Origin of the sequence: Arthrobacter ginkgonis, assembly GCF_039540195.1 — a bacterium.
Classification (GTDB): Bacteria; Actinomycetota; Actinomycetes; order Actinomycetales; family Micrococcaceae; genus Zafaria; species Zafaria ginkgonis.
Genome location: NZ_BAABEO010000009.1, coordinates 1 through 55,472 on the forward strand (window position 1 = coordinate 1; position 55,472 = coordinate 55,472).

Consider the following 55,472-nt stretch of genomic DNA (forward strand, 5'->3'; position numbering starts at 1 on the left):
CGAGTAGTACAGGTCGGTGAACGTCCCGCCGACATCGACTCCAATGCGCTTCATGCTCGATCTCCTCCGCTGGTGTGGGCAACGTCACTCACAAAATCGTTGCTTTTCAAGCAACCATCCTGCACTTGTAGCAACGCATGCACAAGAGGTTTCGTGTTAATTGGTTGTTTTAATTCGGCGGAGATCTCGTCGACAGCCGTATATTTTTGGGCAAATCTGTCCGCAGGGGTGTCCGGGTGAGGTGCCGGGACGTAGCATGCCCGATATACAACGATGTTTCTATATGGGTAACGGCGTCTCTAGGCGCACAACTCGTCAATCAAAGTTCGGCGATGGCCCGGTGGGCCGCATCCTTCGGCAGGGATCTGGGGAATCCTGCGGGGATCCTGCCAATCACCATGACGGTCCACCGGTCCCGCCATCATCCCAAGGACACGACCATGACTCTTTCCGGCTCCATACCGGTTCGCCCGGCCATCCACTCCTTCACCCCGCGCGATGTCAAGATCGCCAGCTGGATCTGCTTCTTCGCATGGACCGTGGCGGTCTACGACTTCGTCCTGTTCGGCAACCTGCTCCCCATTATGGCGGAGGACCTGGGGCTGAGTGCGGCCGGGGCGACCGGGCTCAACACCTGGATCACGGCCGGAACGGCACTGGTCGCCTTCGGCATCGGCCCGGTGGTCGACCGGTACGGACGCCGCAGGGGCATCATCCTTGCGGTGGTGGGCGCCGCCGTCGCCTCGCTCCTGACGGCCACGGTCGGCTGGATGGTGGGGCTGCTGGGCGGACTCGGCCTGGTGGGCCTGGTGCTGATCCGGTCGCTGGCCGGCCTCGGCTACGCGGAGCAGGCGATCAACGCGGTCTATCTCAACGAGGTGTACTCGTCCTCGGGAGCAACCAGCGCGCAGCTGCGCCGGCGTGGCCTGGTCTACTCGCTGGTGCAGTCGGGCTGGCCCGTGGGGGCGGTGCTGGCCGCCGCGTCGACGGCGGTGCTGCAGCCGGTCGGCGGGTGGGAACTGTGCTTCGTCGCGGCGGCCGTGCCGGCCGCTTTCATCGGGTTCGCCGCGCGTTGGCTCAAGGAAAGCCCGCAGTTCAGCGCCCGCACCGAGGTGATCAAACTCAACGAGGCCGGACGCCACGACGAGGCCGCCCAATTGGCCGAGGAGTTCCACATCGACGACCAGGGCGGGGTCCGCACGCCGATCCGGGACACCTTCCGGGGCGAGTCCCTCCGCCCGGTGCTCGCCATCGGGCTCGCGTTCCTGATGAACTGGATCGGCGTGCTGGTGTTCGCCATCCTCGGCACCTCCCTGCTGACCGCCGAGTCCGGACGGGCAGTCCCGTTCACCAACGCGCTGCTGATCCTCATCGTCTCGAACGGCAGTTCGTTCCTGGGGTACCTGTTCCACGGCTGGTTGGGCGACCGGATCGGCCGCCGCAACACCATCGCCATCGGATGGACCCTGTCGGCCGCGTCCTTCACCGGCATGCTGATGCTGCCGGCAGGATCCTTCGCGGCGACGGTGGCGCTCTACAGCCTGGGGCTGTTCTTCCTCATCGGCCCCTTCTCCGCGCTGCTGTTCTTCAACGGCGAAAGCTTCCCGGCGGCGACCCGGGCCACCGCGGGAAGCATCATCAACGCCGCCGGCCAGGTCGGCGCGATCGTCGGCGGGGTCATCGTCACGGCCTGCCTCGGCTTCGGGATGAGCTGGAACACCACGGCACTGTTTGTCGGCTGCATCCCCATCCTCGCCTCCGGCCTGATGGTCCTCGCAGCTCCCCACCGGGATCCCGCAGCCGTGCGCCTGGACTGAAATCCCCCGCCCCGGGGTGCCGGGCGGCGCGCGCTGCGCTGCAGCCCGGCCCCCCCGGGTGCCGTTCCCGCTCCGATATCGTTGACCAGACAGGGCGGCCGTGCGGCCGTGGGGACCGCCGGCCTTCGGGCCTACACACCATCGAGGAGATTTCGTGCCGTTAGCACCGAAAGACGGGACCGAAGCGCCGAAAGGCCGGGCCGACGCGTCCCAGGGGGCGGCGGCGTCGTTGCTCAACGGACTGCGGGTCCTGGAGGCGTTTCGCACCGGGCGCCCGACGCTGGGCGTGACCGAGGTCGCCCAGATCGTCGACCTTCACAAGAGCACCGTGTCGCGGATCCTCTCCGGCCTGGCCGAGGCGGGGTACCTGGAGCGGGAGTCCGAAACCGGGAGGTACCGCCTGGGCCTCGGCGTGATCGGGCTGGCCGGGCCGCTGCTGGCGGAGCTCGACGTGCGGCGCCTGGCGCAGCCCGCCCTCGAGGCCCTGACCCTCCAAACACGGGAGACCAGTTCCCTTGCGGTGTGGAACGGGACGGGGGCGGTGGTCGCGGAGCAGGTCTCCAGTCCGCAGTTCGTCAAGCACACGGCCTACATCGGCACCCGCTACGACCGCTACGAGAGCTCGTCGGTCCGGCTCTTCCTTGCGTTCCTGCCGGAGGGATCCGTGTCCCAACTGCTGGAGACGGACCAGATCAGCCGGTCCGCCACCTCCGGCCTCGGCACGGACGTGGCCGGACATCTCGCGGAGGTCCGCGCGCGCGGCCTCGCCTTCAACGACGGATACACCGACCCCCAGGAGTTCGGGGTCGCGGCACCGGTGCGCGACTACCGCGGGGCCGTGGTCGGATGCATCACGCTGGCCGCCCCGCGCGGGCGCATCTCGCCGGACCAGCACGAGGATCTCGGTCATGCCGTGGGACTGGCCGCCGAGAAGGTCACCGACCGGCTGGGCGGCGCCCGAGCCTGAAACAGGAATGGCCGGCCGGTGCCGGGACCGGGCGGCGGCCGGCCATTTTGCTGCCCCGCGTCGTCGAGGCCCGGGTGTCTGCTGTTACGCGACGGGCCGCACGGACTCGGCCTGCACTGGATCGTCGTGGTAGCGGCGCAGAGGGCGTGCGGCGGTTGCGAAGGTTCCCTGGTCGGCGATCATGTACGCCGGGATGGTCAGGACGGCCAGGAGCCCGGCGGCGGCCTGCATGGTGCGGCGGCGCCCGATGCGGTCCGAGACGCGGCCCATGGGGGGCGAACGCGGTGGCGAGGCTCAGGGAGATCAGGCTGGAGAACAGTGCGAGGTCCTGGGACAGGCCGACCACCTTGGTCAGGAAGGTCGCCATGTAGGTCGAGCAGATGTAGAAGGACACGGCGGTCAGCATCATGAACCCGCCCAGCCGCAGCATGGCGGGCCACTGGGTGCGGACGACGGTGCCCAGGGATGGTGCAGGGCGGGAAGCGGAGTCGTCCAGCATGGCCTGGAATTCGGGGGATTCGTGGAGCTTGGCGCGGATGTGGAAGGCGATCAGACCCATCGGCACCGACAGCAGGAACAGCAGGCGCCAGCCCCACGCGCCCATCGCCTCGGCCGGCCGGACGAAGCTGAGCAGCGCGCCGAGTCCGGCCGCGAGCGCAAAGGAGAAGAACGTCGCCGCGGACATGGCGCACGAGTAGCGGGCCCTGTGCTGGTCGGGACTGTGCTCGACGACGTAGATGGTGGCGCCCGCGTACTCCCCGCCGGCGGAAAAGCCCTGCAGGCACCGGGCGGCCACCAGAAGGACCGTGGCCCACACGCCGATCGACTCGTGGCTCGGGATCAGTCCGATCGCCGCCGTGGACCCGGACATCAGCAGCACGGTCAGCACCAGGATCCTCTGGCGCCCCAGGCGATCGCCGGGGCGTCCGAAGAAGATGCCGCCCAGGGGCCGCAGCGCGAACGCCACCGCGAACACGGCGAAGGTCTCCAGCAGGCCCGTGACCGGGTCGTTGGATACGAAGAAGGTCGCGGCAATGTGGGTGGCCATGTAGCCGTAGACGGCGAAGTCGAACTATTCCCCCATGGTGCCGGCGAACGAGGCCCGGACTACCTTGCGCAGGCGTTCCGGGCTCACCTTCTCCAGCGAAGTGTCCGCGGGGATGCGTTCCATACTGTCTCCAATCAAGGGGATGACGCCGAGACCGCATGGTGCTCCACTGTCAGTTCGGAACGATGCCGCCGGGCTTCGCACATGTGATCCAGGCCGAAGTTGGTCAGGTGACAACGCATTCGCACCCATAGCAACCAGCCAATTGCCTTCTCCGTCCGGGATTGCCTTACCTGACTGCCCGGGGAAATCGGCACCCGCTACGCCACCGGCCTGAGTGCCTCGGTCCAGGTCTTCCTGGCCCACGAGGACCCCGACGACGTCCGTCGCCTCCTCCGGGGGGGGGGGGGGGGCGGGTCACGCTCGAGGCCAGCACCGGACCGCGGGAGTACCTGGCCCGCCTGGCGACCGTGCGCGAGCAGGGCTACGCCGTGAACCACTGCGAGACCTCCGAGGACGAGGTCGGCGTGGCCGCTCCCGTGCGGGACCACCGCGGGCGTGTGGTCGCCAGCGTCCTCGTCGCCGCCCCGTTCTACCGCGTCCCCCCGGAGTCCGTCGCGGCGCTGGCCGCCGAGTGCCGCGCCGCCGCCGAGGCGGACCGGGGTCTGGCGGGCGGCCTTCTGCACGGCCTCGCGCAGTTCGGCCTGGTTGCCGCGGTACTGCACGCGGGCGCGGGGAGCGCTGACGGTGATGCAGCCGACCACCGCGCCCCGGTAGTCGTGCACGGGCGCCGAGACGCCGTACTCCTCGAACGTCGTCTCGCCGTCGTTGACGGCAACCCCGGCCTCCCGGACCGCGTCCAGGTGCCGGAACGCGGGGTCCCCGGCCCCGGAGGCTCGTCACGCTGCACGTATCCGGCTTCGGACAGACCGGTGGGCATACGGGAGACCGTGCCCCGGTGCAGACTCATGATCGAGGCGATCTCGATGTTGCCGAGAAGCGGACGATCAGAGGTCGAGAATGCCTCGAGCATCGTGAATCCGTTGAGGAACGATGCCGCGGCGCCCTGATTCTCGGGGGCATTGCGCTCCCCTGCCATCGTCGGTCCTCTTCTGGCTGAACGGGTGTGCCGGGCGCCCTGTGCGGATGCCTGGTACGTCCAGGTCCTCACAGATGTGCGTCAGCCCGGCACCCACTGAGGGGTGCCGGGCTGACGCCGGGTCGGCCTGAGAATGCCGGCCCGCGGGACTCCGACAGTACGGTGCGACTTAGGCCGGATCCGCGGGGGCCTCCACCTCGCGCTGGGGATCCGAGAGGGTCTTCGGGACCGTGTCCTCGAACTGCGGGAGGCCGTTCAGGTACTCCACCACCGAATCCGTGGACTCCACGTCACCGAACTTGTTGTCGATGTCGTAGAGGTTCCACTGCACGACGCCCGGGACGCGGTCGCCGATGGTCTCCCTGGGGATGATCGGGCGGAAGCCCTTCGCGATCGCGTCCTCGACGGTGTGGCGCACGCACCCGGCCGCGGTCGCACCGGTCACGATCAGGGTGTCGATGCGGTTGGAGGTCAGGAAGAGCTCGAGGTTCGTCCCCGGGAACGCCGAGGCGCGGTTCTTCTCGATCACGACCTCGCCTTCTGCGGGCGCGATGCGGTCGTCGATCTGTGCCCAGTAGGAATCCGCCGGCAGGGTCTCCGTGGGGATCTTCGAGTACCACAGACCCATGTCGTTCGTGCCGGAGGAGGCGTCGCGGTTGCGGTACACGTTCGTGGTGTAGAAGACCGGGACGCCCTTGGCGCGCGCGGCCTCGTTGATCCGCTGGACGTTCGGGATGATCTCCTCCATGCCCGGGCAGCTGAACGGGTGGCCCGGACGGGTCCAGGCGTTCGCGAGGTCGATGTGGATGACGGCGGGGCGGTTGCCGTAGCCGATCCGACGCTTGAAGCCGCGCTCGTTGTAGATGCCCGTGCCGGCTTCGAACGCCTCCTCCAGCACTGCTGCAAGACGGGCTTCGATGTCGTTGGACGTAACTGTCATGGCTCTCTCCACTCTCACGGTGATGTGTTGCTAACAGAGCAACTTGGTTGCTGTGTTGACTACTGTAGCGCACGGACCGGCGCAGCACCAGAGATTCGCCGAATCCGTGTCCCCTCGGACCAACTGCTCGGTCGGGGCGAGCATCGGCGAGTGCGTCACTCCGGCAGCCCAGCGAGGGAGCCGGTTCGCGGCCGCAGCGGCACTGCTGGTCACGATCCGAGCGCGACCAGCAGTGACTGCCCGGGGGAGCGAGTGTCAGCCGGAGCGGACGGCCTTCGCGTCGAGGGCCAGAGCGCGCCCAAGCGCGAGTTGGTCGCGTATCTGCGAACCGGCAGGGCCCTGAGGGTTCCCCAGGCCCGATCGCGGAACGAGGCGCGGGGCCACATCACCGAGGATGTGGTGATCAGCGAACGTCTTGCCGATGCCGCCGACCGTGCCGTTCCGGGGCATGGGGAGGGGTACCAGAACACCACCATCCATTGCTGCGTTTCACCTCACTAGGCGCCGCAGACTGCCGGGTCGGCCTTAGTGTCTCGACAAACCGTCTTGCATCCTTCCGGTTGCAAGACGCGAATGTCTCGTGCTTGCGATTGCCGCCCGGGGTCGGATATCCATTACCGACGTACTCGAAGCGGGGGCGTCAACCGCCGGCACCGGTTGGGGTGGTCTTCTTGCTAGCTTGGGCGGGCGCGCCCTGTTCCGGCCGCGAGCGAGTTTCTGACCATGTCGGCAACGACCGCGGCGTCCTGCGGAAAGCCCCAGAAATTTCCGGAGGTGCGCCGGATGAGCCAGCGCAGGCCCAGGAACCAGACGTCCGGAGCCGGCGATACGGTTCCTTGCCGTTTCGGGGCACCCGTGGGGTCAAGCAATTCCTCGCCGAGCCAGCGGAAGTCCCCCGTGAGGCCCGTGCACCAGATGACGCTGCGGATTCCCGAGTCCTGCAGGGACAGCTCACCGGGAGCGTTCAGCCGAATGGGCCGGTACGCCTCGTCGGGTTCGGGATCGGGGGCATCGAGGCCCAGCGACCGGATGTGGTCGTCGATCATGACCCTGAAGGCTTCGGCGGCACGGTCTCCGTAGGCGACATTGGCCGCCACACTGTCGTCGAAGGTCAGCGTTTGGCCGTTGACGCCGACGATGCGGCCGGTGAGCGTTGCCCCGTGTTCGGCCACCGTCTGCAGGCTCATGCTGCGCCCGCCCGGTGCCAGGAGCGCCGGGACCAGACGGACGGAGGACGAGTCTAGAAGGTCCTCGGTCCGGTCGTCGAAGAAACCCATCTCGCACAACCACCGCACGGTGTGCCTGCGGCGGTAGCGGACCGACGCGCGCCCCACGGCGCTTGTCGAGAGCCACACGGGTCGTCCGGTCGCCGAGAGTTCATCGGCGATCTGGGTTCCCGACTGGGCGCTGCCTACCACCAGGATCCCCCCGTCGGGCAGGTCGTCTGGTTTGGTGTACTCGGCGGCGTGCCGCTGGACGATCGCACCCGGTAGCTGGGCCGCGAGGGCCGGTCGCCGGGGGACGTTCTCGCCGCCGCTGGCGACGATCACGCAGCGCGCCTCCAGACTTCCCCCCATTCGTGCCGAGGAGCCACCGATCGCGTTCACGCACCATGCCGTGCACCTCGACGCCGGTTCGGACAGGGCCCCTGGACCCGAGCGCATCGAGACGCTGGACGACCTCACGCCAGGTGAGGTACGAGTCGGGGTCCTGCTCACCCAGCATCGCGTTCATGAACCCCGGATTGTTGATGCGCATGGATTCCCACCGCTGGGTACGCCAAGTCTCCCCGATCCGGACGCGCTCCAGAACCACATGGTCGATGCCGTGGCCGGCCAGGGCCGTGCTCGCGGCCAGTCCCGCCGGTCCCGCCCCGACCACCACACAGTCGAACACCACCACCCCCTGCGCCTTGCCGGCCTCCCCGATTGGGGTCCAGTGTCCACCCTGTACGCATGATTGTCAGGGGTCGCCCTCCGCTTCCGGCCAGGTCGGCCCTCCTGTCTCGCCGGCCCGTCTTGCATCCCTTCGGGTGCAAGACTCACTTTTCGGCGATCGATCCCTCGTCGAAGCCGCCGCGCCACCTGCTCATCGGTGCGCCTTACGGGTCGGATGTCCTGTGCTTCGGCGGCGGCAGGTACGCTACTCGGCCGGGGGCTCGGCTGAAGCCGACTGTGACGCCGGGTGCTCGCGCACTTCGGAGTAAACCTCAGACGGCAGCCCGATCGTGTATCCGACATCGCGGACCCTGACTCCACCCACCTCAACCACGCGGGAGGTGCTGTTGCTGCCGTCGGTCAGTTGGACGGGGATGCCGCTTCCGAACTGCTCGCCCACCACCACCGCGACATTCTGCGGGGTGATGCCCCGTGCGGTCAGGATTTCCCGGGTATGGGCAACCATCGCATCGTCGAGCACCCCTCCCGGGAAAGGATGGGTGACCCGGCATGTCCCGGTGAGGTCGGCGGCGTACACGGCGGTGACCAGATCGCGGCCGGCCTGTTCCAGGGAATCGACCGGCTTGCGCCCGTCGCACGTATCGCCCTAGTAGTCCCGAAACGCGGAACATCCCGTCACGGCTCCTGCCGCGAACACCATGCCGGCGACGCCGAGTCCGGCCGCCCAGCGCTTGTTCACCAATCGCCTACTCCCCCTTGGACGTATGGTCATTCAACCATTCTCACCGCCCGATGCCATCAGGGGCGCGGGACCGTCCCTCTGTCTCGACAAACCGTCTTGCATCCCTCCGGCTGCGAGACATGACGCCATCGCAAGCGGGCGACGCATTGGCGGATCCCGCAATGCTGCGGAGGACCTCCTCCGGCGGACAGGGCCGAAAGGGTTGGGTCGAAGTCCGGGGAGCTTCGCACCATGGGTCGACGAGTGTGGATACGCACCGACGACTGACAATCGAGTTCCCAGGGGCTGCCCCTGAGCTGGCGGGTGGATGAACCTGACAGCGGGGTGGTCTCTGGCGGTGCCTTGCTGGCCGCATTTCGGGTCGTTTTCCGACATGTGCCATCGGTATGTGAACGGGAAAGGGAGCAGTCCGAGGACTGCTCCCTTTCCCTGCGCCTGAAGGACGTTCGCTTCCTCCGAGGCGCGTCCTTGGGGGCCGAAGCCGGCGTGCTAGCTGGCCAGGGTGTAGTAGGCCATCAGCGGGCCGTAGGGGCTGTCCGCCTCCCGGATCACGGTCCCGACCGACGGGTTCTGGGCCCCGATCATCTTGCCGTCGCCGATGTAGATGCCCACATGGCTTCCGCCGTTCTGGTAGACCAGATCGCCGACCTTCGGGGTGGAGGTGCGAACGAACTTCCCGCTGGTGCGGATCGCGGTCGTGTTGTGCGGGAGGCTGATGCCGGCCTTGCCGTAGACGTACTGGACGAATCCGGAGCAATCCCAGCCCGAGGGCGAGCTCCCGCCCCAGACGTAGGGTGAACCCTTGAAGCCCAACGCCATGCTGGCAATGCGGCTTCCGAAGGCGGTGCTGGCACTGATGGCGGGCGTGGCCGCCTTTTCCTTCGCTGCCGCGGGCTTCGCTGCCGCGGGCTTTGCCGCGGTGGCGGCCTGCGCGGTGCGGGTGGCGCTGGTCATTGCGGCGCCCCGCGCATCGTTCGCGGAGGCCGAGACGGTAGCGGCGACGGCCGCGACGACCGGCTTCGGCGCGGGGGCCGGAGTGGATTTCAGGGCCACGCGATCGATCTCGAACCTCTTGACGGCCGTGTCGGGGACGGCCACCGCCTGGACCGCGACACGCTCGGTGGCGAGGGTGTCGACCGGGGCGCCTGCCGCCTCGCCGACGGCCTGGGTGGACTGGGCGGGAACGCCCAGGGTGAGCACCAGGCCGGAAGCCGCGGCGACCACGGCGGCCTGACGGCCCACCGAGCCGGCGTTGGAGGCGACTGCCTTCGAGATGGTCTCGAGCGGGTTGGTGCGGACGGGCGTCGCACGGTGGCGACCGCGAGCTTGGCGCTTGGACACGATGTTTGAACCTCTCCCAATGCCTGCGGGGTGAGCTGTCGGATTCGGGTGGGAGCCACCCGGTGCCTCGTGCCGGAAGGCCGGCGTGAGGCACTTAACCCCAAGGATCCGTGCGGACCCGAAATGTGGTTCCCCCGCCACTGCCCAGCGGTTTATGCAAAGGGACCTCGGGCGGCGGCAGTGTTCGGCAGGCCGCGCGAGCAGGCCGAACCGTACGGAGGCTCGGCATGGCTTCGAACCTACAGGAAATCGCCTCTAAAGTCACAATTCGGTCACGAAGCGGCAACTTTTTGGTTACCTTCGCGCGTGGGAAGTGGTGCCCGCCGGGTTCCTTATCCCATCTCAGGCCGTCTTTGCGGCGCTCTGCCCCGCGGCTTGCAGGCCGTGAGGGTGGCGGGCACGAGCAGGAGCGTGAGGGCGCGGCGGAGTGAGGGGTCGGCGAGGCGTTGCGTGCGGCGGCCGGATCGACCGACGGTTCCCCGGACACGGCGGCCCGCGAAAGAGGCACCGCAGACCTACCTATCTTTTCCGTGCGCCCGGACACCGGGCATTGCTCCCGGCGGCCTGCGCCGCCGTTACGTTGAGCATGGCGAACCACGCAAGGAATGGCGAGCATCTCGACAATGTGTCTTGAAACCCACCCGTTGTGAGACGGCAGGGGAGCGGGGGAATCGAGTCCCGATGGCCTGTGTGGTCCCGGTCGGCATTTCTACGGCCCTGAGGGGCATCTCTCGGGCGCTGCGGAATCTTGGGGTGGATCGGCCAAGTCAATAGGTTCCGCCGGAATGGCAGAGGGCTCCCGCTGGGTGGCGGGCGACTTGAGACAGGTAGCCGTTCGCCCGGTGGGAACCGAAGCGCCCTGCCGGCGGCCCGTGACCAGCGGATGCGTTCCTAGCGCTTCCTGCCTCCGCGAAGGTGGCTGGCGGGCCGGGGGCCTGTCAGGGCCGCTCGGTGGTGGGGGAGGCTGCGTCGTTGCGGGCGGCCTGGAGGATCGCCTGAAGCAGTCCCGGGAACCGGGCTTTGAGGTCGGTTGCTCGCAGCGAGTTGAGGATCGCGGTGCCCCTGTAGTGCTGTTCGATCACGCCGGCCTCGCGCAGGATCCTGAAGTGGTGCGTGGAGGTGGACTTACTGACCGGCAGCTGAAAGGCGATGCACGCCTGGTCGTCGAGGCCATCGGCGAGCTGGCTGGCGATCCGTCGCCTCACCGGATCGGACAACGCGGACAGCACGGCATCCAGCTGCAACTCGCCCCGGTCGGGGTGGGCGAGGATGCGCACCGGCAATCCGCCTCCTGGTTGCTTGATTGACCCCGCATCCATTGTACGATAAATCTAGTAGTACGACGGATGTCGTACTAGCCTTGAGGGTGGATCCTCGCGGGCGTCGCTGCGACCCTTAGCGGTGGGCCCCTGTGCGGCTTGCCCGTTCTGGCCCACCGACTATGAAGGAGTTCCCCATGCCCGATTTCAGCCCGCTCTGGTCACCCCTTGCGATCGGCTCGACCCAACTGGAGAACCGGGTGGCACTGGCCCCCATGACAAGGATCAGCGCAACCGAGGACGGACACGCCACGGAAAGGATGGCCTCCTACTACGAGGGGTTCGCGCGCGGAGGCTTCGGGCTTCTGATCACCGAGGGGATCTATCCCGACACTGCGCACAGTCAGGGCTACCTGTACCAGCCCGGCATCGCCACCCGGGAGCAGGCTGAATCCTGGGCCAAGGTCGTTGACGGTGTCCACGCGGCAGGCGCACGGATCTTCGCCCAGCTCATGCACGCGGGAGCGCAGGCCCAGGGGAACCGCTTCATGGACTCCTCAGTGGGCCCCTCGGCGGTGGCACCCAAGGGCGAACAGCTGGCCTTCTACCGTGGAGAAGGGCCCTACCCCGTTCCCGCGGAGATCACCCCGGCCCAGATGGGCCAGGTCCGGGAAGGCTTCGTGGCCGCCGCCCTGCACGCCAAGGCGGCCGGTTTCGACGGCGTCGAAATCCATGGCGCCAACGGGTACCTGCTGGATCAGTTCCTGACCGACTACATGAACCAGCGGACCGACGAGTACGGAGGGTCACCCGAAAACAGGGTGCGCTTCCCCGCGGAGATCTGCCGCGCGGTGCGCGAGGCCGTCGGCCCGGACATGACCGTGGGAATCCGCATCTCGCAGTCCAAGGTCAGCGACAACGACCACCGGTGGCGCGGAGGTGCCGAGGAAGCGAAGGTCATCTTCTCCACCCTGGGCGCCACCGGAGTCGACTTCATCCACACCACCGAATACAGGGCAACCGCGCCGGCATTCGAGGACGGCCCGGAGTCCCTCGCCGCGCTGGCCAAGCGGCATTCGGGAGTAGTTGTGATCGCCAACGGCAACCTGGATGCCCCGGAAACCGCGGCCTCGATGTTGCACGATGGCGCCGCGGACGTCATCGCACTGGGCAAGGCGGCCTTGGCCAACCGGAACTGGCCGCACCTGGTCCGAAACAACCTGGACTTCGGCGAGCTGGACCCCACCCTGTTCACCCCCCTGGCGGATGTGAAGGACTGGGAGCTGGACGGGCCCGCGTAAGTCCGCGCCACCACGGCCGGGCCGGGCGGACAACGCCCGGCCCGGCCCGCGTTGCCCGCGCGGCCCAAACGTCTCACCCCTGAACCGATCCACCGTGCAGGAACGGGGCCCAGGCCGACGGACTGATCGGGCACTGGTGCGAGAGGTGCTCCCAACTGCCCGCCGCTCACGCCCCTGCGCCGGCCGCCTTTCCCGGAAGCAGCCAAATACCTCTGCGATCCACGAGAGTGCAGAGTGTCTCGACAAAGCGTCTTGATACCCACCGGTTGCAAGGCAGTGCCAGCAATCGCTTGGGGCCGGTTGCCGATCCCGGGAAGCTCCTATGCCGGGACCGGGAAATAACGATGTATCGGCTCCCCGCCGGGCGGGGAGAGTGCCATAGGGATCCAGCCCGACGTCATCGCCCACTATCGACGTTTAGGTGTGGGCGCATACCGGAGGCAGGGCTGAGCTGCAGTCGCGGAGGATATGGGAAGGGACGATGTCGAGCGGACGGACGGCTGCGCGTTTTTCCTGGGTCGTGGTGGTATTCAACCCCGATCCGGGCAAGCTGCCGGTGCACGTCGCGCGGTGGCTCCGGGAAGGGTTGGCCGTCAGGTTGCCGGGCATCCAGGTCGACCTCCGGCCCACCGACCGGGCGGGTCACGGACGCGAGGTCGCGAGGACAGCGGCCTGCGCCTCCCTGGGGAATCCCGGGGCCGCCCCTGTGCTGGTGGTCGCGGTGAGCGGCGACGGCGGGTACAACGATGTGGTCAACGGGGTCATGGACGTTCCCGGCAGCAACGTGGTGTGCATGGTGCTGGCGGGCAATGCGAACGACCACCACCGCAGTGTGGGCTCGCTGCCGGCTCTCGAGGCCATCGTGGACGGACCGGTGCGGTTGATGGATCTGCTGCGCTTGACCGTCACCGGGGACCGGATGGCCCCGGTGGTCAGGTTCGCCCATTCCTACATCGGTTTCGGACTGACCGCCGCGATGGCCAGGGTGATCGAGCACGCGGGCAAGGGCAGGATCCGGGAACTCACCGGGGTGGCACGGACGCTGCCGCGGCTGCGGCCCTTCGAGATCGAGCGGGCCGACGACGCCCGCGCCCGGTTCGCCAGCCTGGTGTTGGCCAACGTTTCCCGGATGGCGAAGTACGGGACCGTGAGCGACTCCCGGGATCCGAGCGACGGCCGGTTCGAGGTCATCGGGGTCCCGACCGCGGGCCGCTGGGGGCCCTGGCCCTGATGACGTTGCGTGCCGTCACCGTGGGCCTGGGCCCCCAGCGCAGCGTGGAACGCTATGCGTTCACCACGCTGAACGCCCTGCCGCTACAGATCGACGGCGAACTGCTCGAAGTCCCCGCCGGCGCGGGTGTGCTCGTCGAAAGCGCGCACCGGGCCAGCGAGGCAACCGGCTGGCTGCTCGTCGCCGCCGGTCTCGCGGCCCTGGTGCTGCCCGGGCCCGGACTGTTGTTCCTGGTCGCCGGGCTCGCTGTCCTGTCCCTGCGCTACCCGTCGGCCAAGCGCATCTTGGTACCGGTCAAGGCCAAATCCGGCCCCTTGTTCGGCTCCGCGCGAGGTTCAAGGAACGCCGAGCCGGAAGCCCTTCCACTGATGCCCGCACCTCCGGCCACTTCGTGGCAGTGAGGCCAAGGCAGTGGTGGTCATCCGTGAGTCTGTTCGTCCCGCGGGGCGGGACGCCACGAGACGGTGATCTCCACCCCGGCGTCCTTCGGACGGATGTCCAGAACCAGCTTTTGGCCCAAGAGCCGCGCGTGGTCGGGTGTCTCGTCGCCGGCGACGGGACCAGAGAGCTCGGACATGGCGTCCGCGAGGGCGCGACCCCAGTCCTTGGGATTCGTGCTGGAGGCGAATACCGTTACGGTGTGTTTGTCGCTCATACACCGAGTCTGCACCGCCAGCATTGGAAAAGCTCGGCAGCACCGGGATGGAACCCGCGACGCCCGGGCCTACGGGCGTGGCCCGCTTGGGGAAACCCACGGTCGGCTACACCCTGCACATGAGCGAGGACCCCGAGTCGTTCACCGATCCGACGAGGAAAACCCTCTATAGCGGCAGCCGCCGACCAGCTAGAGAGGTTTCTCTGCGGGGGTAGCGGTGTGAAGTCGAGGCCGGTTTTGGCGATGAAGCCGGTCAGGAGGTCGGCCCGGTGCTGGATGCGCCGGAGTCGGGTCCACACCAGCGCGGTGAGGTGGTCGATGCCGCATTTGGCGAGGTTGGCCAGGGGCCTTTTCAGGTGCGATCAGACGGCCTCGACGGGGTTGAATTCGGGTGCATAGGGCGGCAGTTGGGCGATGGTCAGCTAGGGCCTCGGCGAAACCCTTGCGCCGTCCCTTGGCCGGTCCGCGGTGCACGTGGGTGCGTCAGAACAGCCGCGGCTGCGCTCCGGGCCGGGTGCAGGCCAGCCTGGCGATGGAGACGCGTTTGGTGCCCGCGGCGGTTACCGGCACCACGGGCGTGGCCCCGCGGCGGCCCCAGGTGTGTCCCTTCGGCGACTGAAGGCCCTGTCCTGCCTCGTCCTCGAAGCTGAGCCAGGAACCCAGGTCCGCCGCCGGCCTGTTAGGACGGGCCACTGCCCGTCCCTCCACGCGGCGATCTTCGCCTCGTCGCGCTCGGCGGCCCCCGGGCGGGGACCTGCACGCGCCAGCCCATCCGGTGCAACAGCAGGCAGGCTCCGGCCAGGGTGTAGTCCTCCCCGAACCTCCGGTGGATCACCTCGGCGATGCGGGCCAGCGTCCAGCACTGGTCCGCCTCCCATCCGGACGCGGCAGGGCCGGCGTCGAGCACCTTCTCCAGTTCCTTCAGCTGGGCCGGATCCAGCCGGCACCGTGCACCGCCGGCGCCCTTGGAGGCCAGCGCCGCCCTGGTCGCCAGCGGCCAAGGCACGCGGCCACCGGTCCACCGACATCCGGGTGACCCGGAACAGCCGGGCGATCTCCTGGTCGCCGGCGCCGGCCTCGATCAAATCGGCCGCAGCCAAGCGAACCTGCTCGCGCCGGGCCCTTTCCGCGGCGTCCAGTCCGCCGCCATCGGGATACCTCATGCATCCGGCATACCGCCCCGCGGCCCGTCCGTCACTGGCGACGAACCCCAACGCTTGGAGGTCTCTAGCTGGTCGAGCGCCATACGATCTGATCCGACGCTCCGCCTGGTTATCCACTCGGAATCGGGCGGTCCTCGATTTGGATCGTCCCCGAGGGGCACAGATACTCTGCCTCCCGGACGGCCTCCCATTCGGTCTCAGGCGGGTTCGGATCCAGGAGTTCGACGTATCCGCCGTTTTCCTCTCGGTTCCGAAAAACTTTGGCGGCAACGTAGCCACAGTTTCCGGATGCGACACACATGGCACCGTGGACGGTTACTTTCATCGGGCAGGCTCCTTCCTCGGTGTCCACGTATTCATGTCCCGGTGCCGCAATCGGCTGCGGCATCACCCCCGGTACCGCCGCACAAGGGGGCACACGTACGGATCCCGGTTCTTCAACCCGACCTGGTTCAGGTACGTCACCACCGTCGTGGCTGCGTCGGACAGCGTCCTTTCCGTGTACGGGATGTCGTACTGGGAGCAGTACTCACGGACCAACTTCTGCAGCGCCGGAAGGCTGGGCCGAGCAGCCACGGGGAAGAGATGGTGCTCGATCTGGTACTGCAGCCCGCCCAGCAGGAACCGCACCAGCGGGCCACCCCGGATATTGCGGGACATGTGCACCTGGCGGCGCAGAAAATCAATGCGGACACCGGCGGGGACGGTGGGCATCCCGATGTGATTGACCGCAAACGCCCCACCCAGCAGCAACCCAAAGGCGCCTACCTGGACGCCGACGAACGTGAAGGCCATTCCCACCGGCAACACGACGAACAGCAACGTCAGGAATGCGGCATGCCGGGCGACGATCAGCGCGATCTCGATGAATCGGTGCGGCACGCCCGGTTTGGCAAAGAGCGTTCTCAACGAGATGTAGTGGAGATACAGCCCCTCGAGCAACAGCAGAGGAACGAAAAACGTTCCTTGATGCTTGGCCAGTGCGGAGCCGAGACCCGTACGCCGATCGCTGGCGTCGGGGGTGAACGCCAGCACGGTCGAGTCCAGATCAGGGTCTTTGCCCTCCTGATTCGGGCGCGCATGGTGGCTGTTGTGCTTGGCTATCCACCAGCCGTAGCTCAGGCCCACAAACAGCCCGGCCAGCATTCGAGCCGCCCACTCATTCCACGCCCGGGAGGCAAAGATCTCCTGGTGCGCGGCCTCGTGCGACAGGAAGCCCAACTGAGCCATCACCACCCCGATCAGCGCGGCGATGATCAACTGGTACCAGGTTTCGCCCAGGAGAATGACGGCGGCCAACAGCCCCGCCAAGGCCAGCACCAAGCCGATGATCATGCTCCAATAGAACCCGTAGCGGCGACGCATCAACCCTGCGTCGTGCACAGCCTTGCTTAATTGTCGGTACGTCTCCACATAGCGGTCAGCGGCCACGGCGTGTCCTCCTGCACGGCCTCCACCCCCGCGCCCTGCTGCCAACCACAGTGCACGTGGACGAAACTCGGCTCATTCCCCAACTCTAAATAGGGCGCGTCCCTCGTTCAATACGATGCCTCGCGCCCCCCTACTCGGCCGGCCCGGCGCACCGACGGGTGCATCTCGGAAGCATCTTTTCCACGATCTTGTGCCTGTTGTGCCCCGCCCGACCCCGCTGCGTTGCCGGTACCTGTCCGGACCGAATGCCGGGGGCCGGCCGCCTGCACATCCCTTCGCGGCCGATGTTCCGGAGGGGGGTGGGGGCGTATTCTCGCAGTATGAGGCGTCCGGAGAAATGTCCGCGCTGCGGTAGTGGAAGCATCGCCGAGGCGGAGGAGCAGCGGTGGGACGAAGACGTCGCTGACCAACTGATGGACGACGACCTCGAGTCCGCCGAAGCGCCGGCTTGGGAGGAACACCGGCAGGACATGCCCTTCGTCATGCGCCGCGTGCGGTGGACCTGCCAGAACTGCGGCTGGACGGAGACGGGATTCAGCGTCGCCAAGCCCGAACTCGGCCCGGACAAGGAGCGGTAGCACCAGCCGGGCCCGGGGCGACCCGGAAGCTCCCACGTCGCGCACAGAAACTTCCCAGAGCGGCTCACGAGTGTCGAAAGCACCTCACAAGGTGCGAGTGATGAAAAAGGCCCCCAACTCCCCCGGCCCGGGTGTACCTGAGCTGAACAAACAATCGCACTTCCGGGAGCGGTGTTCTGTCTCGCCGGAGTATCTTGCATCCCTCCGGTTGCAAGACACGCTTTCGGTCGATGCGGACGTCCATTGAAGCCGCTGTGAGTATCCTCCTGGGTGACCAGCGACACCGAGCGGTGTCTCAAGAAACTGTCCCTTAGGAAGACCGTGCGACGCCTCTTTCGCGGGCGCGTACCGATGTCTCTTATGGTGCCCAGCCGCGTTGCGTTCGCGAGTCATGGGTGCCGTGCGATTCGCTCTGCGTTCAGGGCCGGTACCTGAACTTGAACACACCCCCGGAGTCCGTCGCCAGGACGAGGTCTCCTTGACCTCTTCGCTTTCCCCTCGGCGTACCTACGTGAGCCTGTCTTGGATGATTTTCACCAGTGCCGAGGCGGCGGTGCCGAGTGTGCGATCGCTGGGAGTTGCCAGCGACATGGGCCAGACGAGGTCCGCGCCGGTGACCGGCAGCACGGCCACGTCGTGGATGTCGTGGAGCGCGAAGCGGGGCAGGAGAGCGATGCCGAGGCCGTTGCGGACATAGGAAGGGGCGGTGGCGATGTCGGTGACCTCGATGGTGACGCGGCGGGTGGTGCCGGTGGAGGCGAAGGCCCGGTCGGCGACGGCGCGGTTGCCGTAGCCGATGGGTGAGTCGATGAAGTCGTAGCCTGCGAGGTCGGCGACCGCCACTGTGGTGGCCCCCGCGAGCGGGTGGTCAGTTGGCAGGACGAGGTCCATGGGCTCGCGGGCGAGGTCGGTCAGCGTGACGTGGGGCGGGTTCTCGCCGGGGATGGACACGAAGGCCAGGTCGAGCCGGCGCTCGGCGACGGCTTGGACCAATCCCAGGGAGCCGGAAGGCACGGCGCTGAGTTGCAGCAGGACGCCGGGGTGTTGGCGGTGGTAGTCGCCGAGCAGTCCGGGCACGTCGATGATGCCGACCGACGTCATGGTGCCGACCCGCACGGTGCCCCGCAACCCGCCGTGCACCTGGGCGAGGGCGTCGCGGGCGTCCCGGGCGGCATCGAGCGTGGCGTAGGCGTGGGGCAGGAACGCGGCGCCGGCCTCACTGAGATCGACGCGCCGGGAGGTCCGCTCGAGCAGGGTCGCCTCCAGTTCCCGTTCCAGCGCCTTCACGCCTGCCGACACGGCCGACTGCACCACGTGCAGGCGTGCGGCGGCGGCGGTGAAACTCAACTCCTCGGCGACGGCAACGAAGTACTCCAGATGACGCAGTTCCATTCCATCAATCTATCGCATTCAGAGATAGGTGCGCGCATCAATGACCGTTGGACTTGATGGATGGATTTCCCGAAACTGGAAACACACCCAATTCGTCCACACCCCCCTAGGAGCAACCCATGTCCACCCGGACATACACCCCTGTCGACGCCGGCGGTGCGGCCAACGCCCCGTGGCGCCCCACCCCGAGCCCGGCCCGCCACCACGCAGGGTTCTGGTTCATCGCCTTTGCGTTCCTCACCTCCATGGCGTTCTGCGCCGTCCCGGCTCCGCTGTACTCCCTGTACCAGGCTCGTGACGGGTTCTCCACCTTCATGATCACCGTCATCTTCGCCGTCTACGCCTTGGGCGTGATGATCAGCCTCATCCTCGCCGGGCACATCTCGGACTGGGCGGGGCGCAAAAAGATCCTGGTTCTGTCCCTCGGCCTTGAAGTGGCCGCGGCCGTCATGTTCCTCGCCGAGCCGATCCTGCCGGTCCTGCTGCTGGCCCGCTTCATCAGCGGCCTGGGCATGGGCATGCTCACCGCCACCGCGACGGCGCACCTGCACGACCTGCACCGCCGCCACCGCCCGGGCGCCTCCAACCAGCGCTTCGAGATCGTCTCCACCGTGACCAACATCGGCGGCCTCGGGGTCGGCCCGCTGGTGGCCGGCGTCCTGGCCCAGTACGTGGACGCGCCGCTGCGCACGCCCTACATCGTCTTCACGGTCCTGCTGATCCTGAGCATCGTCGCCGTCGCACTGGCTCCGGAGACGGTGGAAAAGCAGGTGGCGCGCCCGGCCTACCGGCCCCAGCTCCCCAGCGCCAACCACGGCGACCCCAACCGCTACATCGCCGCCCTCGCCGCCGGGTTCGCTTCCTTCGCCGTCTTCGGGGTCTTCACCTCCGTCGCCCCCGCCTTCGTCGGCGGCGTACTGAACCAACCCTCACGAGCCATTGCCGGGCTCGTGGTGTTCGCCGTCTTCGGCTCCGCCGCCGTCGCCCAGATCCTCACCAGCCGCATCCCTGCGACCGCGAAGCTGGCCCTGGGCCTGAGCGCACAGGCCATCGGACTGCTCGCCCTCACCGTCGGCATGCACCTGGCCAACCTGCCGGTCTTCCTCATCGCCGGCAGCGTCACTGGCATCGGCGCGGGAGTCCTGTTCAAGTCCGCCGTCGGTGCCGTCGCCTCGCAGGCAGCCCCCGCCAAGCGCGGAGAAGCCCTCGCGGGACTCTTCCTCATCTCCTACCTTGGCCTCAGCCTCCCGGCGCTCGGCCTCGGCGTGGTCACCCAGTACGTCTCCAGCGTCACCGCCATGACGTGGCTGGTCGGCTTCCTCCTCGCCCTCCTGGCCGGAGTCGCCGGCCTGAGCCGAACCCGCACCACCACCTGACCCCAAAGCGCGCCGCCACCGGTCCGCGCCGTTGCGGCAGGCGGCGCGGTTAACCCTCCGGCGGAGGCCCAAATAGGGGGAGGGGCTCCGGGGCGGGCAGACCCCCGCGGATGGCCATGCCGAAGCCGTGGGCCGTCATCCGCTGGCGGCCGGTGCGGCCTTGGAGCCGGGTCCCGAGATCTTCACGGGGCGGTTCGACCGGCCGGGCCTTGAGAAGCAGCTCGAGCTCGCCTGCAACGCCCGCCGCGGCTCACTGATCCTCCGGCCACACCCGCCCCCCTTTATGGCCGACCAAGACGACTACGACAAGGACAATCCCATGGAACTCGGCATCTACACCTTCGGGGAGATCAACCAGCATCCGGATGGCAAGGCCACCACGGACACGACCGCGCGCCTCACCCAGCTCGTTCAGCTCGCCCGCAAGGCCGACCAGGGCGGGCTGGACGTGATCGCGCTGGGCGAGCACCACCGCCCCGATTTCACCCTGTCCGCCCCAGAGGTGGTCCTGGGCGCCATGGCCTCCGTGACCGAGCGCATCCGCCTGACCAGCGGTGTCACCGTGCTTTCCAGCCAGGATCCCGTGCGCGTATACCAGCAGTACGCCACCCTCGACCATCTCTCCCACGGTCGCGCCGAAATCGTCGCCGGCCGGGGCGCCTTCACCGAATCCTTCCCCCTGTTCGGCTACGACCTTGCCCAGTACGACGAGCTCTTCGACGAGAAACTGAAAATGCTCCTGCAGATCCGCGACGAGGAGGTGGTCACGTGGCACGGCCGGCACCGCGCCCTGCTGGACCAGGCACCGATCGTTCCCCGCGCCAAGCAGGAACCGCTGCCGGTCTGGGTGGCCATTGGCGGCACTCCGGCTTCCGCCATGCGCGCCGGCATGCTCGGGCTGCCCATGATCATGGGCTTTTTCACGGGCCCCGAGCAGTTCGTCCCGCGCGTGGAGCTCTACCACCGCGCCGCCGAGCAGGCCGGACACGATCCCGCCAAGCTGCGCCTCGGCGCCAGCGGGCACATGTTCATCGGCAAGACCTCGCAGGGCGCCCGCGACTCCTTCTACCCCTACTATGCCGAGTACTTGCGGCAGATGGGCATGACCCGAGGCGGCACGTTCCCCCGCCAGGCCTTCGACCAATGGATCCAGCACGGCCTTCCCGTGGGCAGTCCGCAGCAGGTCATCGAGGAGATCCTGAAACGCGTGGAGCTGCTCGGAATCGACCGCTTCCTGGGCCAGATCGACGTGGGCAACCTTCCCTGGGCCATGGTCAACGAATCCCTCGAACTGTTCATGACCGAAGTGCTCCCCGTCGTCAAACGCGAGACCGCCGCCACGCCTGCGCCGCGGGGAGCATGATGGCGGGCAAGTTGACGGTGGTCACCGGTGGGAGCCGCGGAATCGGTGCCGCGGTCAGCCGCCGGCTGGCGACGGAGGGGCACGACGTCGTCATCACCTACCTTCGGAATCGGGATGCTGCCGAGGAGGTGGCCTCAGATGTGCGACGCACGGGTCAACGCGCCCTCGTCCTGCAGACCGACACGACCGAGGAGCACTCGGTCGTCGAGCTCTTCGACCGGGCCCAAGCCTTCGGCACCCTGACGGGATTGGTGAACAACGCCGGCTCGGCCTCCGCAGTCGGTTCGCTCGAGGGCAATGGCCTGAAGGAGATCGGCCGGGATCTCGAGGTGAACCTGTTGGGCGTGATCGCCTGCAGCAAGTACGCCATCGGCCCGATGGGCCGGGCCGGCGGTGGCTCCATCGTCAACATCTCGTCCGCCGCCGCGACGCTGGGCGGCGCCGGCACCTATGTCCACTATGCGGCGGCGAAAGCCGCAGTCGAAGCGCTCACGGTCGGCCTTTCCAGGGAGCTCGCAGGGAAGAACATCCGGGTGAATGCCGTCGCTCCCGGGACGGTGTGGACCGACTTCCACCAGGACCGCGACCGTCCGGCGAAGGTCGCGGCCACGATCCCGATGGGTCGTGCGGGCAAGCCCGGCGAGATCGCGGGAGCGGTTGCCTGGCTTCTCTCCGACGATGCCGGGTACGCCACAGGCACAACGATCCGAGTCGCCGGCGGGCTCTGACTGCGCCGAGGTTGGCGAACGACTCCCGGCGATCCCTTCGCGCAAGGGGGATTGGCGCAGAGCTCGCGTCCGGTGCCGCGTGGAGATCCTCGACGTCCTCATCGACAACACCCTCAGGCACGGCCGGGGCACCGTAACCGTCCGCGCCGCCGACGAGGGAACGCATCTGGGCATCACGATCATCGATACGGGGCCGCGACCCGCAGGAGACATTTTCCAGCGCAATGGCACCGGAGGCGCCGGCGAAGGAATGAGCCTGGTCCTGGCCAGGGAACTGGCCGGATCCATCGGTTGCCATCTGGGTCTGGACACCCCGCGCCAGACGGTTTTCACCCTGAAACTTCCGACGCCGTCCTTTGCCCAGCCACCGTCCGGTACGGCCACCGGGAGTGGCCCTAAGCAGGCTCAGGGCCACTCCCGGGCTCGCGCGCCTGGGCTGAACCCCTCTCCGCGACGAGGGGTCCCGGTGCCCAATCGCCGTTGTCCGTTCCCTGTCCGCCTGGAAAATGTGCATGCTTTCAGGCTCTAAAGCATCCCGAGACCGATCATCCATTGAAAGGTCGGCCCACGGGAACGCCGTCAACCCGGCCGAAGAACCGCCCCCTGGGCCCGGCACAGCCAGCGGCGAGGCCTGTGGATTTCGGCGGTTGCCCCTCTGCCTCACCGGGCCGTCTTGCATCCCACCGGTTGCAAGACTCACTTCCGGTCGAGGGTGACGTCGTAGAAGCCGACCCCGACCTTCCCCTCATCGGCGACCAGTCAAATCGATCGACGCGTTGCCCAGTCCGCCGGTCATCAGCAGTCCGAGGTCCGAAAGCCGTTCCAGGACCTCGCGCGGGAAAGCGGTGCGCTCCCGCATCGCCGCCACGGCTTCGACGCCCCGCAGCGCTTCGACGACCTCCGCCGCGGAGCCGAACGGTTCGTGGAACACCTGCACCTCGACCCCCGGTCTTCCCGTTCCGCCCAGGACTCGAAGTCCGGCGCCACGTTTTGGTAGTCGTCGCGGAGGGCCAGGCGCTTGGTCGTCATGCGGCCATTCTTCCCAGGCCGCGATCATTCACGCCTCCTTAAGCCGCAGTTGGCGGGCAGGACGTCCGACGCCGACAACCTCGAGCGGGGGGAACAGACCGAAACATCCCGATGCAAAGGACCAATTCTCAGATGTCACCACGTATCGCCAAGGCGCTCATCGGATCCGCGGCAGCCGCCGCCGTAGGACTCACCTTCTTCGGGGCGGCCCCGGCCTCCGCTGCCTCGGCCGCAGCGGGCGACCCCGTGGTCATCGGCCACCGGGGCGCAGCCGGCACCGCTCCGGAGAACACCGTCGCCGCCTTCAAGGACGGCCGCGCCTCGGGCGCCGACTTCTTCGAGATCGACGTCCAGCTCTCCGCCGACGGCGTGCCGTTCCTGTTCCACGACAACACTCCGGCCCGGACCACGAACGTCGAGGAAGTCTTCCCGGGCCGCGAGGACGATCCCATCACCTCCTTCACTTGGGACGAGCTCCAGCAACTCGACGCCGGCTCCTACTTCTCCGCGAAGCACGCGGGGGAGGGGATCCCGCACCTCGACGACGCCGCGGCCGCCGCGAGCAAGCGCACCGGCGTGTTTATCGAGATCAAGTCCCCGGTCAACTCGCCGGGCATCGAGCAGGTCGTCGCCGACAACCTGGCCAACGACAGGAAGTGGAAGAAGCTCGTCGAAGCGGACAAGATCGAGGTCCTGGGCTTCGACGAGGCCTCCAACGTCCGCTTCGCCGAGTTGGCCCCGGAGATCCCGCTACAGCAGTTGGCGGGCACCGTTCCGGACGCTGCCACGCTCGAGCGCTTCGCCGGCTTCGCCGACGCCTTCGGCACCAACTACCGCAACCTGGACGAAGCCGGCGCCCAGCGCGTGAAGGACGCCGGGCTGGGCCTCGGCGTCTACACCGTCAACTCCACGGAGGCCGTCGAAGACTCGATCGCCCTCGGCGTCGACCGGGTGACCGGAGACTTCCCGATCCAGACCGAGCGCTACCTCGAGGGCCAGAAGCCCTTCCCGGCCGCCCGCGGCCTGGAAATCGCCGACAGCGTCAACGACGTCCCGGGCGAGGACCTGCAGGCCGAGACCGGCGAGCACGTGGTGGTCGCCAACACCTCCAACCGCTCCGTGGACGTCTCCGGGTACGTCATCCGCGACGCCTCGAACGCCATCCTGCTGATCGGCGACGGCTACGTGCTGGATCCCGGCGCGAAACTGCGCGTCTACACCGGCGCCGGCACCAACAGCGCCGGGGCCTACTACAACAACGGCACCGCGAACGTCCTGAACAACACCGGCGACTCCGTGGCGCTGTGGACCGACGGCGGCAAGCTGCTGGACACCTTCGCGAACTAGCCGTGCTCGGCCAGCAGGTTGGTGACACTCGGGCTTGCTGGTTGACGTGCAGGAGGACCTCCGGGTGCGGTGGGAGATGTCTCGTCTTCTACCGTCCGGAGGTCCTCCTGTCCCACCGCAACGCCCGTTTGAACTTTCATGGCCGTCTGTTGTCCCGGACGGAGGCACACTGCAAGAGGATCCCGTTGCGGACATCGTTGGTCGCAAATCGGATTGCGGGCTAGCGTGATGGCATGGATTTGCAGCTGACAGGACGCGTTGTGCTCGTCGTCGGAGGGACCGGGCTGATCGGCGGCACAGTGGTCGACCGCCTTCGTGCGGAAGGTGCCGTGGCGGTGGCTGCGTCGCGCAGCGGGAGCGGGGGTTTGGTCCTGGACGCCCGCGACGATGCGTCCGTCGCCGCGGGAATCTCCACGCTGCTCGAAGAGCATGGGCGTCTGGACGGCGTCGTCGTCGCGGCGGCGCCCAGCGCGCAGACCCTGGATCCCGCACGCAACTCGGACCCGAGGCAGGTGCTTGAAGCCGTGGACGCCAAGGCGCTCGGTTTTCTCAGGGTCGCGAACGCCGCGCTGGCGGTCATGACGGAGTCGGGCTATGGACGCATCGTCGGGGTCTCCGGTCAGAATGCTTTCCTCACCGGAAATGTGACGGGTGCGGTGCGCAATGCGGCGCTCATCATCACGGCGAAGAATCTTGCCGACTCCGTCGCCGGAACGGGGATCACGGTCAACACGGTCAGTCCCGGCGTCGTGCGTGAGGACGCCGCGGCCGAGGTGGCGATCGGCAAGGCGGGAGAGGCCCGGCCCTCCGACGTTGCTGCGTTGATCGCGTTCCTCGTGTCTCCGATCGCTGGAGCCATCTCCGGGGAGTCGATCGCCGTTGGCCACCGCGTACGCGGCGTCACCTCGATGTGACTGCCCAACCTCGCGGGCGAAGCCATCGCCGCGACCCGGGGGCTGGATGCCGCTAAGCCGTTCGTTACGTCAAAATAGCGGCACGAGAATGCTGCAACTTCTCGCTGTGGTTCACACGTTGAGGGTCTCGCCCCGGCGTATTGCAACCTATCGGTTGCCAGGCGCGCTTCCGGTCAGGGGCGACGGCCTGTTATCCGGCCAGGACGACGCGGTTGCGGCCCTGGGCTTTGGCCTCGTACAGGGCGACGTCGGCGGCGGCGATGACTGCGTTCAGGTCACCGCTGCCGAGGGGCGCGATGCCGTAGCTGACGGTGGGCAGCGGAAAGCCCGCCGGTGCCTGCACGCCCTCGAGGCTGTGGCTGATCTGCCGGGCGATGGCCTCGGCCTGGTCAGTGCCGGCCCCGGGCAGCAGCAGCACGAACTCCTCCCCGCCGTACCGGCCCACCAGGTCGGTGGAACGGATGGTCGCGGTGCAGGCGGCGGCGAAGGCGCGCAGTGACTGGTCCCCGGCGGCGTGCCCGTACCGGTCGTTGACGGCCTTGAAATGGTCCAGGTCGGCCAGGATCAGCGCGCCGGGAACGCCGGCCTTGTCCAGCCGGCGCATTTCCTCGGCCGCGAGGTGCAGGAAACCGCTGCGGTTCAGCAACCCGGTCAGTCCGTCCCGGATGGCGCTGGCGCGCAGTTCCCGGGTCACCTGCTCGTTGCTCAGTGCCGCCATGCTGAAGGAGACCACGACGAGCAGCATCATAGTCAGCAGCGTGGTCTGGGCCGAACCGAAGACGGTGCGGAAGACCGGCCCCTGGGGTCCGTCGATGATGAAGGTGACGCACCGGCCGAGGTAGTAGACCGCCACGGTCCCGGCGGCCATGGCCATCGGCCGCTGGACCCGGGTGTCGTCCGGCTGCAGGCGCCACACCTCCACCGAGGACAGCCCGATCAGCAGGGACATCATGGCCAGGAAGTACGGGCCCCCGGACCAGTGGTTGGTGGCCGGATTGTCCAAGGCGGACGCTATCGCCACCACCACCGCCGGTCCGGCCACCAGCTGCCATGTCCCGCGCCTGAGCGCCCCGGACCTGCGCGCACCGGAAGCGGCAGCCCGCAGTGACCGCGCCCCGGCGCAGACGCTTCCGGCCCCGAGCACCGTCAGAACGTTTGCCAGCGGATTCGCCCACACCTGGTGGACGGTTCCGTTCAGCAGGTAGGCGAAGCACCCTGCGATGAACAGGGCGATGGCGGTGCACCACCAGCCGCTGTAGGCCGACCGGGTGCGGCGGTAGGTGACGAGGTAGAACAGGGGGAACAGGGTCAGCGCCACGACGCCGAAGGCGACCCGCAGGGTGACGGTATCGAGCACCATTTTTACCTGTTTCTACCTGTTCCCGATGACCGGCTGACGACTGCCGAAACCGATTATTGCAGGTGCCGGCCCTGCGCCGCGGGATCGGCGTCCCCGAGAGGCGGGGCGCTCGGCCATTCAGCGGTGCGAGAATGCCGCCATGACGAATCCGGATCTTCCCGCATGGCCGCCCAGCCGCCGCGGATACCGCCGCTCCGAAGTGACGGCACTCGTGGGAACCGGCGAGCCGGTGTGGGAGAGGGTGGCCGACGAGGTGCTCCGGTGGAGGGTGAAGACCGAGAGCGGGTTCGCCGTGGGCTCCCCAGGGCCGGTGTCGAAAGGCGAGCGCGTGATCGTCACGGCACACTGCCTCGGCGTCACCGTCGTTGAGCCGGTGGAGGTCGTCGCCGTCGTGCGGGAGCCGGATCGGGTCGGGTTCGCGTACCGGACCCTGCCGGGGCACCCTGTCAGCGGCGAGGAGGCCTTCATCGTGCACCGGCACGGCGACCAGGTGCACCTGACCGTTCGCTCGCTCACGCGCGCGGCATCGCAGCAGCCCTGGCGGGCACTCTTTCCGATCCTCCAGGTCGCGCAGCGGATCGTGCGACAACGGTACCTGCGCGCGCTCCGCTGATTCACCGCAGACTGCTGGAGGGCGATGGAGACAATCCAGGCCATTCATATCGACGCGGATGCGGCGGCCTACCGGGCGGCGGAGAGGAGCCTGCCGACGAGGGGGTTGATGATGAACAGCGCCGCCCAGACGAGCCGGCCGGCGGAGGGGCCGGCCAGGAGCGTGACGGGGATGGACGCCAGGAAGACGGCAGGCACGGTCAGGAAGGGGAGGATCTGGCGGAGGCTGGGTTTTCCCTGGTCCGCTTCCGCCTGGGTGAGGCCGTGTTTCCTGGCGCTCAGGTAGATTGCGGTCTGTGACAGGGACGCCAGTGCGATGTTCAGGGCGTAGAGGGCGGTGGGAAGCGGAAGGTCGTCGGTTTCCGGGTCGCTGGTTCCCTGGGTGGTGAACGGGATGAGGATGATGAAGAAGACCGCGACGATGTTCCAGACGATGAGCCGGTGGCTCATCAGCGCCATGGAGCCGATGACCCGGAAGTTCACCCGCCAATAGACCGCGATGACCACGAAGCTCAGCGTAAATCCCAGAAGCTGGCTGGGCAGGTGGGAGTTCAGCAGCGCGGAGAGGCTCGCCCAGGACCGCGCGGGCGGCGGGTCGACGTTGGTAACGAGCAGGGTGATGGCGAACGCGTAGATGGCGTCGAAGAAGGACAGGCTTCGCCCGAACTCGGTCGTGCTGCGGTCAAAAGACAGATTGCTCATCGGCCACCGGCGTCCCCTCGTTTGCCTGTCAGGGACCATTCCACGACCAGACCGGCTTCCGGTCCAGTAGTGCGCCTTGGCCGGGGATGCGACCTAGCCGCGCGGGGGAGGGGTGGTACTGCCGCGAACGATCAGCTCGCAGGGGAATTCCCTGCGCTGTGGGGGCTGGCCGGGGGACTCGATGCGCTCCAGCAGCAGCTTGGCTCCCGCGCGGGCCATCTCCCGGCTCGGTTGGCGGACGGTGGTGAGGCTGAAGGAATCCCAAGCGGCCATTTCGACGTCGTCGTAGCCGACGATCCAGCAGTCCCGGGGGGCGGAGAGCCCGTGCCGGCGCAGCGCGTCGAGGGCGCCGAAGGCCATGTAGTCGTTGGCGCAGAAGACGGCCTGGGGCCGCTCCGGCAGGGACAGCAGCCGCTCCATGAAGCCGGCGCTCACGTCGTGGGAAAAGGTGCCGTGCAGGCTCAGCTCCTCCGGAACCGGGTGGCCGGCTTCGCGCATGCGCTCCAGGAATCCGGCCGCGCGGTCGCGGGAGGTGCTGGCGTTCTGCCGGCCTCCGATGAAGGCGACCCGGGTCTTGTTGTGCGACAGCAGGTAGTCGGCCACCAGGGCGCCGCCGGCCCGGTTGCTGCTGGTGACCTGGTCGCATTCGAAGCGGTCGACCACGCGGTTGATCAGCACGATCGGGCTGCCCTTTTCCACCGCCGCCTGCAGTTCCACGGATTCCTCGGTGGCGGTGGTGAAGATGACGCCGTCCACTGCGTGTTCACGGATGGCGGTCAGGGCGTCCTGGTGGCTGCCGCCGCCGGCGTTCCACAGCACCACCCGGTAGCCGGCGGCGTCCAGTTCCTGGGTGAGCTCGTCCAGGATCTCCGGATAGAACGGGTTGGTCAGGTCGGCCACGACGACGCCGATGGTCCTGGTGCGCCGGGTCTTCATGGCCTGGGCACCGGCGTGGGGGACGTAGCCCAGTTCCTCCATGGCCGCGTGGACCTTGGCCGCGGTGGCGGGGGAGAGCTTGGCCGGAGCGGACATCACGCGGGAGACGGTGGCCTGCGAAACGCCCGCCAGGCGTGCCACGTCGCGGCTTGTGACCATCCAATCCTCCCAAGGTTTCCAACGGGTCCGTCCTCGCGATTGTATACGTATTCAAAATCACAAACAAGTCTTTTCTCCGATGATGAATACGTATACAGTCGATTACCAAGCGGGCAGAACGACCTGCACCCCGGGCGCTCCAAGCGGCCCATCAACGAAGATGGAAAGGCTTTCCCTCATGACTGTCCAGTCGGCAACCACCTCCTCCGTTTCCTCCGTTCTGCTGAAGTCCCCGGCGGGCAACAGCGTCAACGCCGGCAGCACCCCGCAGGTGCGGGCCACGGTGGAGAGCGTCATCCAGGACATCCGTGACCGTGGCGACGAAGCGGTGCGCGAGTACTCCCAGAAGTTCGATAACTACGCCCCCGATTCCTTCCTCCTGACAGCCGAGCAGCTGTCTGAGATCATGGCTCGTGTACCGCAGCAGGTGATCGATGACATCAAGTTCGTCCAGGAGCAGGTGCGCGTCGTGGCGCAGAAGCAACTGGACTCGATGAGCGACTTCGAGATCGAGACGCTTCCCGGTGTCCGGCTCGGCCAGAAGAACGTTCCGATCCGCGCCGCCGGCGCCTACATCCCCGGCGGCAAGTACCCCCTGCTGGCCAGCGCCCACATGACGATCGTGACCGCCAAGGTCGCCGGCGTCGAGCGCGTCGCCGCCTGCACCCCGCTGATCCAGGGCGAGGTCCCGGACGCCACCGTGGCGGCCATGTACCTGGCCGGGGCGGACGAGATCTACCTGCTCGGCGGCATCCAGGCCGTCGCGGCCATGGCGGTGGGCACCGAAACGATCAAGCCGGTCAACATGCTGGCCGGCCCGGGCAACGCCTTCGTGGCCGAAGCCAAGCGCCAGCTCTTCGGCGAGGTCGGCATCGACCTGTTCGCCGGCCCGACCGAGGTCCTCATCGTGGCCGACGAGCACGCCGACCCGTTCATCGTGGCCGTGGACCTGCTCTCCCAGGCCGAGCACGGCCCGGATTCCCCCGCGGTGCTGATCACCACCAGCGAGGAGCTGGGACGCAAGGTCATGGAGCACATCGACGAGCTGCTCATCGACATGCCCACCCGCGACTACGCCGCGGCCGCATGGCGGGACTGGGGAGCGGTGCACGTCGTAGACAGCCTCGACGACGCCTACGCCCTGGCGGACGAGTACGCCTACGAGCACGTGCAGGTCCTGACCGAGAACCCGCGCGAGGCCCTGGAGAAGATGCACGACTACGGAGCCCTGTTCCTGGGCGAGGGCACCTGCGTCTCCTACGGGGACAAGGTCATCGGCACCAACCACGTCCTGCCCACCCGCGGCGCCGCCCGCTACACCGGCGGACTCTGGGTCGGCAAGTACCTGCGCACTGTCACCTACCAGGAAGTCACCAACGAGGAGTCCAGCGCCTTCTTCGGCGAGCTCTGCGGCCGTGCGGCCCGCGTGGAGCGCTTCGAGGGCCACGCGCGCTCCGGCGATGTCCGGGCGGCAAAGTACCGGGGCACCCAGCTGCCGTGGTCCAACCACACCTTCGAGAACTGACGCCGGCACAGGCTGGGAATGGAGTAAGTTCCATGGGCATCACCAACACCATGACCCCTGAGCAGGTCCGCCGCCGGACCCTGGTGTCCGGCACCATCGGCGCGATCGTCGAATGGTACGAGTACACCGTGTACGCCACCGCGGCGGCGCTGGTCTTCGGGCCGCTGTTCTTCCCCTCCCTCGAACCGGGCATCTCGCAAATCGCGGCGCTGGCCACCTTCGGCGTGGGCTTCGTCGCCCGCCCCATCGGTGCCTTCGTCTCCGGCCACCTCGGTGACCGGCTGGGCCGCAAGTCCACGCTGATCCTGACCTTCGCCATCATGAGCGTGTCCACCGCCCTGATCGGCGTGCTGCCCACGTACGAGGCCGTCGGAGTCCTCGCTCCGATCCTGCTGTGCGTGCTGCGCCTGGCCCAGGGCTTCGCCGTCGGCGGCGAATGGGGCGGCGCGGCGATCATCGCCGTCGAAAACGCCCCCAAGGGCAAGCGCGGATTCTACGGCTCCTGGCCGCAGATCGGCGTCTCCTGCGGCCTGCTGCTGGGCACCGCCGCCGTCGCGGCGGCCGGGGCCCTCACCGGGGACGCCTTCACCACCTGGGGCTGGCGCATCCCGTTCCTGGCCAGCATTGTCCTGGCCGCCGTCGGGCTCTACATCCGCCTCAACGCCGCCGAGAGCCCGGCCTTCCTGGCCGAGCAGGAAAAGATGGCCAAGGAGTCCACGCACCAGAAGGCGCCGATCCCGGAGCTGCTGGCGAACCACCGCAAGCCGCTGCTGATCGCCATCTTCGGACGCTTCGCCGAGGCCGGAAACTACTACCTGTTCACCGTCTTCGTGCTCTCCTACGTCACCACCACCCTGCAGGTGCCCAAGCAGTACGGGCTGACGGCGGTGATGATCGGGTCCACCCTGAACATCATCATGATTCCGATCTTCGGGCGCGTCTCCGACTCCATCGGCCGGAAGAAGACCTTCCTGTTCGGCGGGGCGGCGATCATCCTCACGGCCTGGCCGATCTTCGCCCTGGTCCAGACCGGCCAGCAGTGGGCGATCATCCTGGGCGTCGCGCTGTTCCTGTCCCTGGGCCACGCGATGGTGTACGCGCCGCTGCCGGCCATGTACTGCGAACTGTTCCCCACGGCCGTCCGCTACTCCGGCATCTCCGTGGGCTACCAGATGGCCTCGATCCTGCTGGCCGGCTTCATGCCGGCCCTGGCCGGAGCCCTGGTCCTGTGGAGCGGGGGGACCTGGCCGGTGGTCCTGATCATCATCGCGTCCGCCGCGATCGCGATGGTCTCGATCTCCTTCGCCAAGGAAACCAAGGACCTGGACCTGGACGCGATTGGCCGGGCCGCGATCGGCCAGGACAAGGCGGGGGAAAAGGTGCAGGTGAAAAACTAGGCCCACCGAGCCACTGAGCTCCCAAGCCACTGGGTGCCCGGCCGGATCCACCGGCCGGGCACCTTCGCGCCGGTAGCCTTCGCGTCGGGCACTCGCCCATCAGGCTCCCGGCCGGCGCACCCAAGACAAGCCTCCCGCCCTGCGGGTTTTCGAAAGGGACACCATGAAGATCACCGGAGCAGTACTGGAAGAGGCCGGACGGACCCGCCCCTACGCCCAGTCGCGGCCCCTGTCCGTCGGCGAGTTGGAACTGGACGGTCCCGGACCCGACGAGGTGCTGGTGAAGATCGAGGCCGCCGGCCTGTGCCACTCGGACCTGTCCGTGGTGGACGGCAACCGGCCCCGTCCGCTGCCGATGCTGCTGGGGCACGAGGCGGCGGGCATCGTCGTCGAGACCGGCCCGGGCGTCACGGACCTGGAGCCGGGCCAGCGGGTGGTCACCGTGTTCCTGCCCCGCTGCGGCGAATGCGCCAACTGCGCCACCGACGGCAAGCTTCCCTGCCTTCCCGGATCCGAGGCGAACAACGACGGCGTCCTGCTGGGCGGCCATGCACGCCTGCACCGCGACGGGGGCGCGGTAAACCACCACCTGGGCGTCTCCGGGTTCGCCACCCACGCCGTGCTCAACCGCCGTTCGGTGGTTCCCGTGGGAAGCGACGTGCCTCCCGCGGTGGCCGCGGTCCTGGGCTGCGCCGTGCTGACCGGCGGCGGGGCCGTCCTGAACGCCGGAAAACCGTCCCCGGGGCAGGACGTGATGATCGTCGGCCTCGGCGGGGTGGGCATGGCGGCCCTGCTGACCGCGCTGTCCGTGACGGCGGAAACCGGCGGGAACGTCATCGGGGTGGACGCCAACCCGGACAAGCTCGAGCGCGCCCTCCAACTCGGCGCGGCCCAGGCGTACTCACCCCAGGAGGTGGAGGAGCGCGGCATCAAGGCTCCCGTGGTGATCGAGGCGGCAGGACACCCCAAGGCCTTCGAAACCGCCGTGGCGGCAACGGCGCCGGGCGGCACCACGGTCACGGTCGGCCTTCCCTCGCCCCAGGCGCTCTCCTGCATTTCTCCGCTGGGAATCACGGCCGAAGCGCGCACCATCATCGGGTCCTACCTCGGCTCGGCCGTGCCCTCCCGGGACATCCCCGTCTACGAGCGGATGTGGCGGGAAGGCCGGCTGCCGGTGGAGGAACTGGCTTCCGCCACCATCCGGCTGGAGGACATCAACCAGGCCCTGGACGACCTGGCCGACGGCAAGGCGGTCCGCCAGATCGTCCTGTTCGACTAGCGTCCCCGGCGCCCGATCCCGGGGCCGGTCGGCCAGCCAATTCCTAACGGATACTGACCAGCGCCAGCTGCCCGGTCCCGGTGACGGTTTCCCCGCCGGGATGCCCGAGGACGGTATCGAACCGCTCCAGCCGGCGGCCGGCCGCGGTGGCCTCGCCGGCAAGGAGCACGGCGAGCTGGAACCCGCACACCTCGACGGGCAGCCGTTCCGTGACCGGGACGATGTCCACCGAGCCGTGGACAGTGCCGCGGACCGCGGACGGCCCGAGCATCAGGTTGAGGTTCCTGACCGGTCCGGCGGGAAGGGCCGAAAGGGTCGCGGCGCCGCCGTCGAACGCGAACGGACGGTACCGTTCCACCCGCCGCAGGACGCCGTCGACCGTGAGGTCCAGCGGACCGCCGTCGACGATGGTCAGGATGCGGCGAATGCCCGGAAGGCGGGAAAAGGGCGCCGGCCGGTCGACGTCGGCCAAACTCAGCCGCCAGTCCCAGCCGCCGTCGGGGGACGTTCCGTCGGGGAACATTCCATCCTGGGACGGGCCCGCGCCGGCGGCGAGCTCAACCGTGCGCCCCGCGCCGTTGAGCCAGGGGGAGGGGCTGAGGTCGGCGAAGCGGATGACCGGGCCGGAGGGTGTGGCTGCCATGGTTCTCCAGAATAGGGCGCCCGGGGCGGGCCCGCTGGCGACGGGCCGCCCCGGGCGCCACAGAGTTGTGGTTCGGGTGCGTGATGGTTCGGGTGCCGGCTAGCTGCGCGACGGCGAGCCGAGCCGGACCGGTTCCTCGTCCGTCAGGTAGGCCTCCTCGGCGTGGGCCGCGAGGTCGATCCCGCGCAGCTCGTCCTCCGGGTCGATGCGGAGGCCGACGGTGAGCTGGACGATCTTGGCGGTGATCCAGGTGACGATGAAGGAGTACACGAGGACGGCCGCGGTGGCGAGGGCCTGGGTGCCGAACAGTGCCAGACCGCCGCCGTAGAAGAGCCCGTTGACGCCGTTGGGCGCAGCCTCGGTGGCGAAGAGCCCGATCAGCAGGGTGCCGACGATGCCGCCGACGAGGTGGACGCCGACGACGTCGAGCGAGTCGTCGAAGCCCAGGCGGAACTTCCATTCGATCGCCAGGGAGCAGACGGCGCCGGCGATGGCACCGATGGCGATCGCCCCCAGCGGGCTGACCGCACCGCACGCCGGGGTGATGGCGACCAGGCCGGCGACGAGGCCGGAGGCGGCGCCGATGCTGCTGGCGCGGCCCAAGCGGAGGCGTTCGACGGCGATCCAGCCCAGCAGGGCCGCGGCGCCGGCGACGGCGGTGTTGAGGAAGACGACGGCGGCCGAGTTGCCGGCCGCCAGGGCCGAGCCGGCGTTGAAGCCGAACCAGCCGGTCCAAAGCATGCCCGCGCCGATGAGGACGAGGGGGCGGGAGTGGGGGCGGACGTGCTCGCTCTTGGGCCAGTTGGCGCTGCGGCCCAGGACCAGGGAGAGGGCAAGGGCCGCGACCCCGGCATTGATGTGCACGGCGGTGCCGCCGGCGAAGTCCACTGCCTTGAGGCCGTTGAGGATCCAGCCGCCGGTGACGCTGCCGTCCTCCGCGGAGAGGGCGAACACCCAGTGGGCGACCGGCAGGTAGACCAGGGTGGACCAGAGGCCGGCGAAGAGCATCCAGGCCCCGAACTTCATCCGGCCGGCGGCGGCACCGGCGATGATCGCGGTGGTGATGCCGGCAAAGAACAGCTGGAAGGCCGCGAACAGGGCAACGGGGACGGCCGCCTCGGGATCCTCGGGCATCAGCTGGCCCAGGCCAAGGTACTGCGTGACGTCACCGATCAGGCCCAGCCCGCCGACGGAGTCGCCGAAGACCGCGGAGTAGCCGAAGAGCGTCCAGAGGACGGCGACGATGCTCACGCCGCCGAAGCACATCATCATCATGTTCAGGATCCGGCGCGAGCCGACCATTCCTCCGTAGAAGAGGGCCAGGGCCGGGATCAGGAGGCAGACCAAGGCCGCGGCGGCCAGGATCCAAGCGGTGTGTCCAGTGTCCACGAAGGGCTCCAATCTCTCAGGGTGCAGTGGGTACGGTGCGGTGTTTACAGTGCGGTGGGTACGTTTTAGTGGGTACGGTGCAGGTGGAAAGGATGCCTCGGTGGTCCAAGGGTTCAGCGGCTCAGCAGTTCAATAGCCAGGCGGAGGCCGCATCCCGGTACCGGCTGATGCCCTTGTAATCGGCCATGTCCTGCGGCAGTTCGGCCAGGACCCGGCCCAGCCGTTCGCGCCAGGCCGGCACGGCGGCGATCTCGGCCAGGGAGGCCAGGTGGGTGCGGATCACGAACATGATGGCGCCGGAGCGGGGAAGTCGGACCAGGTGCTGGACCTCCACGCGCAGGTGCAGGCGCTCCGGCAGGGCGGGGTCGTCCGCCACGGAGGCGCGGCCGGGCCCCCACTCCGGATACGTCTCCGTGGACGTGTCCAGGCGGCGGTCCACCGTCAGGGTCCAGTTGGTCCTGCGGTAGTCCTGGCCCGGCTGCAGGCGCATCAGGAACTGTTGGGCCCTGGTGATGATCTGTTCCTCGTGCACCCTCGGGACCGGGCCGTGCACTTCCAGGAACCGCATGCCGACGTCGAACCCCACCGACCAGTCGGCAGCGAAGGTGATCGCGCCGGCGTCGAGCCAGAGGGCGTCCTCGCGCTGGTCCAGCAGGGCGACATCCTCCTGCATCTGGGTGGAGAGATAACCGAGGGGGCCGCCGGGGAGCGAGGAGTCCTCCCCGATGACGAAGTGCCGGTCCTCATCCAGCAGCCGGTTCACCCAATGGCAGGCGCGCCCCGAACGAGTGAACTCCATCTGGTCCGGGTATTCCTCGGCGAGGGTGGCCAGCACGGTCTCCAGGGCGTCCCAGGCCGCGGGGCGCATGTGCTCCAGCAGGGCCATCCGGCTCGGATCCCGCTCGAGGATGGCGCGCCGTTCGGCCAGCTCCGCATGGTAGTCGGCGTCGATCTCCAGCATTCTTTCGCCCCAGCCGCCGGCCTGCGTCTCGACGTGCCGGAAGGCGGGCTCGACGTTGGTGCTGTAGCGGTAGGTGTCCTGGGGGAAGGGATAGGGGAAGCGCTGCAGGCGCGGGCTTGCCAGGAAGGAGGGTGTCGCGCTCATAGGTCCAACTCCAATTCGGGGTCCTGGCTGCGGGAGACGCAGCACATGATGGCGTTGTTGGCGGCCTTCTCGGCCGGAGCGAGGAAGAGGTCGCGGTGCTGGGGCCGGCCGGCCTTGACGGGCAGCACGCATTCGCCGCAGACCCCCTGCCGGCAAAGGTTCGGCACCGGATGGCCCGCCTGTTCCAGCGCCTCCAGGAGGGAGGTGCCGGAGGGGACAGGCAGCGTGCGCCCGCTTCGGGCCAGCCTGGCCGTAAAGGGTTCACCCGGAGCGAGCTCTGCCGCTCCGAAGGCCTCCAGATGGAGCCGGGATTCGGGCCAGCAGGCGGCGCGGGCCTCGGAGAGCACCAGGTCCATGAACCCCTGGGGGCCGCAGGCGTACAGGTGGGTGCCCAGGGGCTGGCGGCGCAGCGCCTGGGCGAGGCCCTCCCGGAACGCCCGGCGCCCGGAGAATTCGGTCAGCGCGAGCGCCGGCGACGCGGAGCACAGCCGGCGGACCTCCTCCAGATGCGCGGCACCGCCCGGGCGGTAGGAGTACAGCAGTTCGGCGGGCCGGTCCCAGTCCAGGGCGGCGCGCAGGTGGGAGACCATGGGCGTGATCCCGATGCCTCCGGCGATGAGCAGGTGCCGCCGGGCCGTGGCCACCGGGGCGAAGGCGCTGCGCGGGGGCGAGGCCAGGACGCGCTCGCCGGCGAGCAGGCGGTGTACCGCGGACGAGCCTCCGCGGCCGTCCGGGCGGTGCAGCACCGAAATGCTGTACTCGTCCGGCGCATCGCCGGGACCGGTGAGGGAGTAGGCATTGGTCCGGCCGCCGCACTCGAGCACGATGTGGCTCCCGGGCGCATGGCTGGGGAGCCGGCGGCTGGCCGGGTCGCGGAGGACCACCTGGCGGATGCCGGGGGCAAGGAGGGCCGTACGGGCGACGACGAGCTCAAGGCGGGATGTGCCGCGGAGGCGTTCCGGCCGGGCCGCCATGGCGGGGGCTGCTGCAAGGCTCATCGGACTGCCTCCGGTTCGGGGGATGCAGATTCGGGGGATGAAGAGGGAGGAAGGGGCTTCTCGGCGTCGGCCATAAAGCCCAGGTAGCTCGCCGTCCGGCGGGAGAAGTGGGGGTAGATCTCAAGCCGGCGCCGGCACCCGCCGCAGAGCGGCGTGGCGCCGATGGGTTCCCGGCTCGGGGTGGTGGTGCCGCAGTGCGGGCAGTAGACGTGCTTGGCGGAGTCCCCGATCACGGCCTCCTCAATCACTGCAAGGCTCAGCTCCTCCTCGATCAGGCCGGCCTCCTTCGCCGCGGCGGCCGCACGGTAGACCTGGGACTGCGTTCCGGCCAGCAGCACCCGGAGGCCGACGGCGGCGCCGGCCAGGTGCGAGGCCAGCGCCGCCAGCGCGCCGGCGTCGGCCTCCGCGGCCGTGATGTGCCGCCGTCTGGCCGCAGGCGTGCCCTGCCCCAGCCACGCCGCCGCCGCCGTCCGCGCGGCATCCCCGAAGGAGAGGGCAAGGTACTCGCTGGCCCGCTCCGGGAGCGGTGCGCCCTGCGCCGGCGGGACGCTGCTGAAGGCCGCCATGTCAGGGGGCGAACGTGCGGTCGCCGACGAAGAAGCCCAGGGCGGAGTCCTCGGTCTCGAACTTGACCGCGGTCCCCTTCGGGAAGAAGAGGATGTCCCGTTCCCGGGCCAGGGTGGTTTCGCCGGTGGCCAGGTCGGTCAGGATGAATTCGCCGGCCACCACGACCTTCATCTCGTCGTAGGTGTACTCGTAGACCAGGGGCTGGCCCTTGTGCAGCTCGAAGAAGCCCGAGCTCATCGCGGATCCTCCGGGATTGGCCAGGGAGTCGCCGATGAAGGCGTTGCATCCTTCCACGTCCATGCTCGGCAATCCGAGGTGCCCGCCCTCGACCTTGTGGATGGAGCCGGCCGTCGTCAACGTGCCCAGCAGAGTGTTGTCCATCGTTGCTCCTCTTCAGATTCGTTCACTGACAAGAATCAACGGTGAAGGAAATTCAACGCCTGCGGGTTTCTGGCCGGTTAAATGCCTGTTGCTCCGGGCGTGACGCGGGGGAAACACATCTTTTACGTGGCCGGCGTCTTTCGGAAACGCGCCTCTTGGTAACTTGTATTCAACGAAGTTTCCTGACAGGGAACAAACTCGGACGGATTGCTCGGACAGATTGGACGAATGATGACAGCGCTTGTTTCAGAAGCTTCGCCACACGCCGCGTTCCCGGAAGCGGCCCTTTCCCCGCTGGCGGAACTGGTCGCCGCCCACGGCACCCGGTTCATCCTGGCCACGTTCGTCGACATGAATGGCAAGCCCTGCGCGAAGCTGGTGCCGGTCTCCGCGCTCGCCGAACTTGAGGCCGGGAAGCTGGGATTCGCCGGCTACGCCGCCGGGCTGATGGGGCAGAAGCCGCAGGACGGTGACCTGTGCGCGGTGCCGGACCCGGCGAGCTTCACGCCGCTGGACGTCGTCCGTCCCGGACTGGCGCTCGTGCACTGTGACCCGCACGTGGACGGCAAGCCGTGGCCCTACGCGCCGCGGGTGATCCTGAAGAACGCGCTGGCCCGCCTGGCCGCCAGGGGCATGAGCGCCAAGGCCGGCGCCGAGGTCGAGTACTACCTCGTCAACAAGGCCGACGACGGCACGCTGGTCACCGCCGATTCCAAGGACGACGGCCCCCACCCCTGCTACGACGCCCGCGGAGTGACCCGCATGTACGAGCACCTGACCGCCATCTCCGAGGCCATGAACGGCCTCGGCTGGGGCAACTACGCCAACGACCACGAGGACGGCGCCGGCCAGTTCGAGCAGAACTTCGACTACGACGACGCCCTCGTCACCGCCGACCGCGTGGTGACGCTGCGCTACCTGCTCAACGTGCTGGCCGAACAGCGCGGCATGACGGCCACGTTTATGCCCAAGCCGTTCACCAACCGCACCGGCACCGGGCTGCACTTCCACCTTTCCCTCTGGGACGGGCAGGACGGGGCGCTCTTCCCCGGTCCCGGCGGCGACACGCACGGCCTCGGTTTCACGGACACGGCGTACGGCTTTATCGGAGGCATCCTGGAGCACGCCCCGGCGCTGCAGGCCTTCCTGGCCCCCACCGTCAACTCCTACAAGCGCACCGGCGCCACCACCACCGAATCCGGGGCGACCTGGTCCACCAACAAGGCCTCCTACGGCGGCAACGACCGCACGCATATGATCCGCGTGCCCGACGCCAACCGGATCGAGCTGCGCTCCGGCGACGGCTCGGCCAATCCCTACCTGGCCATTGCCGCCACCATCTCCGCCGGCCTGGACGGGATCGAGCGCAGCCTGGATCCGGGCTCCCCCTGCGGCCCCGGCGAGCGCAAGCCCGATGCCCATGTCCTGCCGGCCACCCTGCTGCACGCCGTCGAGGCGCTGCGCCGGGACCCGTTCATGCTGGCCGCGCTCAGTGGCAGCGAGCAGGTGGGCCGGTACTACGCCGATGCCAAGGAAGAGGAATTCCTGTCCTGGCACAACCAAGTCAGCGACTGGGAAGTCGGCCGCTACCTGACCGCCGTCTGAGCCTTCGTCCCGCCGGCGTGCCGGCACCCCATCCCCACCGATAGAAGAGGACACATTCATGTGCGGAATCGCCGCCCTGCAGGTGCGCAACCCCGAACTGCGCCCGCAGCTGGGCACCCTGCTCTCCACCATGCTCTGCGAGATCGTCGACCGCGGCCCGGACTCCGCCGGCATGGCAATCTATGACAACCCGAAGCTGAACAGCACCGGGCAGTCGACGCTGAGCCTGCTCGGTGCGGACCTGGCCATCACCTCGGCCGACATCGACCGGCTGCTCGAGCACCTCCTGCCCGAAGGCGCGGCCTCCACCGTTCGCGTCGTCGGCGACACCACGCTCGTATCGTCCGAGGTGCCCGCCGCGGAGCTCGCCGCCGCCGTGGCCCAGGCCAGCCCGGGCGCCGTCGTGGCGGGCCGCGGCGAGCGCGTCACCGTGATGAAGAGCGTGGGCCATCCGATGGAGGTCGCCGCACGGCACGGCCTCGACGGCATGTACGGCACGCAGGCCGTCAGCCACACCCGCATGGCCACCGAATCCGCGGTCACCGCCGGCGGCTCCCACCCCTTCTCCGTCGCCGACGACCTCTGCCTTGTGCACAACGGCTCCTTCTCCAACCACGCCTCGGTCCGCCGCGAGCTCAAGCGCCTGGGTGTCGAGTTCGACTCGGAGAACGACACCGAGGTGGGGGCCCGCTACATCGCCCACCGCCTGGAGCAGGGCGACGACCTCGAGACCGCCCTGGTGAACCTGGGCCAGGTCCTGGACGGCTTCTACACGCTCGTGGTCACCACCGCGGACAGCATGGCGGTCGTCCGCGACCCGATCGCCTGCAAGCCGGCCATCATCGCCGAGACGGACGACTGGGTGGCCATGGCCTCCGAGTTCCGCGCCCTGGCCGAACTGCCCGGCATCGAGAACGCCCGGATCTTCGAGCCCGAGCCCGGCAAGGTCTACACCTGGTCGCTCTGAGCACCGCCCCCCTACCTGCAGAAGGAGTCCTTACGTGACCACCACCCTCGACAGCCTCCCCGCCCAGGGTCCGCGCCACGCCGGCGGGACCACCCAGGTCTTCGACCTCAAGGCCGGCGGCGTCCGCGAACTGAACAAGGCCGTCCACCAGGCCGCCACCGGCGAAGCCTTCACGGTCGAGAACCCCGGCGGCAAGCACAGCCTCGCCGTGGGCGTCAACGCCGAGATCGACGTCGACATCAACGGGCACGCCGGCTACTACGCGGCCGGCATGAACCAGGGAGGACGCGTCACCATCCGCGGCAACGCCGGCGTCGGCGTCGCTGAGAACATGATGTCCGGCACCGTCCACGTGGCCGGCGACGCCTCCCAGGCCGCCGGTGCCACCGCCCACGGCGGCCTGCTGGTCATCGACGGCAACGCCTCCGCCCGCTGCGGCATCTCCATGAAGGGGGTGGACATCGTGGTCGGCGGCAGCATCGGCCACATGTCCGCCTTCATGGCCCAGGCCGGACGCCTGGTGGTCTGCGGAGATGCCGGCGATGCCCTCGGCGACTCCATCTACGAGGCCCGCCTCTACGTCAAGGGCACGGTGGCCTCGCTCGGTGCCGACTGCGTCGCCAAGCCGATGCGTGCCGAGCACCTGGCCGAGCTCGGCGAGCTCCTGCGCGCCGCGGGCCGCGACGACGACCCGGCGGACTTCACCCGCTACGGCTCGGCCCGCACCCTCTACCACTTCCACGTCGACAACTCCAGCGCCTACTAGGAGACCGCCATGACCCTCATCGCCCCCGACCAGTCCCCGGCCGCTTCCTCCCTCGCGGCGCTCGGACTGCGCGAGTCCGCCACCTTCGACCGCGCCACCATCGCCGATATCCAGCGTGCCGCGGAGACCGGCATCTACGACATCCGCGGCTGGGGCGCCAAACGGCAGGTCCCGCACTTCGACGACCTGCTCTTCCTTGGCGCCTCGATGTCCCGCTACCCGCTGGAGGGCTACCGCGAGAAGTGCGGCACCGACGTCGTGCTCGGCGACCGCTACGCCTCCAAGCCGCTGCACCTGGACACCGTGGTGACCATCGCCGGCATGAGCTTCGGCGCCCTGTCCGCCAACGCCAAGGAGGCCCTGGGCCGCGGCGCCAGCGAGGTGGGCACCTCCACCACCACCGGCGACGGCGGAATGACCCCCGAGGAGCGCGGCCAGTCCCGGAACCTGGTCTACCAGTACCTTCCCTCCCGCTACGGGATGAACCCGGACGACCTGCGCAAGGCCGACGCCATCGAGGTCGTGCTTGGCCAGGGCGCCAAGCCCGGCGGCGGCGGCATGCTGCTGGGCCAGAAGATCACCGAGCGCGTGGCCGGCATGCGCACGCTGCCGGTGGGCATCGACCAGCGCTCGGCCTGCCGCCACCCGGACTGGACCGGCCCGGACGACCTGGAGATCAAGATCGCCGAGCTGCGCGAGATCACCGACTGGGAAAAGCCCATCTACGTCAAGATCGGCGCCTCCCGCCCGTACTACGACACCGCGCTGGCGGTGAAGGCCGGGGCCGACGTCGTGGTGGTCGACGGCATGCAGGGCGGCACCGCCGCCACCCAGCAGGTGTTCATCGAAAACGTGGGCATCCCCACCCTCGCGGCCATCCCGCAGGCCGTGCAGGCCCTGCAGGAGCTGGGCATGCACCGCAAGGTGCAGCTGATCGTCTCCGGCGGCATCCGCACCGGCGCCGACGTCGCCAAGGCCATGGCCCTGGGAGCGGACGCCGTGGCCATCGGCACCGCCGCCCTGATCGCCCTGGGCGACAACGACCCGCGCTACGCCGCCGAATACGCCCGGCTGGGCTCCGCCGCCGGCTTCTACGACGACTTCCAGGACGGCCGCGACCCCGCCGGCATCTCCACCCAGGATCCCGAACTGGCCGCGCGGCTGGACCCGGTGGCCGGCGGGCGCCGCATCGCCAACTACCTGCGCGTGCTCACCATGGAGGCCCAGACCATCGCCCGCGCCTGCGGCAAGGCGCACCTGCGCAACCTGGAGCCGGAGGACCTGGTGGCGCTGACGGTGGAGTCCGCGGCCATGGCCCGCGTCCCGCTGGCCGGCACCGCGTGGATTCCGGGCGCCGGAGGGGCGGGCTTCTGATGGCAGCGGACGCCTTCGACTACGTCGTGGTCGGCGCCGGCCTGGCCGGCGCCGCCACGGCCTGGCAGCTGGCGGCGCGCGGCCACCAGGTCGCCGTCGTCGAGCGGTCGGTGCCCGCCAACGACGCCGGCAGCTCCCACGGCTCGGCCCGGATCTTCCGCTACGCCTACGCGGAGGCCGAGTACTCCGCCTGGGTGAAGGAGTCGCTGGCCGGCTGGGAGGAGCTGGCCCGGCTGGCCGGGCAGCCCCTCATCACCCCGACCGGCTGCGTCGACTACGGCCAGGACCGCCGGCCGCACGAGCTGGCCGACGTGCTGGAGCGCACCGGCATCGGGCACGAGCTGCTCTCCGCCGAGGAAGCCCGCGGCCGCTGGCCCCAGTTCGCCTTCGACACGGAGGTGCTCTGGCACCAGGGCGCCGGGGTGATCGACGCCCACGAAACCGTCCACACCATGGTGCGGGCCGCCGTCGGCCACGGGGCACGGCTCTACGAGGACTGGGACCTCGCCGGCGCCCGGCGCTCCGGCGCCGGCTACCTGCTCACCAACCGGCGCGGGGAACAGCTCGAGGCCGGGCACCTGGTGGTCGCCGCCGGCGGCTGGCTGCCCGGGCTCCTGGGCGGACTGGACCTGCCCGCGGAGTTCCTGGCCGCGCTGCCGGCCTTTACCGTGAGGCAGGAGACCGCGTTCCATTTCCCCTACCGCGACCAGCCGGCCCCCGGAACCTTCTGGCCCACGTTCATCCACAAGCGGCCGGGCATCCAGACCTACGGGCTGCCCGGCGGCCGGGACGCGGACTTCCGGGGCCAGAAGCTGGCCGAATTCAACGGCGGCAGGACGATTCCTGACGCGTCCGCCCAGGACGGCCTGATCGATCCCGCCCACCGGGCCCGGATCATCGACTACGTCAAGCAATACCTTCCGGGCCTGGTCCCGGAACCCTACGCGGAAACCACCTGCCTGTTCACCAACACCCCCAACGAGGACTTCATCATCGATACCGCCGACGGCGTGACCGTGCTCTCGCCCTGCAGCGGCCACGGCGCCAAGTTCGCGCCCCTGCTGGGCAGCCTGGCCGCGGACCTGGCCACCGGATCCGCCGTGGTGCCGGCCCGCTTCCGTCCCTCCCTGGCCGCCGCGGCAGGGAGGCCGGCATGACGGCGGCACCGCAAGCGGCAGCGGCGGCGCCGCCCGGCGCCGCCCGGCTGATGGCGGAGCTGGCGGACACCGGCCGGGACGCCGCCCGCGGCGGATACAGCCGGCCGGTGTATTCGACGGCCGAGCATGAGCTGCGCGAGTGGTTCCTGGACCAGGCCCGGCAGCGCGGGCTGGACACCGAGACCGACCGCAACGGCGTGCTGTGGGCCTGGTGGGACGCTGGCCACGGCGCCCGGCAGGACGCCGTCGTCACCGGAAGCCACCTGGACTCGGTGCCCGGAGGCGGAGCCTTCGACGGGCCGCTGGGCGTGGCCTCGGCCCTCGCCGCCGTCGACCACCTCCGCAACCGCGGCCTGACCCCGCGCAGGCCGATCGCCCTGGCGGTCTTCCCCGAGGAGGAAGGATCCCGCTTCGGCGTGGCCTGCCTCGGCTCCCGGCTCCTGACCGGCGGGATCGACCCGGACAAGGCCAGGAACCTGCGCGACCCCGACGGCAACACCTTTGCCGACGTCGCCGCGGCCGCGGGCCTGGACCCGCGCTTCATCGGGCCGGACCCGGAAGTCCTCGGCCGCATCGGCACGTTCGTCGAGCTCCACGTGGAACAGGGCCGGGGACTGGTGGACCTGGACCGGCCCGTCGCCATCGGCTCGTCCATCCTGGGCCACGGCCGCTGGCGGCTGACCGTGGCGGGCCAGGGAAACCACGCAGGCACCACGCTCATGGAGGACCGGCGGGATCCGATGCTTGCCGCGGCCGCCATCGTCCAGGCGGTCCGGGACGTCGCCCTCCGGCACCCCGGCGCCCGGGCAACGGTGGGACGGATGGTGCCGGTGCCGGGCGGAACCAACGTGATCGCGTCCTCCGTCACCCTGTGGCTCGACGTCCGCCATGCCGACGACGCGGTGACCGCCGCCGTCGTCGAACGCATCCACGCGGAGGCCCTGCGGGCCGCCGCGGCCGAGGGCTGCACCGTCACGCTGGGCGAGGAATCGCTGAGCCCCACCGTGCACTTCGATCCGGCGCTGCGCGCACGGCTCGGGGACCTGCTTCCGGAGGCCCCGGTGCTGGACACGGGAGCGGGCCACGACGCCGGGGTGCTGGCGGCGGGCCTGGCGACGGCCATGCTGTTCGTCCGCAATCCCTCGGGCGTGTCCCACTCGCCCGAGGAACACGTGGAGGACGACGACGCCGAGGCCGGCGCGCTCGCCCTGGCGGACGTGCTGGAGGGGCTCGCGGGAAGAGGGGATGGCTAGCGTCGTCGGCGCCTCCCCACCCTCGCTTGCGCTCGGCCGGGGCCCCTCGGCGCCTAGACTTGGCGCCATGACTACCGAGAAGGCCGGGTACTTACCGCTTGCCGGGGACGACTCAGCGGAGGCGCCCGGCTCGCTCGAGGCGGTCATCGCCGTGCAGGTGAAGCGCTACCGGGCGGAGGCGGGGATCTCGGCGGCCGAACTCGCCTCCCGCACGGGACTGTCCAAGGCCATGATCTCCAAGATCGAATCGGCCAGCACGTCCTGCTCGCTGACCACGCTGCAGCGCCTGGCCCATGGACTGACCGTGCCTGTCACGGCCCTCTTCCAGGGCGCCGACACCGAGCGCGAGGCCACGCTGACCAAGGCCGGAGAGGGCAGCGTCACCGTCCGGACCGGAACCCGCCACGGCCACGAGTACCGCTCGCTCGGTTCGCTCAAGCGGCGCGAGAACGCCATCGAGCCGAGCATGGTCACCCTGACCAGCGCCTCCGACGTCTTTCCGTTGTTCCAGCACCCCGGCACCGAGTTCATCCACATGCTCGAGGGCCGTATGGTCTATGGCCACGGCTCCTACGAGTACGAGCTGTCCCCGGGTGATTCCTTGGTTTTCGAGGGGGAGGGCCCGCACGGCCCGCTGCGGCTGATCGAGCTGCCGATCCGGTTCCTGGCGGTTGCCGCGCGCTAGGCGAGCACGTCGAAGGCGGCGCGTCCGTGGCGGGTCCCGTTGATCTGGAGCTCGAGCGCGTGGGCGCCGGCGTAGTGGCGCCGGGTGGTCATCTGGCGGAACGCGTGCCGGCCGGCGATGCGCCGGGACTGCCCGGGGGCCAGCACCAGGGTTCCGAGCTTGAAGACCTTGGGGGCCAGGGCGCCGTTGGCCTTGACGTAGTGGATGACGTAGTCGACGGCCAGGCGCGCGTCGTCCTCGCCCTGGTTGGTCACCACCGCCCCGAACGCCAGCTCGCCCGGCAGCCGGACGGAGGGCTCCGCCAGGCGCAGGTCGGTGACCTCGACGGCGGCCGGCGGGAACCCCAGCAGCTCCAGGGCACCGGGGTGGGCCTTCTTGATGAGGGTCCGCAGCCCGTGCCGGACCACCCAGGCGCTGCCGGGCGTTCCGGTTTCGGTCCAGCGGGCGGCCGTGGCCACCACCTCGTCGGGCGCGTGGCGGGCGAGGTCGTTGAGGTGGTTCGCCACGGAGCGGCGGACCACCTCGTCCGGATCGTCGTGCAGCGCGTCAAGAATCAGCAGCGTGGCGGTGGGACGGGTAATGAGTTCGGGGACGCGGATCGCCCAGGGCAGGTAGGGGCGGGTGCCTTCGCTGGCCAGGCGCCGGACCTTGGGATCCGGGTGCGCGCACCAGGAGGTGACCACGGGCAGGGCCCGATCCAGGTCCCGGACCAGCAGCCGGCGGATGGCGAATTCGCTGGTCAGCCGGGGTGTCAGCTCCGCCAGCAGGCCCAGGGCGTCGTCGAACGCCTGCCCGCTCCCGTCCCGCAGCGCCAGCGTCACCGCGGTCTCCGTGACCGGCCAGAGCTGCCATCCGGAGAAGCCGGGATCGTCCAGCGCGGCGCGGAAGACGGATGCGACGCGGCCGTAGCCGTCCCCGAGGTCGCCGATGAGCGCCTCGGCGACCAGGTCGGTGCGGGCGCGCAGGCTGAGTGGTGCCAGGGCATCCACCGCCGCGTCCAGGGCGGTCCAGCGGGCCTCCGGCGCGACCGCGGCCAGCGAGGCCCGCAGCGCCGCGAGCTCCCGCGGACCGAGCATGTCATCCATTGCGCCCACGGGGGCCTCCCTTTCCAAAATGTGTGCCGGCGGATCGGCGCGTGACCGCACGGGCCGGCGTCGTTGGTTCCCGGCCCGGGCAGGGTCCACCAGCAAGGATACGGCGGTCGGACACCCGGGCGGGGGCGCCGTCGTGGGATAGTCTCGTGACCCAGTAAGCGGAAGGGGCACGGGAGTGGAGCGGACGCAGGCCGGCGAGAGCGTGCTCTCGCGCGCCGTGCGGATCATCGAGGCCTTCGCCCCGGGCGAGGACTGGCTGACCGTCACGGAGTTGGCCGCCCGCACCGGCTTGCCGCTGCCGACCGTCTCGCGGATGGTCTCCGAGCTGGCGCTGCACGGCTGGCTCGAACGCGATGCCGCACGCCGCGTGCGGCTCGGGGTGCGCCTGTGGGAGGTCTCGGTGCGTTCGTCCCCGGCGCTGGGACTGCGCGAGGCGGCGATGCCGGTGCTTGAGGACCTCCACGCGCAGATCCGCCAGCATGCCCAGCTGGGGGTGCTGCGCGGGAACGAGGTGCTGTTCCTGGAACGCCTGAGCGCCCCGCGTGCCGTGGTGAACTACACCCGCATCGCCGGGCGCCTCTCCCTGCACGCCTCCTCCGCCGGGCTGGTCCTGCTCGCCCATGCCGAACCGGACCTGCAGGAACGGATCCTGGCCGCCCCGCTGAAGGCCTACACCCCGGCGACCCCCACGGACGAGGGACAGCTGCGCCGGATCCTCGCCACGATCCGGCAGACGGGGTCGGTGCATTGCCCCGGCTACCTGCACCCCGACGTCGCCGGCGTCGCCGCCCCCGTGATGCGCGGGCGCGAGGCGGTCGCCGCGCTCTCCGTCGTTGTGCCGAACGCCCCTGAGGCGCGCGGCTACGAGCCGCTGCTGCGGATGGCCGCCGCCGCGGTGTCGCGACGGCTCGACGGCGGCACCACTTTCACTCAGTGAGAATCCTGTGTCGCGCGCCACTTCCCGTGGCCAAGACTGTGGGCACACTACACAAGGAGCCCCCATGTCACCAGCAGAAACGGCGCCGCGCGGCGCCTCGCTGATCGTCACCGGCCAGGAGCACGACGGCGACGTGGCCGTCCTGACGCTGGCCGACCCGCAGGGAGGCCGGCTGCCCGAGTGGGCCCCCGGCGCCCACATCGACCTGCATCTGGGCCACGGCCGGATCCGCCAGTACTCGCTGTGCGGGGACCGGACGGACGCGGGCAGCTACCGCGTCGGCGTCAGGCTCGAGGCCAACGGCACCGGCGGATCCCGCCACCTGCACGAGAACGTGCGGGTGGGCGACCTCGTCGAGTTCGGCGGCCCCCGCAACAACTTCCGCCTCCACCCGGCGCCGTCCTACCTTTTCCTCGCGGCCGGCATCGGCATCACCCCCATCCTGCCGATGATGGCCGCCGCCGAACGGCTCGGCATCCGGTGGCGGTGCATCGTGCTCGGCCGCACCCGGGCCTCGGTCCCGTTCCTGGCCGACCTGGAAGCGTACGGCGAGCGCGTTCGGATCATTGAGACCGCGCACGAGGGCCGGCCCCGCGCGGAGGAGCTGCTCGACGGCGCCGATACCTCCACCGCGGTCTACGCCTGCGGGCCCTTCGGTTTCCTCGAGGCGCTCGAGGACGCCGCCGCCGGTCGGCCGCTGGCCGCCGGAGGGCTGCGCATCGAGCACTTCACCGCCGCGACGGCCACGGCGACCGCCCCGGACACTGCCTTCGAGGTGGAACTAGTGCGCAGCGGACGCATCGTGCCGGTGGCCCCGGGGCAGAGCATCCTGGCCGCCCTGCGCGGGGCCGGAACCAGGTTGCTGGCCTCGTGTGAGCGCGGACTGTGCGGGACCTGCGACACCGACGTGGTCGCCGGGACCCCCGACCACCGCGACTCGGTGCTGGCCGCGCACGAACGCGCCGTCGGCGACTGCCTCATGCCCTGTGTCTCCCGCTCGCTCACCCCGCGCCTGGCGCTTGACCTTTAACCGTGCCGAAAGGACCCGCCATGACCACCACCACCGTTCCCACCCTGTCCGCCGACCCGTTCGCCGAGGAGGTGCTTCTGGATCCCTCCGCGTTCCACGCGCAGCTGCGCGAGGCCGGCCCGGTGGCCAAGCTCGAGTCCCACGGGATCTGGGCCATGGGCCGCCATGCCGAGGTGCACGCCGCACTTACCGACTGGCAGTCCTTCCAGTCCGCGGCCGGCGTCGGGCTGAGCAATTTCCGCCGCGAGAAGCCCTGGCGGCCACCGAGCCTGCTGCTCGAGGCCGATCCGCCGCACCACGACGCGCCCCGCCACGTGCTGGCCTCGGTGCTCTCGCCTCGGGCCCTGCGCGCGTTGCGGCCGGCGTGGCATGCCGACGCCGAGGCGTTCATGGACGGGATCGCCGCCGGTCCCCACGAGCTCGATGCCGCGGCCGCGCTCGCCGGGGCGTTCCCGCTGCGGGTCTTCCCGGACGCGGTGGGCCTGCCCCAGGAAGGGCGCGAGCACCTGCTGCCCTACGGGGACCACGCGTTCAACGCCTTCGGCCCGCACAACGCCCTCGTGGAAAAGGGCGCCGGGCGCGTGGCCGAGCTCTCCGAATGGGTGGCCTCCCGCTGCGTGCGCGAGGCGCTGGCGCCGGGCGGATTCGGCGCGGCCATCTGGGCCGCGGCCGACCGCGGCGAGATCACCGAGGCGCAGGCGCCGCTGCTGGTCCGTTCGCTGCTCACCGCCGGCGTCGACACCACCATCCACTCGCTCTCCGCGATCCTCTACTCCCTGGCCACCCACCCGGAGCAGTGGGAGCGGCTGCGCGCGGACCCCTCGCTGATCCGCACCGCCTTCGACGAGGCGATCCGGCTCGAGTCCCCGGTGCAGACGTTCTTCCGCACCACCACGGCGGAGATCGAGGTGGCCGGGGTGCGCATCCCTGCGGACGAGAAGGTCCTACTCTTCCTCGGCTCGGCGAACCGGGATCCGCGGCGCTGGGCGAATCCGGACGTCTTCGACCTCTCGCGCGACCCGTCCGGGCACGTGGGCTTCGGGATGGGCATCCACCAGTGCGTGGGCCAGCACGTGGCGCGGCTGGAGGCCGAGGCCCTGCTGCTGGCGATGATCCCGCGGGTGCGGACCATCACCCTGATCGGCACGCCCGAACGCCACCTGAACAACACCCTGCGCGCCTGGGGGTCGCTGCCGGTGCGCCTGGAGTTCGAAGGCTGAGCCTTCCTCGGGGGACACCCCGGAGAAGGACCGAACGGCCGGCCACGCTTCGGCGGGGCCGGCCGTTTTCGTTTCCCGGGCGAGCGTCACCGCCGGCCGGGCGCCGTGCGTTGGCCGCATCCCGGCGTCGGGCAGTCGCCGCGCTCGGGTCGGTCGGCGGCCACCGGGCGCACGAACGCCTGTGGCCGCCCCCGCAACGGGACGGCCACAGGCGTTTGGCGGACGGGTCAGTTGGCGAGGTTGTGCGCGACCCAGCCCGGGAACCCGGCGAGCACCTCGGGAGGCAGCGGCACCTTGGCGGCCTGGCGCTTGGCTATCCGCTCCTGGATGCGGCGTGAGGACTCGTCCAGCCGCGCCAGAAGGGCGGCGACCGGCGCGCCCACCAGCAGCCCGTCGCGCTTGAGCACCTGTCCGGCGACGATGACGGTGTCGATCAATCCGGGGTGGGTCTGCATGACGAGCTGGCCCACCGGGTCGTTGACCGGGCGCACGCCCACGTGCTGGCCGCCGATGACGATCAGGTCGGCCTGCTTGCCCGGGGCCAGCGTGCCCACCGTGTCGCCCAGTCCCAGCGCGTCGGCGCCGTTGGCGGTGGCCCATTCGAAGGCGTCCGCCGGGTTGAGCGTGATGCCGTAGACGTCGCGCCCTTCCTGCAGCGTGGCCTCGGCGTCGGCCCAGCGGGCGTAGCCGAGGGCCTGGCGGGCGGGGGTGAAGATGTCGCCGCTATTGAGGGAGACGACGTCGGCGCCGATCGTGGGCTTGAGGCCATGGCGGATCGCATCGTTGATCGCGATCCGGCCCATGCCCATGTTCAATTCGCTCTCCGGGGTGGTGGAGAGCTTGGCGCCGGCATCGGCCACCAGCTTCCAGTCCGTTTCGGCGAGCGTGGTGGCATGCACCAGCACCAGGCGGGGGTCCAGGACCCCGGCCGCATGCAGCTGCTCGACGCCGGCGGGGAGCGCCTGGCTGGTGGCGATGTGTGCCGTGGAGATGGCGCCGTGCTCATCCGCCAACCGCTTTTGGGCGAGGTTCTGCGAGATCGGGGCGAGCCCGATCTCCGAGAGCGCCGCGCCGAGGGTGACGCGGCCCGGGGCGGTGAAGCGCTCATTGGCCAGCCGGGCGAAATCGGCGAGGCGGTCGTAGGCCGGCGGAGCCATGATGTCCGCCTGCCCCATGCCGTAGGCGTATACGGCACGGATCCCGGACTCTTCGAGCGCGTCGACGGCGGCGTCGGCATGCTCGGGGCTGTTGGTGATGTGGGAGTAGTCCAGGACCGTGGTCACGCCGGCATTGATCGCGTCCAGGGCGCCGACCAGCGTGCCGACGTGGACATCCTCGGCCGTGTAGGACGGGGTCGAGTCCGCCCAGAACCCGGCGATGTACTCCTGCAGCGAGATGGTCGTTGCGGCCCCGCGCAACTGGGTCTGCCAGGTGTGGCGGTGCGTGTCGATGGTTCCGGGGGCGATGATGCCGCCGCCGGCGTCGATTACCTCAGCATCGGTGACGCCGAGGTCGCGGCCCACGGCGACGATCGTGTCGCCCTCGATGAGCAGTTCGCCGTCGGCGATGACGCCCAGGGCCGGATCGCCGGTGACGATGTGGCCGCCCCGGACCAGGTAGCGGTGGGTGCTCATGCCGTCGCCTCCTGCGATGCGGGGCGCGATCCGGGCCGAATTGATGGGTGCAGGTTCAAGATGGAGCTCCATTTCTGTGGGTGGTGCGGGTCTGGTGTGTTCGGGTGGGACCGGCCCTAGCCGCGTCCTCCGGCCGGCTCGAGCTCCGGCTCCTCCGGGGCCGCGTCCGGTGCGGCCGGCGTCTGGGCGGGGATGGCGCGGGGGGTGGCCAGCGCGGTGACGACGCTCAGGAGCAGTGCGACGGAGAGCAGTGCCGCGCAGATCAGGACGGCCACGATGCCGTCGTGCGTCATCACCTCAGGGGTGAAGCTGCCGTCCGGCCCGGGCTGCGACACGGCGATGAACACCAGCGCCATGCCAAAGGCCGCACCGGTCCGCTGGACCGTCACGGAGAAGCCGCCGGCGGCTCCTGCATCCTTTTCGTGGATGCCGTTCAGCACCGTGTCCATGCAGGGGGCGACGAAGATGCCACTGCCCATGCCGGCAATGAGCAGGGGGAGGACCAGCGCGACCAGGTGCGACTGAGCGTCGGTCTGGAGCGTGAGGTACGTGGTGTAGAGGCCGACGACGAGCAGGATCAGCGAGCAAGTCAGGGCCCACCGGCCGAAGAGCTTCGTCGTGTGCTCCGCCATGAAGCCGCCGAGGATGCTGCCCAGCGAGAAGGGCAGGGTCACCATGGCCGCCATCAGTGCCGACTCGCCCCGGCCCGCCTGCCAGAGGACGGAGAGGGCGATGTAGATCGCGCTGGTGAAGGCCGCGAAGGCCAAGAACATGACCACCATGCCGATGGAGAACGTGGGGCGAGTGAAGAAGCTGAAGGGCACCAGCGGGAAGGCGTCGCGGCGCTCGCGGTGGCGGATCCAGAAGGCGAACACGACGGCCAGCACCGCGGCAGTGGAGAAGCTGGCGGTGGCCCACTCCGGCAGTCCCGCGTCGGTGACCTGAATGAAGGGGGCGATGAACCCGACGACGACCACGGCCAGGAGGAACATGCCCACGAAGTCGAAGCGGCCGCGGGTGAGGTTCCGGGTTTGCGGCACCAGCGGGAAGGCGGCGACCAGGGCCAGGGCGCCCAGCGGCAGGCCGGCAGTCAGGGCGAAGCGCCAGCCCTGGGCCATGCCCACCATGTCGATGATCTGTCCGCCGATGAGGGGGCCCACGAGCGCGGCGGCGCCGGTGACGACGGTGAAGATCGCGAACGCACGCAGGCGGGCGGCGCCGGTGAAGAGGATTTGGATGTAGGCGTAGAGCGGGGCGATCACGAAGCCGCCGGCGAAACCCTGGACGACGCGGGAGACGACCAGCTGAAGCTCCGAGAAGGAGAACGAGGCGACGAGCGCGGTCACCATGTAGGCGATGAGGCCCAGGATGAAGACCCATTTGTGCCCGTAGCGGTCGCCCAGACGGCCCGCGGGCACGAGGCCCAGCGCGTAGCCGATCATGTAGCCGGAGACGACCCAGGAGATCGCCGCCGGCGAGGCGCCAAGGCCCTCGGTGATGGAGGGGACGGCGACGTTCGAGATCGTGGCCCCGATCAGGATCATCGCCATCGGAGCCAAGAGAATGCTTAGGGTGACCCAACGGCGGGTGCCCGTGGGCCCGGCCGCAGGGCCCGTTGGTGCGGTGGTGGTCATCGTGACTCCTTCTGCTGCAGTCGGATCCATCATGGACGGACTGCGTCGCGAGATTGTGTGGGTCGAGTGACGGCGCGCGGATGGCTCGAAGGGAGGACGTTCCACCCGGCGTTGGATCGGTGCCGGGCGCCGAGTTCGCGATGCTGCTTCGCTTTGGTGCGGATGCTGCTCCGCAGGGATTGTGTGCCGCTGATCACAAAACATAGCGACCGCAATGTTTCGGCGTCAAGCCCTTGCCGCGATCCTCTTTTGGCGAGGCGTCCATCGGGTGGTGCCGGGGGTAATCTTGCAGATATTGCCCAGTGATGGACCAAAACGGGAAGCGGGGGTTCTCCTGCCGTGATGACTAGAGCAGAGTCGGGAAGGCCGGCCTACGGTGAGGGTCGACAGGCACTCGTTGATGCCGCGATCCAGCTGGTGGCGCGTGACGGCATGGCCAAGCTCACCTACCGATCGCTCACCGCGGAAGCGGGCGTGACCCAAGGGAGCCTGCGTCACCACTTCCCGCACCTGAATGCCGTCCTGGAGGCGGCGCTCGAATGGTGCCTTGAGGTTTCGCTGGGCTACAAGGAGCCCTCTGGCAGCCTCGTGGACACCCTGCGGCACATGGACGGGATGATGCGCGAGCATCCCGAACTGCCCCGTTTCCTCACCGAGGTCTACGTCGCCGCCCGGCACGCCCCTGAACTGCTGGAGCTGGTCAAGCGACACCAGGAGATCTACCGCGAGCGCGCTCGCGCCTCGTTCGTCGAGGCCGGGCTGGAAGTGGATGAGGAACTGGTCGAGATCATCGTTGCCATGGGTGACGGTATGGTCTTCCAGCGCGTCGTCTTCGGGGCTGAGCACGAGCCCGTGACCGAGCGGCAGATTGCCGGTTCGCGGCGCCTGCTCTCCTGCATTCTGTCGGAAGCGAGCGTTCGCCCCGCCTGAGCGTTCGCCGGAGCCAAGTTTCGTCGCCCGTGGCTGCGGTCGGTCGGATGATCCTTGACCCACAAACATTGCGTTCGCTATGTTTGTGGCAGCCACGTCCCGCGCCGTCCGGGGCCCGATCGCGAAGGAAGCGTTCCGATGACCTCAATCACCGTGCTGGTCGGCAACCCGAAGCCCGCATCGAGGACGCTCCGGGTCTGCCGGGCCGTGGCTGAGCGCATCGCGACAGCCGTTCCCCGGCCGGTCGTTAACGAGATCGACCTTGCGGACCATGCCCCCCGACTCTTCGCCTGGCCCGACGAGGGCATGGCCGAACTCTCGCGCCTGGTCGCGGAATCCGACGTCGTGGTGGTGGGCTCTCCGACCTACAAGGGGACCTATACCGGCATGCTCAAGGCCTTCCTTGACCGCTATCCGAAGCTCGGGCTCGATGGGGTGGTGGCGGTGCCCGTGATGACCGGTGCCGACCTGAGCCACTACCTCGGCCCCGACGTGCACCTGCGCTCCTTGCTGG

General features: G+C 69.3%; 51 protein-coding genes, 7 pseudogenes and 1 riboswitch (1 of these 59 running past the window's edge). Of the genes and pseudogenes, 30 read left to right on the forward strand and 28 right to left on the reverse strand.

Features of this window, described 5'->3' with window-relative positions:
- The first annotated feature begins 440 nt into the window (after positions 1-440).
- Together ABD912_RS06580 and ABD912_RS06585 are read left to right on the forward strand one after the other, a co-directional pair.
- A complete protein-coding gene (locus ABD912_RS06580) occupies positions 441-1,817 on the forward strand; it encodes an MFS transporter (RefSeq protein ID WP_345149443.1) in 1,377 nt (458 codons plus the stop codon).
- A 154-nt stretch (positions 1,818-1,971) separates the two neighbouring features.
- The gene (locus ABD912_RS06585) at positions 1,972-2,784 is read left to right on the forward strand and encodes an IclR family transcriptional regulator (protein ID WP_345149445.1); all 813 of its coding nucleotides are present in this window, start codon (positions 1,972-1,974) and stop codon (positions 2,782-2,784) included.
- On the opposite strand, the pseudogene ABD912_RS06590 reads toward ABD912_RS06585, so the two are convergent.
- Positions 2,753-3,844: pseudogene (locus ABD912_RS06590) on the reverse strand (MFS transporter); the annotation flags it as partial. The gene ABD912_RS06585 and the pseudogene ABD912_RS06590 overlap by 32 nt on opposite strands.
- Positions 3,845-4,323: 479 nt before the next feature.
- Between ABD912_RS06590 and ABD912_RS23540 the strand changes: the two are divergent.
- A pseudogene (locus ABD912_RS23540) lies at positions 4,324-4,425 on the forward strand (IclR family transcriptional regulator); the annotation flags it as partial.
- 132 nt (positions 4,426-4,557) lie between these two features.
- On the opposite strand, the pseudogene ABD912_RS23545 reads toward ABD912_RS23540, so the two are convergent.
- From ABD912_RS23545 to ABD912_RS06600, 3 genes and pseudogenes are all read right to left on the reverse strand, one after another.
- Positions 4,558-4,695, reverse strand: a pseudogene (locus tag ABD912_RS23545) (IclR family transcriptional regulator domain-containing protein); the annotation flags it as partial.
- Between the two features lie 92 nt (positions 4,696-4,787).
- Positions 4,788-4,931, reverse strand: a pseudogene (locus tag ABD912_RS23550) (IclR family transcriptional regulator); the annotation flags it as partial.
- A gap of 169 nt (positions 4,932-5,100) precedes the next feature.
- Positions 5,101-5,871 carry an N-carbamoylsarcosine amidohydrolase gene (locus tag ABD912_RS06600; RefSeq protein ID WP_345149448.1) on the reverse strand — a complete coding sequence of 257 codons (771 nt, stop codon included), beginning with the start codon at positions 5,869-5,871 and terminating at the stop codon, positions 5,101-5,103.
- Positions 5,872-6,144: 273 nt separating this feature from the next.
- Between ABD912_RS06600 and ABD912_RS06605 the strand changes: the two are divergent.
- Positions 6,145-6,330: pseudogene (locus ABD912_RS06605) on the forward strand (IS30 family transposase); the annotation flags it as partial.
- 215 nt (positions 6,331-6,545) lie between these two features.
- Here ABD912_RS06605 and ABD912_RS06610 read toward each other — a convergent pair.
- The 5 genes and pseudogenes from ABD912_RS06610 to ABD912_RS06625 form a co-directional block, all read right to left on the reverse strand.
- Positions 6,546-7,421: an NAD(P)/FAD-dependent oxidoreductase gene (locus tag ABD912_RS06610; RefSeq protein WP_345149450.1), complete on the reverse strand. Its 876-nt coding sequence runs from the start codon at positions 7,419-7,421 to the stop codon at positions 6,546-6,548.
- Positions 7,422-7,473: 52 nt separating this feature from the next.
- Positions 7,474-7,773, reverse strand: a pseudogene (locus ABD912_RS23555) (NAD(P)-binding domain-containing protein); the annotation flags it as partial.
- Positions 7,774-8,013: 240 nt separating this feature from the next.
- Positions 8,014-8,346, reverse strand: coding sequence for a hypothetical protein (locus ABD912_RS06615; protein ID WP_345149452.1), 333 nt, complete (start codon positions 8,344-8,346; stop codon positions 8,014-8,016).
- A gap of 654 nt (positions 8,347-9,000) precedes the next feature.
- Complete coding sequence (locus ABD912_RS06620; protein WP_345149453.1) at positions 9,001-9,852, reverse strand: C40 family peptidase; 852 nt, start codon at positions 9,850-9,852, stop codon at positions 9,001-9,003.
- Between the two features lie 6 nt (positions 9,853-9,858).
- Positions 9,859-10,012: riboswitch (cyclic di-AMP (ydaO/yuaA leader) on the reverse strand.
- Between the two features lie 778 nt (positions 10,013-10,790).
- Positions 10,791-11,129: an ArsR/SmtB family transcription factor gene (locus ABD912_RS06625; protein WP_345149454.1), complete on the reverse strand. Its 339-nt coding sequence runs from the start codon at positions 11,127-11,129 to the stop codon at positions 10,791-10,793.
- A 179-nt stretch (positions 11,130-11,308) separates the two neighbouring features.
- Between ABD912_RS06625 and ABD912_RS06630 the strand changes: the two genes are divergently transcribed.
- The 3 genes from ABD912_RS06630 (at position 11,309) to ABD912_RS06640 (ending at position 14,044) form a co-directional block, all read left to right on the forward strand.
- Positions 11,309-12,412 carry an NADH:flavin oxidoreductase gene (locus tag ABD912_RS06630; protein ID WP_345149455.1) on the forward strand — a complete coding sequence of 368 codons (1,104 nt, stop codon included), beginning with the start codon at positions 11,309-11,311 and terminating at the stop codon, positions 12,410-12,412.
- 481 nt (positions 12,413-12,893) lie between these two features.
- On the forward strand, positions 12,894-13,643 hold the full coding sequence (locus ABD912_RS06635) for a diacylglycerol/lipid kinase family protein (RefSeq protein WP_345149457.1): 750 nt from the start codon (positions 12,894-12,896) through the stop codon (positions 13,641-13,643).
- The gene (locus ABD912_RS06640; protein WP_345149458.1) at positions 13,643-14,044 is read left to right on the forward strand and encodes a PGPGW domain-containing protein; all 402 of its coding nucleotides are present in this window, start codon (positions 13,643-13,645) and stop codon (positions 14,042-14,044) included. The genes ABD912_RS06635 and ABD912_RS06640 overlap by 1 nt, the downstream gene beginning before the upstream one ends.
- Before the next feature lie 17 nt (positions 14,045-14,061).
- Here the strand turns inward: ABD912_RS06640 and ABD912_RS06645 are convergent, their stop codons facing one another.
- From ABD912_RS06645 to ABD912_RS06660, 5 genes and pseudogenes are all read right to left on the reverse strand, one after another.
- Complete coding sequence (locus tag ABD912_RS06645; RefSeq protein WP_345149459.1) at positions 14,062-14,298, reverse strand: hypothetical protein; 237 nt, start codon at positions 14,296-14,298, stop codon at positions 14,062-14,064.
- Positions 14,299-14,781: 483 nt separating this feature from the next.
- Positions 14,782-14,991, reverse strand: a complete 210-nt coding sequence (locus ABD912_RS06650; RefSeq protein WP_345149461.1) for a hypothetical protein — start codon at positions 14,989-14,991, stop codon at positions 14,782-14,784.
- On the reverse strand, positions 14,978-15,304 hold the full coding sequence (locus ABD912_RS06655) for a helix-turn-helix domain-containing protein (RefSeq protein WP_345149463.1): 327 nt from the start codon (positions 15,302-15,304) through the stop codon (positions 14,978-14,980). Before ABD912_RS06655 ends, ABD912_RS06650 begins: the two co-directional genes overlap by 14 nt.
- Positions 15,305-15,320: 16 nt before the next feature.
- A pseudogene (locus ABD912_RS23560) lies at positions 15,321-15,461 on the reverse strand (hypothetical protein); the annotation flags it as partial.
- 387 nt (positions 15,462-15,848) lie between these two features.
- Positions 15,849-16,892 (reverse strand): fatty acid desaturase family protein, encoded by a 1,044-nt coding sequence (locus ABD912_RS06660; protein WP_345149465.1) that lies wholly within the window; start codon positions 16,890-16,892, stop codon positions 15,849-15,851.
- Between the two features lie 320 nt (positions 16,893-17,212).
- On the opposite strand from ABD912_RS06660, the gene ABD912_RS06665 reads away from it, so the two are divergent.
- Positions 17,213-17,470 carry a hypothetical protein gene (locus ABD912_RS06665; RefSeq protein ID WP_345149466.1) on the forward strand — a complete coding sequence of 86 codons (258 nt, stop codon included), beginning with the start codon at positions 17,213-17,215 and terminating at the stop codon, positions 17,468-17,470.
- A gap of 507 nt (positions 17,471-17,977) precedes the next feature.
- On the opposite strand, the gene ABD912_RS06670 is transcribed toward ABD912_RS06665, so the two are convergent.
- On the reverse strand, positions 17,978-18,862 hold the full coding sequence (locus tag ABD912_RS06670; protein ID WP_345149468.1) for a LysR family transcriptional regulator: 885 nt from the start codon (positions 18,860-18,862) through the stop codon (positions 17,978-17,980).
- Between the two features lie 119 nt (positions 18,863-18,981).
- Here ABD912_RS06670 and ABD912_RS06675 point away from each other — a divergent pair, with 119 nt between their 5' ends.
- The 4 genes from ABD912_RS06675 (at position 18,982) to ABD912_RS06690 (ending at position 22,858) form a co-directional block, all read left to right on the forward strand.
- Positions 18,982-20,238 carry an MFS transporter gene (locus tag ABD912_RS06675; RefSeq protein WP_345149469.1) on the forward strand — a complete coding sequence of 419 codons (1,257 nt, stop codon included), beginning with the start codon at positions 18,982-18,984 and terminating at the stop codon, positions 20,236-20,238.
- 127 nt (positions 20,239-20,365) lie between these two features.
- Positions 20,366-21,601: an LLM class flavin-dependent oxidoreductase gene (locus ABD912_RS06680; RefSeq protein WP_345149470.1), complete on the forward strand. Its 1,236-nt coding sequence runs from the start codon at positions 20,366-20,368 to the stop codon at positions 21,599-21,601.
- Complete coding sequence (locus tag ABD912_RS06685) at positions 21,601-22,329, forward strand: SDR family NAD(P)-dependent oxidoreductase (protein WP_345149471.1); 729 nt, start codon at positions 21,601-21,603, stop codon at positions 22,327-22,329. Before ABD912_RS06680 ends, ABD912_RS06685 begins: the two co-directional genes overlap by 1 nt.
- 79 nt (positions 22,330-22,408) lie before the next feature.
- Positions 22,409-22,858: an ATP-binding protein gene (locus ABD912_RS06690; protein ID WP_345149472.1), complete on the forward strand. Its 450-nt coding sequence runs from the start codon at positions 22,409-22,411 to the stop codon at positions 22,856-22,858.
- Positions 22,859-23,074: 216 nt separating this feature from the next.
- Here ABD912_RS06690 and ABD912_RS06695 read toward each other — a convergent pair whose 3' ends face one another.
- Positions 23,075-23,260: a hypothetical protein gene (locus tag ABD912_RS06695; RefSeq protein ID WP_345149475.1), complete on the reverse strand. Its 186-nt coding sequence runs from the start codon at positions 23,258-23,260 to the stop codon at positions 23,075-23,077.
- 230 nt (positions 23,261-23,490) lie between these two features.
- Between ABD912_RS06695 and ABD912_RS06700 the strand changes: the two genes are divergently transcribed.
- Positions 23,491-24,705: a glycerophosphodiester phosphodiesterase family protein gene (locus tag ABD912_RS06700; protein WP_345149476.1), complete on the forward strand. Its 1,215-nt coding sequence runs from the start codon at positions 23,491-23,493 to the stop codon at positions 24,703-24,705.
- Between the two features lie 233 nt (positions 24,706-24,938).
- Positions 24,939-25,619 carry an SDR family NAD(P)-dependent oxidoreductase gene (locus ABD912_RS06705; protein ID WP_345149477.1) on the forward strand — a complete coding sequence of 227 codons (681 nt, stop codon included), beginning with the start codon at positions 24,939-24,941 and terminating at the stop codon, positions 25,617-25,619.
- A 190-nt stretch (positions 25,620-25,809) separates the two neighbouring features.
- Here ABD912_RS06705 and ABD912_RS06710 read toward each other — a convergent pair whose 3' ends face one another.
- Positions 25,810-26,979 (reverse strand): GGDEF domain-containing protein, encoded by a 1,170-nt coding sequence (locus tag ABD912_RS06710; RefSeq protein ID WP_345149479.1) that lies wholly within the window; start codon positions 26,977-26,979, stop codon positions 25,810-25,812.
- Between the two features lie 139 nt (positions 26,980-27,118).
- On the opposite strand from ABD912_RS06710, the gene ABD912_RS06715 reads away from it, so the two are divergent.
- A complete protein-coding gene (locus ABD912_RS06715) occupies positions 27,119-27,592 on the forward strand; it encodes a DUF1990 family protein (protein ID WP_345149480.1) in 474 nt (157 codons plus the stop codon).
- A 68-nt stretch (positions 27,593-27,660) separates the two neighbouring features.
- On the opposite strand, the gene ABD912_RS06720 is transcribed toward ABD912_RS06715, so the two are convergent.
- On the reverse strand, positions 27,661-28,293 hold the full coding sequence (locus tag ABD912_RS06720) for a TMEM175 family protein (protein WP_345149481.1): 633 nt from the start codon (positions 28,291-28,293) through the stop codon (positions 27,661-27,663).
- Positions 28,294-28,386: 93 nt separating this feature from the next.
- The gene (locus tag ABD912_RS06725) at positions 28,387-29,388 is read right to left on the reverse strand and encodes a LacI family DNA-binding transcriptional regulator (protein ID WP_345149482.1); all 1,002 of its coding nucleotides are present in this window, start codon (positions 29,386-29,388) and stop codon (positions 28,387-28,389) included.
- 178 nt (positions 29,389-29,566) lie between these two features.
- Here ABD912_RS06725 and hisD point away from each other — a divergent pair, with 178 nt between their 5' ends.
- From hisD to ABD912_RS06740, 3 genes are all read left to right on the forward strand, one after another.
- Entirely contained in the window at positions 29,567-30,913 is a 1,347-nt protein-coding gene (gene hisD / locus ABD912_RS06730; RefSeq protein ID WP_345149483.1) for a histidinol dehydrogenase, read from the forward strand.
- Between the two features lie 32 nt (positions 30,914-30,945).
- Complete coding sequence (locus ABD912_RS06735) at positions 30,946-32,310, forward strand: MFS transporter (protein ID WP_345149484.1); 1,365 nt, start codon at positions 30,946-30,948, stop codon at positions 32,308-32,310.
- Positions 32,311-32,473: 163 nt separating this feature from the next.
- Positions 32,474-33,589 (forward strand): alcohol dehydrogenase catalytic domain-containing protein, encoded by a 1,116-nt coding sequence (locus ABD912_RS06740; RefSeq protein ID WP_345149485.1) that lies wholly within the window; start codon positions 32,474-32,476, stop codon positions 33,587-33,589.
- A 43-nt stretch (positions 33,590-33,632) separates the two neighbouring features.
- Here the strand turns inward: ABD912_RS06740 and ABD912_RS06745 are convergent, their stop codons facing one another.
- The 6 genes from ABD912_RS06745 to ABD912_RS06770 all read right to left on the reverse strand — a co-directional run bounded on the left by ABD912_RS06745 (position 33,633) and on the right by ABD912_RS06770 (position 38,672).
- A complete protein-coding gene (locus ABD912_RS06745) occupies positions 33,633-34,232 on the reverse strand; it encodes a HutD/Ves family protein (RefSeq protein WP_345149486.1) in 600 nt (199 codons plus the stop codon).
- Between the two features lie 99 nt (positions 34,233-34,331).
- A complete protein-coding gene (locus ABD912_RS06750) occupies positions 34,332-35,621 on the reverse strand; it encodes an ammonium transporter (RefSeq protein WP_345149487.1) in 1,290 nt (429 codons plus the stop codon).
- 121 nt (positions 35,622-35,742) lie between these two features.
- The gene (locus tag ABD912_RS06755; RefSeq protein ID WP_345149490.1) at positions 35,743-36,726 is read right to left on the reverse strand and encodes a heme-dependent oxidative N-demethylase family protein; all 984 of its coding nucleotides are present in this window, start codon (positions 36,724-36,726) and stop codon (positions 35,743-35,745) included.
- Positions 36,723-37,724, reverse strand: coding sequence for a PDR/VanB family oxidoreductase (locus ABD912_RS06760; protein WP_345149492.1), 1,002 nt, complete (start codon positions 37,722-37,724; stop codon positions 36,723-36,725). Before ABD912_RS06760 ends, ABD912_RS06755 begins: the two co-directional genes overlap by 4 nt.
- Positions 37,721-38,290, reverse strand: a complete 570-nt coding sequence (locus tag ABD912_RS06765; RefSeq protein WP_345149493.1) for a dimethylamine monooxygenase subunit DmmA family protein — start codon at positions 38,288-38,290, stop codon at positions 37,721-37,723. Before ABD912_RS06765 ends, ABD912_RS06760 begins: the two co-directional genes overlap by 4 nt.
- A gap of 1 nt (position 38,291) precedes the next feature.
- Positions 38,292-38,672: a cupin domain-containing protein gene (locus ABD912_RS06770; RefSeq protein ID WP_345149494.1), complete on the reverse strand. Its 381-nt coding sequence runs from the start codon at positions 38,670-38,672 to the stop codon at positions 38,292-38,294.
- Between the two features lie 231 nt (positions 38,673-38,903).
- Between ABD912_RS06770 and glnT the strand changes: the two genes are divergently transcribed.
- The 7 genes from glnT (at position 38,904) to ABD912_RS06805 (ending at position 46,479) form a co-directional block, all read left to right on the forward strand.
- A complete protein-coding gene (gene glnT, locus ABD912_RS06775; RefSeq protein WP_345149496.1) occupies positions 38,904-40,277 on the forward strand; it encodes a type III glutamate--ammonia ligase in 1,374 nt (457 codons plus the stop codon).
- Between the two features lie 58 nt (positions 40,278-40,335).
- Positions 40,336-41,244, forward strand: a complete 909-nt coding sequence (locus ABD912_RS06780; RefSeq protein ID WP_345149497.1) for a class II glutamine amidotransferase domain-containing protein — start codon at positions 40,336-40,338, stop codon at positions 41,242-41,244.
- A 34-nt stretch (positions 41,245-41,278) separates the two neighbouring features.
- Positions 41,279-42,010, forward strand: coding sequence for a GltB/FmdC/FwdC-like GXGXG domain-containing protein (locus tag ABD912_RS06785; RefSeq protein WP_345149498.1), 732 nt, complete (start codon positions 41,279-41,281; stop codon positions 42,008-42,010).
- A gap of 9 nt (positions 42,011-42,019) precedes the next feature.
- Complete coding sequence (locus ABD912_RS06790) at positions 42,020-43,384, forward strand: FMN-binding glutamate synthase family protein (RefSeq protein WP_345149499.1); 1,365 nt, start codon at positions 42,020-42,022, stop codon at positions 43,382-43,384.
- On the forward strand, positions 43,384-44,541 hold the full coding sequence (locus tag ABD912_RS06795; protein WP_345149501.1) for an FAD-dependent oxidoreductase: 1,158 nt from the start codon (positions 43,384-43,386) through the stop codon (positions 44,539-44,541). Before ABD912_RS06790 ends, ABD912_RS06795 begins: the two co-directional genes overlap by 1 nt.
- Positions 44,538-45,794 (forward strand): allantoate amidohydrolase, encoded by a 1,257-nt coding sequence (locus ABD912_RS06800; protein WP_345149503.1) that lies wholly within the window; start codon positions 44,538-44,540, stop codon positions 45,792-45,794. Before ABD912_RS06795 ends, ABD912_RS06800 begins: the two co-directional genes overlap by 4 nt.
- 67 nt (positions 45,795-45,861) lie before the next feature.
- The gene (locus tag ABD912_RS06805) at positions 45,862-46,479 is read left to right on the forward strand and encodes a helix-turn-helix domain-containing protein (RefSeq protein WP_345149505.1); all 618 of its coding nucleotides are present in this window, start codon (positions 45,862-45,864) and stop codon (positions 46,477-46,479) included.
- Here ABD912_RS06805 and ABD912_RS06810 read toward each other — a convergent pair.
- Positions 46,476-47,564, reverse strand: coding sequence for a DNA alkylation repair protein (locus ABD912_RS06810; protein ID WP_345149979.1), 1,089 nt, complete (start codon positions 47,562-47,564; stop codon positions 46,476-46,478). The genes ABD912_RS06805 and ABD912_RS06810 overlap by 4 nt on opposite strands.
- 184 nt (positions 47,565-47,748) lie before the next feature.
- Between ABD912_RS06810 and ABD912_RS06815 the strand changes: the two genes are divergently transcribed.
- The 3 genes from ABD912_RS06815 (at position 47,749) to ABD912_RS06825 (ending at position 50,760) form a co-directional block, all read left to right on the forward strand.
- Positions 47,749-48,510 (forward strand): IclR family transcriptional regulator, encoded by a 762-nt coding sequence (locus ABD912_RS06815; RefSeq protein WP_345149507.1) that lies wholly within the window; start codon positions 47,749-47,751, stop codon positions 48,508-48,510.
- Between the two features lie 64 nt (positions 48,511-48,574).
- Positions 48,575-49,540, forward strand: a complete 966-nt coding sequence (locus tag ABD912_RS06820) for a PDR/VanB family oxidoreductase (protein ID WP_345149509.1) — start codon at positions 48,575-48,577, stop codon at positions 49,538-49,540.
- Positions 49,541-49,560: 20 nt separating this feature from the next.
- Entirely contained in the window at positions 49,561-50,760 is a 1,200-nt protein-coding gene (locus ABD912_RS06825; RefSeq protein WP_345149511.1) for a cytochrome P450, read from the forward strand.
- Between the two features lie 227 nt (positions 50,761-50,987).
- Here ABD912_RS06825 and ABD912_RS06830 read toward each other — a convergent pair whose 3' ends face one another.
- Both ABD912_RS06830 and ABD912_RS06835 read right to left on the reverse strand, forming a co-directional pair.
- On the reverse strand, positions 50,988-52,394 hold the full coding sequence (locus ABD912_RS06830; protein ID WP_345149514.1) for an amidohydrolase family protein: 1,407 nt from the start codon (positions 52,392-52,394) through the stop codon (positions 50,988-50,990).
- A 116-nt stretch (positions 52,395-52,510) separates the two neighbouring features.
- Positions 52,511-54,028: an MFS transporter gene (locus ABD912_RS06835; protein ID WP_345149517.1), complete on the reverse strand. Its 1,518-nt coding sequence runs from the start codon at positions 54,026-54,028 to the stop codon at positions 52,511-52,513.
- 342 nt (positions 54,029-54,370) lie between these two features.
- Here ABD912_RS06835 and ABD912_RS06840 point away from each other — a divergent pair, with 342 nt between their 5' ends.
- Complete coding sequence (locus ABD912_RS06840; protein ID WP_345149520.1) at positions 54,371-54,958, forward strand: TetR/AcrR family transcriptional regulator; 588 nt, start codon at positions 54,371-54,373, stop codon at positions 54,956-54,958.
- 138 nt (positions 54,959-55,096) lie between these two features.
- A protein-coding gene (locus ABD912_RS06845) for an NADPH-dependent FMN reductase (protein ID WP_345149522.1) crosses the window boundary here: on the forward strand, positions 55,097-55,472 show its 5' portion. The gene runs 158 nt beyond the window's last position; the window shows 376 of its 534 coding nt (coding positions 1-376); its start codon is at positions 55,097-55,099; the stop codon falls past the right edge of the window.

What these genes read in the sequence shown, in the direction of transcription:
- ABD912_RS06580 (WP_345149443.1), top strand. Translation starts at nt 441, where the DNA reads ATGACTCTTTCCGGCTCCATACCGGTTCGCCCGGCCATCCACTCCTTC.
- ABD912_RS06600 (WP_345149448.1), bottom strand. Translation starts at nt 5,871, where the DNA reads ATGACAGTTACGTCCAACGACATCGAAGCCCGTCTTGCAGCAGTGCTG.
- ABD912_RS06630 (WP_345149455.1), top strand. Translation starts at nt 11,309, where the DNA reads ATGCCCGATTTCAGCCCGCTCTGGTCACCCCTTGCGATCGGCTCGACC.
- ABD912_RS06635 (WP_345149457.1), top strand. Translation starts at nt 12,894, where the DNA reads ATGTCGAGCGGACGGACGGCTGCGCGTTTTTCCTGGGTCGTGGTGGTA.
- ABD912_RS06640 (WP_345149458.1), top strand. Translation starts at nt 13,643, where the DNA reads ATGACGTTGCGTGCCGTCACCGTGGGCCTGGGCCCCCAGCGCAGCGTG.
- ABD912_RS06645 (WP_345149459.1), bottom strand. Translation starts at nt 14,298, where the DNA reads ATGAGCGACAAACACACCGTAACGGTATTCGCCTCCAGCACGAATCCC.
- ABD912_RS06665 (WP_345149466.1), top strand. Translation starts at nt 17,213, where the DNA reads ATGAGGCGTCCGGAGAAATGTCCGCGCTGCGGTAGTGGAAGCATCGCC.
- ABD912_RS06670 (WP_345149468.1), bottom strand. Translation starts at nt 18,862, where the DNA reads ATGGAACTGCGTCATCTGGAGTACTTCGTTGCCGTCGCCGAGGAGTTG.
- ABD912_RS06675 (WP_345149469.1), top strand. Translation starts at nt 18,982, where the DNA reads ATGTCCACCCGGACATACACCCCTGTCGACGCCGGCGGTGCGGCCAAC.
- ABD912_RS06685 (WP_345149471.1), top strand. Translation starts at nt 21,601, where the DNA reads ATGGCGGGCAAGTTGACGGTGGTCACCGGTGGGAGCCGCGGAATCGGT.
- ABD912_RS06700 (WP_345149476.1), top strand. Translation starts at nt 23,491, where the DNA reads ATGTCACCACGTATCGCCAAGGCGCTCATCGGATCCGCGGCAGCCGCC.
- ABD912_RS06705 (WP_345149477.1), top strand. Translation starts at nt 24,939, where the DNA reads ATGGATTTGCAGCTGACAGGACGCGTTGTGCTCGTCGTCGGAGGGACC.
- ABD912_RS06710 (WP_345149479.1), bottom strand. Translation starts at nt 26,979, where the DNA reads ATGGTGCTCGATACCGTCACCCTGCGGGTCGCCTTCGGCGTCGTGGCG.
- ABD912_RS06715 (WP_345149480.1), top strand. Translation starts at nt 27,119, where the DNA reads ATGACGAATCCGGATCTTCCCGCATGGCCGCCCAGCCGCCGCGGATAC.
- ABD912_RS06720 (WP_345149481.1), bottom strand. Translation starts at nt 28,293, where the DNA reads ATGAGCAATCTGTCTTTTGACCGCAGCACGACCGAGTTCGGGCGAAGC.
- ABD912_RS06725 (WP_345149482.1), bottom strand. Translation starts at nt 29,388, where the DNA reads ATGGTCACAAGCCGCGACGTGGCACGCCTGGCGGGCGTTTCGCAGGCC.
- hisD (WP_345149483.1), top strand. Translation starts at nt 29,567, where the DNA reads ATGACTGTCCAGTCGGCAACCACCTCCTCCGTTTCCTCCGTTCTGCTG.
- ABD912_RS06735 (WP_345149484.1), top strand. Translation starts at nt 30,946, where the DNA reads ATGGGCATCACCAACACCATGACCCCTGAGCAGGTCCGCCGCCGGACC.
- ABD912_RS06740 (WP_345149485.1), top strand. Translation starts at nt 32,474, where the DNA reads ATGAAGATCACCGGAGCAGTACTGGAAGAGGCCGGACGGACCCGCCCC.
- ABD912_RS06745 (WP_345149486.1), bottom strand. Translation starts at nt 34,232, where the DNA reads ATGGCAGCCACACCCTCCGGCCCGGTCATCCGCTTCGCCGACCTCAGC.
- ABD912_RS06755 (WP_345149490.1), bottom strand. Translation starts at nt 36,726, where the DNA reads ATGAGCGCGACACCCTCCTTCCTGGCAAGCCCGCGCCTGCAGCGCTTC.
- ABD912_RS06760 (WP_345149492.1), bottom strand. Translation starts at nt 37,724, where the DNA reads ATGAGCCTTGCAGCAGCCCCCGCCATGGCGGCCCGGCCGGAACGCCTC.
- ABD912_RS06765 (WP_345149493.1), bottom strand. Translation starts at nt 38,290, where the DNA reads ATGGCGGCCTTCAGCAGCGTCCCGCCGGCGCAGGGCGCACCGCTCCCG.
- ABD912_RS06770 (WP_345149494.1), bottom strand. Translation starts at nt 38,672, where the DNA reads ATGGACAACACTCTGCTGGGCACGTTGACGACGGCCGGCTCCATCCAC.
- glnT (WP_345149496.1), top strand. Translation starts at nt 38,904, where the DNA reads ATGACAGCGCTTGTTTCAGAAGCTTCGCCACACGCCGCGTTCCCGGAA.
- ABD912_RS06780 (WP_345149497.1), top strand. Translation starts at nt 40,336, where the DNA reads ATGTGCGGAATCGCCGCCCTGCAGGTGCGCAACCCCGAACTGCGCCCG.
- ABD912_RS06790 (WP_345149499.1), top strand. Translation starts at nt 42,020, where the DNA reads ATGACCCTCATCGCCCCCGACCAGTCCCCGGCCGCTTCCTCCCTCGCG.
- ABD912_RS06795 (WP_345149501.1), top strand. Translation starts at nt 43,384, where the DNA reads ATGGCAGCGGACGCCTTCGACTACGTCGTGGTCGGCGCCGGCCTGGCC.
- ABD912_RS06800 (WP_345149503.1), top strand. Translation starts at nt 44,538, where the DNA reads ATGACGGCGGCACCGCAAGCGGCAGCGGCGGCGCCGCCCGGCGCCGCC.
- ABD912_RS06805 (WP_345149505.1), top strand. Translation starts at nt 45,862, where the DNA reads ATGACTACCGAGAAGGCCGGGTACTTACCGCTTGCCGGGGACGACTCA.
- ABD912_RS06810 (WP_345149979.1), bottom strand. Translation starts at nt 47,564, where the DNA reads ATGGATGACATGCTCGGTCCGCGGGAGCTCGCGGCGCTGCGGGCCTCG.
- ABD912_RS06820 (WP_345149509.1), top strand. Translation starts at nt 48,575, where the DNA reads ATGTCACCAGCAGAAACGGCGCCGCGCGGCGCCTCGCTGATCGTCACC.
- ABD912_RS06825 (WP_345149511.1), top strand. Translation starts at nt 49,561, where the DNA reads ATGACCACCACCACCGTTCCCACCCTGTCCGCCGACCCGTTCGCCGAG.
- ABD912_RS06830 (WP_345149514.1), bottom strand. Translation starts at nt 52,394, where the DNA reads ATGAGCACCCACCGCTACCTGGTCCGGGGCGGCCACATCGTCACCGGC.
- ABD912_RS06835 (WP_345149517.1), bottom strand. Translation starts at nt 54,028, where the DNA reads ATGACCACCACCGCACCAACGGGCCCTGCGGCCGGGCCCACGGGCACC.
- ABD912_RS06840 (WP_345149520.1), top strand. Translation starts at nt 54,371, where the DNA reads ATGACTAGAGCAGAGTCGGGAAGGCCGGCCTACGGTGAGGGTCGACAG.